The sequence below is a fragment of the Streptomyces griseoluteus genome (assembly GCF_004784465.1).
GTDB lineage: Bacteria > Actinomycetota > Actinomycetes > Streptomycetales > Streptomycetaceae > Streptomyces > Streptomyces griseoluteus.
The window spans coordinates 504,874-560,149 of record NZ_SRRU01000003.1 but is presented as its reverse complement, the minus strand read 5'-3'; the positions used below and the strand labels follow the sequence as shown (position 1 = coordinate 560,149).

54 protein-coding genes, 3 pseudogenes and 1 riboswitch (1 of these 58 cut by a window edge) are annotated in these 55,276 nt (G+C 73.5%); of the genes and pseudogenes, 24 read left to right on the top strand and 33 right to left on the bottom strand.

Going from position 1 to position 55,276, the window contains the following annotated elements:
- Nucleotides 1-607 precede the first annotated feature (607 nt).
- Nucleotides 608-1,423 carry a snapalysin gene (gene snpA / locus E5082_RS11530; RefSeq protein ID WP_135791144.1) on the top strand — a complete coding sequence of 272 codons (816 nt, stop codon included), beginning with the start codon at nt 608-610 and terminating at the stop codon, nt 1,421-1,423.
- Between the two features lie 72 nt (nt 1,424-1,495).
- Here snpA and E5082_RS11525 read toward each other — a convergent pair.
- Both E5082_RS11525 and E5082_RS11520 read right to left on the bottom strand, forming a co-directional pair.
- Nucleotides 1,496-1,678 (bottom strand): annotated as a pseudogene (locus E5082_RS11525) (MFS transporter); the annotation flags it as partial.
- Between the two features lie 19 nt (nt 1,679-1,697).
- Nucleotides 1,698-2,690 carry a DUF8017 domain-containing protein gene (locus E5082_RS11520; RefSeq protein WP_135791143.1) on the bottom strand — a complete coding sequence of 331 codons (993 nt, stop codon included), beginning with the start codon at nt 2,688-2,690 and terminating at the stop codon, nt 1,698-1,700.
- A 118-nt stretch (nt 2,691-2,808) separates the two neighbouring features.
- Here E5082_RS11520 and E5082_RS11515 point away from each other — a divergent pair, with 118 nt between their 5' ends.
- The gene (locus tag E5082_RS11515) at nt 2,809-3,261 is read left to right on the top strand and encodes a DUF4442 domain-containing protein (protein ID WP_030808882.1); all 453 of its coding nucleotides are present in this window, start codon (nt 2,809-2,811) and stop codon (nt 3,259-3,261) included.
- A gap of 6 nt (nt 3,262-3,267) precedes the next feature.
- Here E5082_RS11515 and E5082_RS11510 read toward each other — a convergent pair whose 3' ends face one another.
- Nucleotides 3,268-3,939 (bottom strand): MBL fold metallo-hydrolase, encoded by a 672-nt coding sequence (locus E5082_RS11510; protein WP_135791142.1) that lies wholly within the window; start codon nt 3,937-3,939, stop codon nt 3,268-3,270.
- A 160-nt stretch (nt 3,940-4,099) separates the two neighbouring features.
- Between E5082_RS11510 and E5082_RS11505 the strand changes: the two genes are divergently transcribed.
- Entirely contained in the window at nt 4,100-4,753 is a 654-nt protein-coding gene (locus E5082_RS11505) for a DedA family protein (RefSeq protein ID WP_135791141.1), read from the top strand.
- A gap of 25 nt (nt 4,754-4,778) precedes the next feature.
- Here the strand turns inward: E5082_RS11505 and E5082_RS11500 are convergent, their stop codons facing one another.
- Nucleotides 4,779-5,306: a gamma carbonic anhydrase family protein gene (locus E5082_RS11500; protein ID WP_086694673.1), complete on the bottom strand. Its 528-nt coding sequence runs from the start codon at nt 5,304-5,306 to the stop codon at nt 4,779-4,781.
- A 154-nt stretch (nt 5,307-5,460) separates the two neighbouring features.
- Here E5082_RS11500 and E5082_RS11495 point away from each other — a divergent pair, with 154 nt between their 5' ends.
- The 3 genes from E5082_RS11495 (at nt 5,461) to E5082_RS11485 (ending at nt 7,550) form a co-directional block, all read left to right on the top strand.
- Entirely contained in the window at nt 5,461-6,225 is a 765-nt protein-coding gene (locus E5082_RS11495; protein WP_135791140.1) for an acyltransferase, read from the top strand.
- A gap of 163 nt (nt 6,226-6,388) precedes the next feature.
- Entirely contained in the window at nt 6,389-6,961 is a 573-nt protein-coding gene (locus tag E5082_RS11490) for a helix-turn-helix domain-containing protein (RefSeq protein WP_135791242.1), read from the top strand.
- A 34-nt stretch (nt 6,962-6,995) separates the two neighbouring features.
- Nucleotides 6,996-7,550, top strand: coding sequence for a YbaK/EbsC family protein (locus tag E5082_RS11485; RefSeq protein WP_135791139.1), 555 nt, complete (start codon nt 6,996-6,998; stop codon nt 7,548-7,550).
- Here the strand turns inward: E5082_RS11485 and E5082_RS11480 are convergent.
- Complete coding sequence (locus tag E5082_RS11480) at nt 7,547-7,954, bottom strand: CoA-binding protein (RefSeq protein ID WP_135788376.1); 408 nt, start codon at nt 7,952-7,954, stop codon at nt 7,547-7,549. The genes E5082_RS11485 and E5082_RS11480 overlap by 4 nt on opposite strands.
- A 140-nt stretch (nt 7,955-8,094) precedes the next feature.
- On the opposite strand from E5082_RS11480, the gene E5082_RS11475 reads away from it, so the two are divergent.
- Nucleotides 8,095-8,832 carry a hypothetical protein gene (locus tag E5082_RS11475; RefSeq protein WP_135791138.1) on the top strand — a complete coding sequence of 246 codons (738 nt, stop codon included), beginning with the start codon at nt 8,095-8,097 and terminating at the stop codon, nt 8,830-8,832.
- 4 nt (nt 8,833-8,836) lie between these two features.
- On the opposite strand, the gene E5082_RS11470 is transcribed toward E5082_RS11475, so the two are convergent.
- Complete coding sequence (locus E5082_RS11470; RefSeq protein ID WP_190045246.1) at nt 8,837-10,819, bottom strand: APC family permease; 1,983 nt, start codon at nt 10,817-10,819, stop codon at nt 8,837-8,839.
- 123 nt (nt 10,820-10,942) lie between these two features.
- Here E5082_RS11470 and E5082_RS11465 point away from each other — a divergent pair, with 123 nt between their 5' ends.
- The 3 genes from E5082_RS11465 (at nt 10,943) to E5082_RS11455 (ending at nt 15,799) form a co-directional block, all read left to right on the top strand.
- On the top strand, nt 10,943-11,569 hold the full coding sequence (locus E5082_RS11465) for a YigZ family protein (RefSeq protein WP_135791137.1): 627 nt from the start codon (nt 10,943-10,945) through the stop codon (nt 11,567-11,569).
- 79 nt (nt 11,570-11,648) lie between these two features.
- The gene (locus E5082_RS11460) at nt 11,649-12,812 is read left to right on the top strand and encodes an exonuclease SbcCD subunit D (RefSeq protein ID WP_135791136.1); all 1,164 of its coding nucleotides are present in this window, start codon (nt 11,649-11,651) and stop codon (nt 12,810-12,812) included.
- The gene (locus tag E5082_RS11455; RefSeq protein ID WP_135791135.1) at nt 12,809-15,799 is read left to right on the top strand and encodes an AAA family ATPase; all 2,991 of its coding nucleotides are present in this window, start codon (nt 12,809-12,811) and stop codon (nt 15,797-15,799) included. Before E5082_RS11460 ends, E5082_RS11455 begins: the two co-directional genes overlap by 4 nt.
- Nucleotides 15,800-15,803: 4 nt before the next feature.
- Here the strand turns inward: E5082_RS11455 and E5082_RS11450 are convergent, their stop codons facing one another.
- From E5082_RS11450 to E5082_RS11425, 6 genes are all read right to left on the bottom strand, one after another.
- Nucleotides 15,804-17,042 carry a cytochrome P450 gene (locus E5082_RS11450; protein WP_135791134.1) on the bottom strand — a complete coding sequence of 413 codons (1,239 nt, stop codon included), beginning with the start codon at nt 17,040-17,042 and terminating at the stop codon, nt 15,804-15,806.
- A gap of 42 nt (nt 17,043-17,084) precedes the next feature.
- On the bottom strand, nt 17,085-18,476 hold the full coding sequence (locus E5082_RS11445) for an NAD(P)/FAD-dependent oxidoreductase (protein ID WP_135791133.1): 1,392 nt from the start codon (nt 18,474-18,476) through the stop codon (nt 17,085-17,087).
- Entirely contained in the window at nt 18,466-18,726 is a 261-nt protein-coding gene (locus tag E5082_RS11440) for a ferredoxin (protein WP_135791132.1), read from the bottom strand. The genes E5082_RS11445 and E5082_RS11440 overlap by 11 nt, the downstream gene beginning before the upstream one ends.
- A gap of 107 nt (nt 18,727-18,833) precedes the next feature.
- Nucleotides 18,834-19,265 carry a hypothetical protein gene (locus E5082_RS33565; RefSeq protein WP_308437512.1) on the bottom strand — a complete coding sequence of 144 codons (432 nt, stop codon included), beginning with the start codon at nt 19,263-19,265 and terminating at the stop codon, nt 18,834-18,836.
- A 326-nt stretch (nt 19,266-19,591) separates the two neighbouring features.
- Nucleotides 19,592-21,280 (bottom strand): DUF885 domain-containing protein, encoded by a 1,689-nt coding sequence (locus E5082_RS11430; protein ID WP_135791131.1) that lies wholly within the window; start codon nt 21,278-21,280, stop codon nt 19,592-19,594.
- 53 nt (nt 21,281-21,333) lie between these two features.
- Nucleotides 21,334-21,819, bottom strand: coding sequence for an Lrp/AsnC family transcriptional regulator (locus E5082_RS11425; RefSeq protein ID WP_030808933.1), 486 nt, complete (start codon nt 21,817-21,819; stop codon nt 21,334-21,336).
- A gap of 59 nt (nt 21,820-21,878) precedes the next feature.
- On the opposite strand from E5082_RS11425, the gene E5082_RS11420 reads away from it, so the two are divergent.
- Nucleotides 21,879-23,069 (top strand): trans-sulfuration enzyme family protein, encoded by a 1,191-nt coding sequence (locus tag E5082_RS11420; RefSeq protein ID WP_135791130.1) that lies wholly within the window; start codon nt 21,879-21,881, stop codon nt 23,067-23,069.
- Nucleotides 23,070-23,144: 75 nt separating this feature from the next.
- On the opposite strand, the gene E5082_RS11415 is transcribed toward E5082_RS11420, so the two are convergent.
- The 3 genes from E5082_RS11415 to E5082_RS11400 all read right to left on the bottom strand — a co-directional run bounded on the left by E5082_RS11415 (nt 23,145) and on the right by E5082_RS11400 (nt 26,481).
- Complete coding sequence (locus tag E5082_RS11415) at nt 23,145-24,566, bottom strand: GNAT family N-acetyltransferase (RefSeq protein ID WP_190045245.1); 1,422 nt, start codon at nt 24,564-24,566, stop codon at nt 23,145-23,147.
- A gap of 198 nt (nt 24,567-24,764) precedes the next feature.
- The gene (locus E5082_RS11410; protein ID WP_135791129.1) at nt 24,765-25,610 is read right to left on the bottom strand and encodes an alpha/beta fold hydrolase; all 846 of its coding nucleotides are present in this window, start codon (nt 25,608-25,610) and stop codon (nt 24,765-24,767) included.
- A 103-nt stretch (nt 25,611-25,713) separates the two neighbouring features.
- Nucleotides 25,714-26,481: an alpha/beta fold hydrolase gene (locus tag E5082_RS11400; protein WP_135791239.1), complete on the bottom strand. Its 768-nt coding sequence runs from the start codon at nt 26,479-26,481 to the stop codon at nt 25,714-25,716.
- Between the two features lie 154 nt (nt 26,482-26,635).
- On the opposite strand from E5082_RS11400, the gene E5082_RS11395 reads away from it, so the two are divergent.
- Entirely contained in the window at nt 26,636-27,550 is a 915-nt protein-coding gene (locus E5082_RS11395; protein WP_135791127.1) for an RNA polymerase sigma-70 factor, read from the top strand.
- 155 nt (nt 27,551-27,705) lie between these two features.
- A complete protein-coding gene (locus E5082_RS11390; protein WP_135791126.1) occupies nt 27,706-28,464 on the top strand; it encodes a GntR family transcriptional regulator in 759 nt (252 codons plus the stop codon).
- Between the two features lie 470 nt (nt 28,465-28,934).
- On the opposite strand, the gene E5082_RS11385 is transcribed toward E5082_RS11390, so the two are convergent.
- The 3 genes and pseudogenes from E5082_RS11385 to E5082_RS11375 form a co-directional block, all read right to left on the bottom strand.
- Complete coding sequence (locus E5082_RS11385) at nt 28,935-30,086, bottom strand: ROK family transcriptional regulator (protein WP_086695149.1); 1,152 nt, start codon at nt 30,084-30,086, stop codon at nt 28,935-28,937.
- A gap of 77 nt (nt 30,087-30,163) precedes the next feature.
- Nucleotides 30,164-30,817 (bottom strand): response regulator, encoded by a 654-nt coding sequence (locus tag E5082_RS11380; RefSeq protein WP_135791125.1) that lies wholly within the window; start codon nt 30,815-30,817, stop codon nt 30,164-30,166.
- A gap of 14 nt (nt 30,818-30,831) precedes the next feature.
- Nucleotides 30,832-31,716, bottom strand: a pseudogene (locus E5082_RS11375) (sensor histidine kinase); the annotation flags it as partial.
- Between the two features lie 147 nt (nt 31,717-31,863).
- Between E5082_RS11375 and E5082_RS11370 the strand changes: the two are divergent.
- The 4 genes and pseudogenes from E5082_RS11370 to E5082_RS11355 form a co-directional block, all read left to right on the top strand.
- Nucleotides 31,864-32,130: pseudogene (locus E5082_RS11370) on the top strand (two-component sensor histidine kinase); the annotation flags it as partial.
- Entirely contained in the window at nt 32,109-33,005 is an 897-nt protein-coding gene (locus E5082_RS11365; protein WP_135791124.1) for an ABC transporter ATP-binding protein, read from the top strand. The pseudogene E5082_RS11370 and the gene E5082_RS11365, both read left to right, overlap by 22 nt.
- A gap of 2 nt (nt 33,006-33,007) precedes the next feature.
- On the top strand, nt 33,008-33,709 hold the full coding sequence (locus E5082_RS11360) for an ABC transporter permease subunit (protein WP_135791123.1): 702 nt from the start codon (nt 33,008-33,010) through the stop codon (nt 33,707-33,709).
- Nucleotides 33,710-33,750: 41 nt separating this feature from the next.
- Entirely contained in the window at nt 33,751-34,140 is a 390-nt protein-coding gene (locus E5082_RS11355) for a hypothetical protein (RefSeq protein ID WP_135791122.1), read from the top strand.
- On the opposite strand, the gene mug is transcribed toward E5082_RS11355, so the two are convergent.
- Both mug and purB read right to left on the bottom strand, forming a co-directional pair.
- On the bottom strand, nt 34,137-34,673 hold the full coding sequence (gene mug, locus E5082_RS11350; RefSeq protein WP_373310025.1) for a G/U mismatch-specific DNA glycosylase: 537 nt from the start codon (nt 34,671-34,673) through the stop codon (nt 34,137-34,139). The genes E5082_RS11355 and mug overlap by 4 nt on opposite strands.
- 5 nt (nt 34,674-34,678) lie before the next feature.
- The gene (gene purB, locus E5082_RS11345; RefSeq protein ID WP_135791121.1) at nt 34,679-36,121 is read right to left on the bottom strand and encodes an adenylosuccinate lyase; all 1,443 of its coding nucleotides are present in this window, start codon (nt 36,119-36,121) and stop codon (nt 34,679-34,681) included.
- Nucleotides 36,122-36,231: 110 nt separating this feature from the next.
- Here purB and E5082_RS11340 point away from each other — a divergent pair, with 110 nt between their 5' ends.
- Nucleotides 36,232-37,137 (top strand): NAD-dependent protein deacetylase, encoded by a 906-nt coding sequence (locus tag E5082_RS11340; RefSeq protein ID WP_135791120.1) that lies wholly within the window; start codon nt 36,232-36,234, stop codon nt 37,135-37,137.
- A gap of 6 nt (nt 37,138-37,143) precedes the next feature.
- On the opposite strand, the gene E5082_RS11335 is transcribed toward E5082_RS11340, so the two are convergent.
- The 10 genes from E5082_RS11335 to bioB form a co-directional block, all read right to left on the bottom strand.
- Nucleotides 37,144-37,944, bottom strand: coding sequence for an SGNH/GDSL hydrolase family protein (locus E5082_RS11335; RefSeq protein ID WP_135791119.1), 801 nt, complete (start codon nt 37,942-37,944; stop codon nt 37,144-37,146).
- Between the two features lie 68 nt (nt 37,945-38,012).
- Nucleotides 38,013-39,026 carry a hemolysin family protein gene (locus tag E5082_RS11330; protein ID WP_135791118.1) on the bottom strand — a complete coding sequence of 338 codons (1,014 nt, stop codon included), beginning with the start codon at nt 39,024-39,026 and terminating at the stop codon, nt 38,013-38,015.
- On the bottom strand, nt 39,023-40,375 hold the full coding sequence (locus tag E5082_RS11325) for a hemolysin family protein (RefSeq protein ID WP_135791117.1): 1,353 nt from the start codon (nt 40,373-40,375) through the stop codon (nt 39,023-39,025). Before E5082_RS11325 ends, E5082_RS11330 begins: the two co-directional genes overlap by 4 nt.
- 160 nt (nt 40,376-40,535) lie before the next feature.
- Nucleotides 40,536-40,961 (bottom strand): GNAT family N-acetyltransferase, encoded by a 426-nt coding sequence (locus E5082_RS11320; protein ID WP_135791116.1) that lies wholly within the window; start codon nt 40,959-40,961, stop codon nt 40,536-40,538.
- Between the two features lie 73 nt (nt 40,962-41,034).
- On the bottom strand, nt 41,035-42,726 hold the full coding sequence (locus E5082_RS33410; RefSeq protein ID WP_135791115.1) for a DEAD/DEAH box helicase: 1,692 nt from the start codon (nt 42,724-42,726) through the stop codon (nt 41,035-41,037).
- A gap of 179 nt (nt 42,727-42,905) precedes the next feature.
- Nucleotides 42,906-45,473, bottom strand: coding sequence for an ABC transporter permease (locus E5082_RS11310; RefSeq protein WP_135791114.1), 2,568 nt, complete (start codon nt 45,471-45,473; stop codon nt 42,906-42,908).
- A gap of 6 nt (nt 45,474-45,479) precedes the next feature.
- Entirely contained in the window at nt 45,480-46,292 is an 813-nt protein-coding gene (locus tag E5082_RS11305; protein WP_135791113.1) for an ABC transporter ATP-binding protein, read from the bottom strand.
- Nucleotides 46,293-46,426: 134 nt separating this feature from the next.
- A complete protein-coding gene (bioD, locus tag E5082_RS11300) occupies nt 46,427-47,146 on the bottom strand; it encodes a dethiobiotin synthase (protein ID WP_135791112.1) in 720 nt (239 codons plus the stop codon).
- Between the two features lies 1 nt (nt 47,147).
- The gene (locus E5082_RS11295; RefSeq protein WP_135791111.1) at nt 47,148-48,425 is read right to left on the bottom strand and encodes an adenosylmethionine--8-amino-7-oxononanoate transaminase; all 1,278 of its coding nucleotides are present in this window, start codon (nt 48,423-48,425) and stop codon (nt 47,148-47,150) included.
- On the bottom strand, nt 48,418-49,605 hold the full coding sequence (bioB, locus tag E5082_RS11290; RefSeq protein WP_135791110.1) for a biotin synthase BioB: 1,188 nt from the start codon (nt 49,603-49,605) through the stop codon (nt 48,418-48,420). Before bioB ends, E5082_RS11295 begins: the two co-directional genes overlap by 8 nt.
- Before the next feature lie 164 nt (nt 49,606-49,769).
- On the opposite strand from bioB, the gene E5082_RS11285 reads away from it, so the two are divergent.
- Both E5082_RS11285 and E5082_RS11280 read left to right on the top strand, forming a co-directional pair.
- Entirely contained in the window at nt 49,770-50,900 is a 1,131-nt protein-coding gene (locus E5082_RS11285) for an 8-amino-7-oxononanoate synthase (RefSeq protein ID WP_135791109.1), read from the top strand.
- Between the two features lie 222 nt (nt 50,901-51,122).
- Nucleotides 51,123-51,593, top strand: a complete 471-nt coding sequence (locus tag E5082_RS11280; RefSeq protein WP_135791108.1) for an ATP-binding protein — start codon at nt 51,123-51,125, stop codon at nt 51,591-51,593.
- Between the two features lie 59 nt (nt 51,594-51,652).
- Here E5082_RS11280 and E5082_RS11275 read toward each other — a convergent pair whose 3' ends face one another.
- The 3 genes from E5082_RS11275 to E5082_RS11265 all read right to left on the bottom strand — a co-directional run bounded on the left by E5082_RS11275 (nt 51,653) and on the right by E5082_RS11265 (nt 53,628).
- The gene (locus E5082_RS11275) at nt 51,653-52,126 is read right to left on the bottom strand and encodes a C40 family peptidase (RefSeq protein ID WP_086695303.1); all 474 of its coding nucleotides are present in this window, start codon (nt 52,124-52,126) and stop codon (nt 51,653-51,655) included.
- Nucleotides 52,127-52,129: 3 nt separating this feature from the next.
- Nucleotides 52,130-52,275: riboswitch (cyclic di-AMP (ydaO/yuaA leader) on the bottom strand.
- A 410-nt stretch (nt 52,276-52,685) separates the two neighbouring features.
- Nucleotides 52,686-52,994 (bottom strand): hypothetical protein, encoded by a 309-nt coding sequence (locus tag E5082_RS11270; RefSeq protein WP_135791237.1) that lies wholly within the window; start codon nt 52,992-52,994, stop codon nt 52,686-52,688.
- 7 nt (nt 52,995-53,001) lie between these two features.
- Nucleotides 53,002-53,628, bottom strand: a complete 627-nt coding sequence (locus E5082_RS11265; protein WP_135791107.1) for an ATP-dependent Clp protease proteolytic subunit — start codon at nt 53,626-53,628, stop codon at nt 53,002-53,004.
- 86 nt (nt 53,629-53,714) lie between these two features.
- Here E5082_RS11265 and E5082_RS11260 point away from each other — a divergent pair, with 86 nt between their 5' ends.
- The 4 genes from E5082_RS11260 to E5082_RS11245 all read left to right on the top strand — a co-directional run.
- Nucleotides 53,715-54,005 carry a type II toxin-antitoxin system Phd/YefM family antitoxin gene (locus tag E5082_RS11260; RefSeq protein ID WP_135791106.1) on the top strand — a complete coding sequence of 97 codons (291 nt, stop codon included), beginning with the start codon at nt 53,715-53,717 and terminating at the stop codon, nt 54,003-54,005.
- A 163-nt stretch (nt 54,006-54,168) separates the two neighbouring features.
- Nucleotides 54,169-54,471, top strand: coding sequence for an urease subunit gamma (locus tag E5082_RS11255; RefSeq protein WP_135791105.1), 303 nt, complete (start codon nt 54,169-54,171; stop codon nt 54,469-54,471).
- 10 nt (nt 54,472-54,481) lie between these two features.
- Nucleotides 54,482-54,793: an urease subunit beta gene (locus E5082_RS11250; RefSeq protein WP_135791104.1), complete on the top strand. Its 312-nt coding sequence runs from the start codon at nt 54,482-54,484 to the stop codon at nt 54,791-54,793.
- Nucleotides 54,786-55,276, top strand: partial view of an urease subunit alpha gene (locus E5082_RS11245; RefSeq protein WP_135791103.1) — the 5' portion only. The gene runs 1,231 nt beyond the window's last position; the window shows 491 of its 1,722 coding nt (coding positions 1-491); its start codon is at nt 54,786-54,788; the stop codon falls past the right edge of the window. The genes E5082_RS11250 and E5082_RS11245 overlap by 8 nt, the downstream gene beginning before the upstream one ends.

The following is a 55,276-nucleotide window of genomic DNA, read 5'->3' as shown; positions in this document are numbered from 1 at the left end:
GAGCCACCGGATGCGGCGGACACGCTGTTGGAGGCGGGCGAGGAACCCACCGGCCTTTCCCCTGCGCCGCTCGCCGGGCCCCGCCTCCGTCCTGATCAGGACTGAGCGGCGGCGGCTCAACGGTGAGGGATGCCGCCCAGCGCCGAGGGTGACTCCCTGGTGTGCCACGGGACCGATGGGGGCGAAAGAAGCGGAAGGTGTCGTTCTATGACGTCGGTCACAGCGCCCCGCCAACAAACCGGCACACTTAGTAGACGGGATATGGCAGACATCTGGAAATTTGTCCGTCTTGGTCCGGATGTGGATCCCGCTGTGCCTCCGGCGAACCCTACGATCGGCCCCGCACGCCCGTTGCCCGGTGAGTTAAAGGCTTCTGACGCCGCGCCAGTTCCTCTCCTGCCTGCCAAGTGCGGACCGGAGAGCCTGTGCCCTGCCCTGGCGAGGTCCCCGGACCTACGAAGCGACGTAGTGGCGGGGACCCTTTGCGCTCCCTGTCGCGCCGTCCTAAGAATGACGACCCACAGGACGTCGCCGCAGTTCGGGTGTTCAGGCAGATTCGACCGCGCACCGGGCGCTCGGCGTCACCGAGTGAGTAGGAGCCCCCCACATGAAGTCGTCCCGAACGTCCGCGAGACTCCTCACCCTCGCTCTCGGCCTGGGGCTGGCCTCCAGCGCGCTGGGCGCGGCGGCGCCGGCCGGCGCCCAGACCGCCGACACCCCGTCCGGTGCCACCGGTACCTCCGTGGCGCGGTACACCGGGTCGGTTGAGGAGGCCGCGAACAACAAGGCGTTCTTCGAGGCCGTGCTCAAGTCCGTCGCCGAGAAGCGTGCCGTCCAGCCGAACGCGCAGGCGGTGACTGTCCACTACGACGCCTCCCAGGCACCGGGCTTCCGTTCGCAGATAGCGAGCGCGGCCTCGATCTGGAACAGCTCCGAGTCCAACGTCAAGCTCCAGGAGGCGTCGAGCGGTGGTGCCGGTGCCGACTTCTCCTACCGCGAGGGCAATGACCCGCGCGGGTCCTACGCCTCCACCAACGGCCAGGGAAGTGGCTTCGTCTTCCTCGACTACACCCAGAACCAGCAGTACGACTCGGTCCGCGTCGTCACCCACGAGACCGGGCACGTGCTGGGCCTGCCGGACAACTACGGCGGGCCGTGCAGTGAGCTGATGTCGGGCGGCACCGCCGGCCCGTCCTGCACCAACCGCTACCCGAACGTCACCGAGCGCTCGCGTGTCGACCAACTGTGGGCCAACGGACTGGCACAGGCCCCGGGCACGGCACGATCACCCGAAACCGCCGGCCCGCTCGCAGGCGGTGTCGCCGGTGGCGGCGAGGCACCGATCGGAGGCGATGCCCAGGCCCCCAGCACGCCCGCGACCACCGTGCCGGCACCCGCACCCGTCCTGATCCATATTGGCTGATCCCCCAGCAACAGCAGATCACCCAGCATCACGCACAGCCCGAACACCGCCAAGGACCCTGCCGCGACCGACACCGGCGTCCCCGCCCGCGTCCAGCACGGCGAACGCGGCCGCGATGAGCGACCCGTTGGCGCCGAGGCTGGTGACGACGGCCGCGCCGGTCAGCAGTGAGTAGTTGCGGCTCGCCCACGAGGGGCGCGAGGAGGAGTCCGGGGTCACCGGCCGACTATGGCCGGACGACCCCGCGGCTGCCAACCCGATTACGCGCCGTCCGTCAGCTCTCCGTGGGGTCCCCGTGCAGCCGCACCGAGGACAGGATCTTCATGATGGTCGCCGTGTCGACCTCCTCCTTCACGCCCTTGGCGCCGTAGAGGTCGAACGACACGATGTCCTGCGCGGAGTTGCGGAAGGCGAAGGAGATCGCCTTGCCGTCGCTCGCGCACTTGCCCTTCTGGGGGCTGCCGGACGAACGCGCCCAGGCGTAGGCGCCCTTGACGCCGGAGGACGTGGTGAAGGGCTTGGTCTTCTTGTCGTACGTGAGGCTCTTCTTGTCCGGCTGGGTGTAACCGCCGTACACGTACCACGGCACCCGCGTCACCGCGGCCTGCTCCGGGCTCTTCGCGCCGCTCTCACCGCGCGTACCGGCCACCGCCAGCGAGGTGTCTTCCGTACGGCCGTCCTTGTCGCTGTCGTCCGTGCACCACTTGGACTTGTAGACGGCGGGCGCGGACACCGAGGTGATCAGCTTGTCGTCGTCCGCGTGGTCCTCCATGAAGTAGGAGGTGTCCGTGGACTCGAGCTGCCACTCCGGCGGCACGTCGAACGCGGTGCCGAACTTCGGGTTGACGACGACCTTCCAGCCGGCGACGACCGGCTTCTCCCCCTCCCCGCCACGCGGGTTGTCGTCCGGCGTCGACGAACTCACCGTCGGCTCGGGCGTGGGCGACTGGCTGGTCCTCTTCCCGCCCTTGGCCTCGTCGCGGCCGTCGTCCTTGGAGCCGAGGACCAGATACCCCGTCACCCCGGCGGTGACGACGACCGCGAGGGCCGACACGATGGCGACGACCTTGACCCGGTTGCTCCCGCCCGGCTTGTGCGGCGGCTGCGTCGGCGGCCCCCACTGAGGCTGCTGCCCGTACGGGTTCGGCTGCGGGTACTGCTGGTAGCCGGGCTGCTGATACGGATTCGGCTGCTGGTAACCCGGCTGCTGGTACGGGTTCTCCTGCGGGTTCTGCGCGCCCCCTGGCGGCTGCTCTCCTGGCCACATGGCCAGAACCCTAATGCGCCACGGGACACGTTTCGGTCACCGTCGCTCGTCAGGGGCGTACCGAAACGGTCGGGACCGGGGCTGGCCAGGTCCGCTACCCGTCGGTAACATCGCGGTCATGACAGTTGAGAGCGCCTCCATGGGCGACATGCTGGCCGCCGCGGTGCCGATGGTGCGGACCCTGAACCTGGAGTTCATCGAGGTCACCCCCGAGCGCGCGGTGCTCCGGCTGCCGGACCAGTCCGAGTACCACAATCACCTGGGCGGCCCGCACGCCGGCGCGATGTTCACGCTGGCCGAGTCCGCGAGCGGGGCCATCGTGCTGACCGCCTTCGGGGAACAGCTCTCCCGTGCCGTGCCGCTCGCGGTGCGCGCCGAGATCGACTACAAGAAGCTCGCCCTCGGCCCGGTGACCGCCACCGCCACTCTGGGCCGGCCGGCCGCCGAGGTCGTCGCGGAACTGGACGCGGGCAGCCGCCCGGAGTTCCCGGTCGCCATCACCATCCAGCGCGAGGACGGCGCCGTCTCCGGCGAGATGACGGTGGTCTGGACCCTGCGTCCGAACGGCTGACCTCCCTCACCGTGTCGCGGCGGCCGCTGCCCGCAGCGCCGCCGCCGCGCCGTGGACGACCGGGTCGCCGTGCCCGAAGACCGCCGTCTCGGCGTCCAGCGCGGCGAGCCGGTGCAGCGACTCGACGGCCCGCGCGCGGTCGGTGTTGAAGACGCCCAGGGTCGTCCGCCCGACGCCCGCGACCGCGTCCCCGGTGAACAGCACCCCCGGCCCCGGCAGGTGGACGGCTATCGACCCGTTCGTGTGGCCGGGCACCGCGACCACCACCGCCCCGCCGCCGAACTCCAGCACATCGCCGTCCTCCACCTCCCGGTCCACCCGGCACGGCGGAGCCGGGGGCAGGGCGGGAACCCCCGCCCGGATCGGGATCTCGAACTCCTCCAGCACCGGCGGCGCCCCGGCCGCCTCGCCCCGGATCACCGGCGCCTCCAGCCGGTGCGCCACCACCTCGGCCCCGTGCCGGGCGGCGAGACCGGCCGCCGAGCCGGTGTGGTCCTCGTGCCAGTGCGTGAGCACGATCCGCCGCAGCGCGCCGTCGAGCACCTCCTCGATCTCCGCCGCGGCCCCCGCCGTCCCGGAGTCGATCAGCGTCAGCTCGTCACCGTCCCGCCACAGATAGGCCGCCCCCACCGGGAAGCGGAGCATGCGCAGCCGGGGCAGTACCTCGATCAGGTCCATGCCTCCAGCCTGCGCGCCCGGCCGCGCGGCCATGCGCCCGTTCGCCATGGGCTCAGACGGCCGTGCCCGCCGGCGGTGCGCGGCGACCGGGTAGCCTTCCTGGGGGGTGCGCGTGTACGGCGCGCCCGGCAGGGTGCGACAGCGACTGGGAGGAACCGCGGTGCACGTGCAGGAATGGCTCGACTCGGTGCCCGCCGTCGCCGTCTACGCCCTGGTGGGCCTGGTGATCGGGCTGGAGAGCCTCGGCATCCCGCTGCCCGGCGAGATCGTCCTCGTCTCGGCCGCGCTGATGTCCTCCCAGCACACCGGGATCGACCCGTTCGTGCTCGGCGCCTGCGCCACGGCCGGCGCGGTGATCGGCGACTCCATCGGCTACGCGATCGGCCGCAAGGGCGGGCGCCCGCTGCTGGCCTGGCTGGGGCGGAAGTTCCCGCGCCACTTCGGCGAGGCGCATGTCGCCACCGCCGAGCGGTCGTTCGAGAAGTGGGGCATGTGGGCGGTCTTCTTCGGCCGCTTCATCGCCCTGCTCCGCATCTTCGCCGGCCCCCTCGCGGGCGTCCTGCGCATGCCGTACTGGAAGTTCCTGATCGCCAACGTGCTCGGCGGTGTCCTCTGGGCGGGCGGCACAACGGCCGTCGTCTACTACGTCGGCATGGTCGCGGAGGACTGGCTCAAGCGGTTCTCCTGGGTGGCGCTGGCCGCCGCGATCGTCGTCGGCCTCGGCTCCTTCGTGGTCATGAAGCGCCGCTCGCAGCGCAAGGAGTCCACGGACCAGGCCCCCGAGGCCGAGCCGGTCGGCGCCGACCAGGCGTAGGGGCCCCGCCCGCGCTCCGCCCCTCCTACTCGTGCACGGCCCGGTGCGTCTTCGCCAGGTCCGCGTACAGCGTGCCGTTGAGGGTGACGCCCTGCCGCTCCTCCTCCGACAGTTCCCGGCGGACCTTCGCCGGGACGCCCGCCACCAGCGAACCGGGCGGCACGACCATGCCCTGCGGGACGAGGGCCTGGGCGGCGACCAGGGAACCGGCGCCGATCACCGCGCCGTTCAGCACGGTCGCCCCCATGCCGATCAGGCAGTCGTCCTCGACGGTGGCGCCGTGCACCACGGCGTTGTGGCCGACGGAGACGCGCTCACCGATCGTCAGCGGGAAGCCTGGATCGGCGTGCAGGGTGACGTTGTCCTGGATGTTGGCGTCCGCGCCGACGGTGATCCGCTCCACGTCACCGCGCACCACGGCCCCGTACCAGACGCTCGCGCCCGCCCGCAGCGTCACGTCGCCGATCACCGTGGCGTTGGGGGCGACGAACGCCTCCGGGTCGATCGCCGGCTCCCTGCCGCCGATGCCCACGATCAGGGCCTTGTGCGTCATCCGTGTCCACCGTCTCTCTGCCGGGCGAAAATCGGGCCGGACCGCGCCGGGCGGTCTCCCGCGCACGGTAGGGCATCGCGGGGCCGGCCGGATGGGGTGAAGATCACAGGCGCCCGGCGCCTCGCGGTGAGTGACCGCTGAGTAACGTGGGCGGGTGCCGAAGCCCAAGAACACGTTCACCTCCTGGCGGCAGGGGCTCGCCCAGCGTGCCGTCCATGCCGCGTGGGGCTGGGTGCAGCGCCGGGGCGCGGTCACCGCCGGGCATCCGGGCCGCTTCCGGTTCGGCGCCATCGGTGAGGCCACCCGGCTCGCCTTCCCGCTCGGCACGGTCTTCGGCGAGCGGTGGATCACACTCGGCTCGCACTGCATCATCGCCGAACAGGTCACCCTCACCGCCGGTCTCATGCCCGACCTCGACCTCGGCCCCGACCCGATCCTGCGCATCGGGGACGGCGTGGTCCTCGGCCGGGGCAGCCACGTCATCGCGGACACCACGGTCACCATCGGCCGCGACTGCTACTTCGGCCCGTACGTCTACGTCACCTCCACCAACCACTCCTACGACGACCCGCACGAGCCCATCGGCCGCCAGTGGCCCCGGATGGAGCCCGTGGAGATCGGCCCCGGCTGCTGGATCGGCACCGGCGCGGTGATCCTGCCGGGCGCCCGGATCGGCCGCAACGTGGTGGTCGCGGCCGGCGCGGTGGTACGCGGCACGGTCCCGGACCACGCCGTGGTCGCCGGGGCGCCCGCCCGGGTCGTACGGCGCTGGACACCCGAGGAGGGCTGGCAGCCACCGCTGCGCACCCCCGCCCCGGTGCCGCCCCCGGCCGGTGTCACCGGGGCGCAACTGGGTGCGCTGGCGGCACTGGACGAGGAGCAGGTGGAACAGCTCGCCAAGCTGGACGCGGAGGGCTGAGCGGGCGGGCGCGTGCTCCGTACCGGACCGCGCAGTACAGTGCGGTGGACGGCCGGGTGCGGCGCGCCGCCGTCCCGTGCACCCGATCCGGTCATTCCTTCCCGTGACCGACGAGGTCCCCGTGGCCTCGGTGACTTCCGATGTGATCTGCAATGGACGTGATGTGGCGGACCTCGACCTGCTGACCCAGTCCCTGGCGCGCAACGTCCGCCGCTGGCGCACCGAGCGCGGCTTCACGCTGGACACGCTGGCCGCCCGCGCCGGTGTCAGCCGGGGCATGCTCATCCAGATCGAGCAGGCCCGCACCAACCCCAGCATCGGCACCGTCGTCAAGATCGGCGACGCGCTCGGGATCAGCGTCACCACGCTGCTCGACTACGAACAGGGGCCACGCGTCCGGGTCGTCCCCGCCGACCAGGCGGTCCGGCTCTGGCACACCGAGGGCGGCAGCTACAACCGGCTGCTGGCCGGCACCGAGGCGCCCGGCCCGCTGGAGCTGTGGGACTGGAACCTGATGCCGGGCGAGCGCAGCAGCGCCGACCCCCACCCCTCCGGCACGGTCGAGCTGGTCCACGTCACCTCCGGTGAACTCACCCTGGAGGTCGACGGGGTACGGCACGCGGTCCCGGCCGGGGCGAGCGCCACCTTCGAGGCCGACACCCCGCACACCTACGGCAACGAGGGTGACGTACCGATGCGGATGGTGATGGCGGTCTCCGTGCCCCCGGTGCGCTGACGGGCGCCCCCGCGACGGCTGTTACGGTGCCGCCATGCGCGCGCCCATCGGAGACTTCGACAACGCCACCCCCGCCCCCGAGGCCCTGGCCGAACTGACCGCACCGGTCGCGGAGGCGGTACGGAACTGGCGGGGGTCCGTCCCCGCCGAACAGATCCTCTACGTCGACACCGACCCGGACCTCGCGGACACGGCCGTCTTCGTCCAGCACTACGGCGCCGACCTGCCCGAGCTGAGCGCCAACTGCGTGGTGGTCGCGGGCAAGCGCGGCGGCGAGACCACGCTCGCCGCCTGCCTGGTGCTGTCCCGGACCAAGGTCGACGTCAACGGCACGGTCCGCCGCCAACTGGGCGCCCGCAAGGCGTCGTTCGCCCCGATGGACCTGGCGACCGGCGAGACCGGCATGGAGTACGGCGGCATCACCCCGCTCGGACTCCCCGCCGCCTGGCCGGTGCTGGTCGACTCAGCCGTGCCGGACCTGCCCTACGTCCTGGTCGGCAGCGGCCGCCGACGCGGCAAACTCCTGGTGCCGGGCAAGGCGTTCGCCGAGATCCCCGGCGCGGTCGTGATCGAGGGGCTGGGCGTCTAACCCAGTCGGGGGATCTCGATCGCCGGGCAGGCGTCCATGACCATCTCCAGACCCGCCGCCCGCGTCCGCTCGTACGCCGCCTCGTCCACCACGCCGAGCTGGAACCAGACCGCGCGGGCCCCCTTGGCCACCGCCTCGTCGGCCACCGCGCCGGCCAGCTCGCTGTTGACGAACACGTCGACCACGTCCACGTCGAACGGGATGTCGGCGAGGCTCGCGTACCCCTGCTCGCCCCCGACCGGCTCGGCCTTCGGGTGCACCGGCACCACCCGCTTGCCGTACCGGCGCAGCACCTCGGCGACCCCGTAGGCGGCACGGGACCGGTTGTTGGAGAGGCCGACCACCGCCCAGGTGTCGCCCAGACCGGTCAGGATGGTGCGGATCGTCGCCTCGTCGCCGTACACGGCGGCCTCCTCCAAGCGCGGGAACTGTGCCGTGGGGACAACAGCGGGCGCCGCGCGCCGATTCCCCCGCTTGCCCGCCACGCTGTCCGGAATCGGCACAAGGTGCTGCGTCCGGGCCCCGGCGCGCCTACGCTCGCTGCGTGCTGCGCATCCTCGACGCCCGGACCGGTGAGTCCGTCCCCGCCACCCCCGCCCGCCGGGGCCTGACCCGAGTGGAGGCCCACGCGGGCGGCCTCGACCTGACGGCGCTGCGGGTGCTGCTCACCGCCGACCTCCTCGTCCGCGCCCTGGAGCTGGGCGGCACCCCCGTCTGGACCATGCTCACCGCACCTCGCGAACAGGCCGAACTCGGCACGGCGGCGACGGCGTTGAGCATCCGCCCCTTCGAGGACAGCCGGGATGTCGCGTCGGGCCTGGGGGAGGCCCAGGTGGTGCATGTGCGGGCCGCCGCCGAGGAGCCGCCCGCGGCCGGAGTGGTGGTGGCCGTCGCCCCGGCCCGGTGGGACGGGGGCGGTGAGGACGTGCAGGAACTTCTGACGGACCCCGGTGCCCTGCGCCTGGCCCTCCTCTCCGTCCCGCGCGACGAGCCCGCCGCACTGGACGCGGGCGCACTGGAGGCTGCCGCGCGGACCGCTGCCGAGTGGCGGACCGGTGTGGCCCGCTGGGCGAACCGGCCCTCGCGCCCGGTGCCGGACGAGGTGCGGGCCCGGCTGCGCGCGGCCTGGGAGGACGACCTCGACCTGCCCGGCGTCCTCGCGGTGCTCCGGGACGTGGCGAGCGCCCCGGACCTCCCCGACGGCGCCCGCTTCGAGACCTTCCTCTACGCCGACCGCCTCCTCGCCCTCGACCTCGCGGGGGAGCTGGGCAACCCCGGCTGAGTGCTCAGCCGACGTGCACCCAGGGCCTCCGTTCCGGGTCCGGTTCCGCGCGGCGCAGTACCTCGCGGGTGACCGGTGCCGCCTCGCCGTTGCCGAAGACCAGGAACTGGAGCAGGTGGGCGATCGGGTTGCCTTCGGTCCAGTTGAAGTAGACGTGCGGCACCTTGCCGGTGTGGTCGCGCAGGGCGAGCAGGACGGCCGCGATGGTGTTGGGCACCGTCGGCCCCTCCGCGCGCAGCCGTCGTACGCCGTGTTTCTCGTCGCCGTGGACGGTGATCTCGGTGGTGAAGTCGGAGGAGTCCCGCACGAACACCTCCAGGAACACCACCGAGGCGCCCTTGGGCAGCCGGGTGTGCTGGCGCTGCTCGCGCTCCTTCTCCCGGTACTCCCGACTGCTGTGCTCCTGCGGCTCGTTGGCGATGAGCTGGAGCGGGCCGTGCTCGGCGGCCTCGTCGATGATGCGCAGCGCGGCCTCGTCGAACACCACCTCGGTGGCGCGGAGTTCGAAGGCGCGGTGCACACGGGAGACGAACGACGTCAGCATGATCAGCACGATGAAGATGGATGCGATCTTGATGCCGTCCGGCCGCTCGATCACGTTGGCGACCAGGGTGTAGGCGAAGACGACGGTGATCGTGCCGAAGCCGAGGGCGGCCGCCCGGTGCCCGCGCCGGTGCACCGCCACCGTGGAGGCGAAGGCCGCCGAGAGCATCAGCACCAGCACGCCGGTCGCGTACGCCCCGCTCTGCGCGTCCACGCTCGCGTGGAACCACAGGGTGATCAGCACGGCCGCCACCAGGAACACCAGCACCAGCGGCCGCACCGCGCGCGTCCACTCCGGGGCCATGCCGTAGCGGGGCAGATAGCGCGGGACCAGGTTGAGCAGTCCGGCCATCGCGGAGGCGCCCGCGAACCACAGGATGGTGATGGTCGACAGGTCGTACACCGTGCCGAAGATCTCGCCGAGGTACTGGTGGGCGAGGTAGGCGAGGGCGCGTCCGTTGGCCGGGCCGCCGGTCCGGAAGTCCTTCTCGGGGATCAGGATCGTCGTCGCCAGGCTGGAGAGCAGCAGCAGGCAGCTCATGATCAGCGCGGCCGTGGTGAGCAGCTTGCGGGCGCCCCGGATACGGCCCGCCGGGTTCTCGTAGGTGTCCTGGGGGTCGCCCTTGATCTGCGGCATCACCGCCACGCCGGTCTCGAAGCCGGACATGCCGAGCGCGAGCTTGGGGAAGACCAGCAGGGCGACGCCGAGCATGGCGAGCGGGGAGGAGTGCTCCGCCGTCATCAGATGCGTCCAGTTCTCGATCCGCACCGGGTGGGTGAGGACCTGGTAGGCGCAGACGGCCAGGACCACCACATTGAGCGCGAGATAGGTGGCGACCAGGACGACGGCGATCCCGATGGCCTCCTGGAAGCCCTTCAGGAAGACCGCGCCGAGCAGCCCGAGCAGGACCAGGGTGATCCAGACGCCCTCGCCCTCGGTCCAGTGCGGGGCGAACGGGTTCTCCATCACATGGGCCGCCGCGTCCGCCGAGGACAGCGTCATGGTGATCATGAAGTCGGTGGCGGCGAACCCCAGCAGGACCAGCACCAGGATCTTCCCCGACCACCAGGACAGCAGCCGCTCCAGCATGGCGATCGAGCCCTCGCCGTGCGGGCTCTCGCGCGCCACCCTGCGGTACACCGGGAGCGCGCCGAACAGGGTCAGCGCGATCAGCACCAGGGTGGCCAGCGGCGAGAGGGCGCCGGCCGCGAGGGCGGCGATGCCGGGCTGGTAGCCGAGCGTGGAGAAGTAGTCGACGCCGGTCAGGCACATCACCCGCCACCAGGGGTGGCCCTCGCGCTCCTGGGGAGGGGTGCGGTGCGGCCCCGGATGGCGGGCGGTCCGCTCGCTCAGGCCCTCCAGCAGCCAGCCTCGCAAGCGGGCCCGCACGGAGTCCGGGGCGGGTCCGCCGGGCTCCGCGGGCTGCACGGGGACCCTGGTCATACGCTGTTGCCTCCTCACCCGCGGCCCACCGCGCGGGCCGTCCGATCGCTGAGCGCGTCTGCCCCGCATCCTCCCCCGCACACCGGGGCCGGGCGGGCGCGGCGCTCCGCATAAGCTGGCGGGATGCAGGACGAGTACCGCACAGTGGCCCGCGCGGGTGTGCACGAGACCGAGATCAACCGCTCCCGCTTCCTGTGCGCGCTCGCCCCGGCCGCCACCGAGCGGGAGGCGCAGGAGTTCATCGCCGGGGTCCGCAAGGAGCACGCCGATGCCACGCACAACTGCTGGGCGTACGTCATCGGCGCCGACGCCTCCACCCAGAAGGCCAGCGACGACGGCGAGCCCGGCGGCACGGCCGGTGTGCCCATGCTCCAGATGCTGCTGCGCCGCGACATGCGGTACGTCGTCGCCGTCGTCACCCGGTACTACGGCGGGGTGAAGCTCGGCGCGGGCGGCCTGATCCGGGCCTACGGCGGCTCGGTCGGCGAGGCGCTGGACGCCGTCGGCACCCGAACCCGGCGCCGCTACCGGCTGGCCACGGTGACCGTCGACCACCAGCGCGCGGGCAAGGTGCAGAACGACCTGCGCGCCACCGGCCGCGAGGTCCGCGACGTCCGCTACGGCGAGGCGGTCGCCATCGACATCGCCCTCCCGGACGCCGACGTCGACGCCTTCCGGGGCTGGCTGGCCGACGCCACGGCCGGCTCGGCAGACCTGGAGCTGGGCGGCGAGGCGTACGGGGACGCCTGATCCGGGCCAATCGGGCATAACGCTCAAATCCGAAGCGACCGGGGCGCGTTGTCCGACCCTGCCGTTAGTCTCGGGGTCCATGAGACTCCTGCACACCTCCGACTGGCATCTCGGCCGGGCCTTCCACCGGGTGAACATGCTCGGCGCCCAGGCCGAGTTCATCGGTCACCTCGTCGCCACCGTGCGGGAGCGGGCCGTGGACGCCGTCGTGGTGTCGGGAGACGTGTACGACCGCGCGGTGCCCCCGCTGGCCGCGGTCGAGCTGTTCGACGACGCCCTGCACCGGCTCGCCGGGCTGGGCGTGCCCACCGTGATGATCTCCGGCAACCACGACTCGGCCCGCCGCCTCGGCGTCGGCGCCGGACTCATCGACCGCGCGGGCATCCACCTGCGCACCGACCCGGCCGCCGCCGGCACCCCGGTCGTCCTCGCCGACGCCCACGGCGACGTCGCGTTCTACGGGCTGCCCTACCTCGAACCCGCCCTGGTGAAAGACGAGTTCGCCCTACCGAAGGCCGGACACGAGACCGTGCTCGCCGCCGCCATGGACCGGGTGCGCGCCGACCTCGCCGGCCGCGCCCCCGGCACCCGCTCCGTCGTCCTCGCCCACGCCTTCGTCACCGGCGGCGAGGCCAGCGACAGCGAACGGGACATCACCGTCGGGGGAGTGGCCGCCGTACCGGCCGGGGTCTTCGCGGGCGTCGACTACGTCGCCCTGGGCCATCTGCACGGCTGCCAGCGGATCAGCGAGCGCGTCCGCTACTCCGGCTCCCCGCTCGCCTACTCCTTCTCCGAGGCCGAGCACCGCAAGAGCATGTGGCTCGTCGACCTGGACGCCGAGGGCGCTGTCACCGCCGAACGCCTCGACTGCCCGGTGCCGCGTCCGCTGGCCCGCCTGCGGGGCACGCTGGAGGAGCTGCTCGACGACCCCGCCCTGAGCCGCCACGAGGACGCCTGGGTCGAGGCCACCCTCACCGACGCCGTCCGGCCCGCCGACCCCATGGCCCGGATCGCCGCCCGCTTCCCGCACACCCTCAGCCTGGTCTTCGCCCCCGACCGCGCCCCGGACGACCCGGCCGTGTCCTACGCCCGGCGCCTCGCGGGCCGCAGCGACCAGCAGATCGCGGAGGACTTCGTCGCCCATGTACGCGGCGCCGCCCCCGACGACCGGGAGACCGAGGTGCTGCGCGACGCCTTCGACACCGTGCGCGCCGACGACGCCGAGCGGGAGGTCGCCCGATGAGGCTGCACCGGCTCGACATCACCGCCTTCGGCCCCTTCGGCGGCGCCCAGAGCGTCGACTTCGACGCGCTCTCCGCCGCCGGGCTCTTCCTGCTGCACGGCCCGACCGGTGCCGGGAAGACCTCCGTCCTGGACGCCGTCTGCTACGCCCTCTACGGCTCCGTCCCCGGCGCCCGGCAGGGCGGCCAGGGCACCCACCTGCGCAGCGACCACGCCGAACCGGGCACCCGCACCGAGGTCCGGCTCGAACTCAGCGTCGCCGGACGCCGGTTGGAGATCACCCGGCAGCCCCCGTGGGAGCGCCCCAAGAAGCGCGGCACCGGCACCACCCTCGACAAGGCCCAGACCTGGCTGCGCGAGTACGACGCCGTGGGCGGCACCTGGAAGGACCTCAGCCGCTCGCACCAGGAGATCGGCGAGGAGATCACCCACCTCCTCGGCATGAGCCGCGAGCAGTTCTGCCAGGTCGTGCTCCTGCCCCAGGGCGACTTCGCCCGCTTCCTGCGCGCCGACGCCGAGGCACGCGGCAAGCTGCTCGGCCGCCTCTTCGACACCCGGCGCTTCGCCGACGTGGAGAAGCGGCTCGCCGAGCGCAGGCGCGCCACCGAGGCACGGGTGCGCGAGGGCGACACCGCGCTGCTCGCCGACGCCCACCGCATGCAGCAGGCGGCCGGTGACGCCATGGAGCTGCCCGGGCTCGCGCCCGGCGATCCGGGCCTCGCCGTCGCGGTCCTCGGGGCGGCGGCCGTGGCCCGCAGCACCGCCCGCGAACGCCTCACCATCGCCCACTGCGGCCTCACCGCCGCCGAGTCCGCTCACACCCGCGCCCAGGAGGAACTGGCCGAGGCCCGCGAACTCGCCCGGCTGCAGCACCGGTTCACCGAGGCTCAGGACCGCGCCGCGCGGCTCGCGGAGCGGGCGGAGGAGTACGAGGAGACGCGGGCCCGCATGGAGCGCGGGCGCAAGGCCGAGACCGTGGCGCCCGCGCTGGAGATGCGCGAGGAAGCGGAGAACGTGCACCGGCGGGCCGCCCTGGCCGAGGCGGACGCCCGGCGTGCGCTGCCGGAGGACCAGGCCGACTCCGGCGCCCCCGGCCTCGCGGCCGCCGCCCGTCGCGCGGTCGAGGAGCTGGGCTCCCTCGCCTCCGCCCGCCGCGCCGAGCACCGGCTCACCGAACTGCTCGCCGAGCGCGCCGGGCTCGACCGGGAGGAGCGCGCGGACGAGGACACCGCGCGTGAGGCGGATGCCTGGCTCGACGGCTGGGAGGCCGCCCGCGCCACCCTCCAGGCCCGTATCGACGCGGCCCAGGAGGCCGCCTCCCGTGCCGAATCCCTCGCCGCCCGGCGCGACCCCGCCCGGCGGCGGCTCGAGGCGGCCCGCCGCCGCGACCGGCTGATCTCGGACGCCGCGGCCGCCGAACGCCAGGCGCTGGACTCCGGGCAGCGCGCGCAGAAGCTGCGCGGAGACTGGCTCGACCTCAAGGAACAGCGCCTGACCGGCATCGCCGCCGAGCTGGCCGCCCACCTCACCGACGGCGCCCCCTGTGCCGTCTGCGGGGCCACCGAGCACCCCGCCCCGGCCCGCAAGGACGCCGGACACGTGGACCGCGAGGTCGAACAGCACGCCTTCGAAGCGCACCAGGAGGCCGAGCGGGAGCACGTCGAGCACGAGCGCCGCAGCACCGAGCTGCAAGCCGCGCTCGACGCCGTCACCGCCGAGGTCGGGGACACCCCCGCCGACCGCATCGCCGCGGAAGTCACCGAGCTGGAGCAGGAGTTCGAGCAGGCCCGCCGGGACGCCTCGGCCCTGCACGCCGCGCACGAGGAGCTGCGGCGGGCCGAGGCGGAGCGCGAGCAGCGGCTCCAGGCCCGCCAGCAGTCCGCCGTACGGGCCGCCGCGCGGCTCACCCGGCGCGACACCCTCGACCGCGAACAGACCACCCTCCAGGCCGAGTTGACGCGGGCGCGCGGAGCCGCCGAGAGCGTCGCCGCCCGTGCCGCCGAACTGGAGCGGCTCGCGGCCGTGCTCACCGAGGCCGCCGACGCCGCCCGTACGGCTCAGGAGGCGGCCGTCCGCCTGAAGGACGCCGACGCCCGCCTCGCCGACGCCGCCTATCGCGCCGGGTTCGACACCCCGGGCGCGGCGGCCGGGGCCCTGCTGGACCCCGCCACCCACCGCGCCCTCCAACACCGGGTGGACGAACGGCAGTCGGAGGAGTCCGCCGTACGCGCCGTCCTCGCCGAGCCCGAGACGGTGGCTGCCTCCAAGCGAGCCCCCGCCGACCTCGTCGCGGCGGGAGAGCGCGCGGCCGGGGCCGAGCGGCGGCTGCGGGAAGCCGCCTCCGCCCGCGACGAGGCCGCCCGCCGCACCACCGAGCTGGACCGGCTCTCCGCCCGTGCCGAGGACGGCGCCCGGCGCCTCGCCCCGCTGCGCGAGGAGTACGACCGGGTGGCCCGGCTCGCCGCCCTCGCGGCCGGCACCAGCGCGGACAACGAACGCCGGATGCGCCTGGAGTCGTACGTCCTGGCCGCCCGCCTCGAACAGGTCGCCGCCGCCGCGACCGCGCGCCTGAGGCTGATGTCCGCCGGGCGCTACACCCTCGTCCACTCCGACGACCGCAGCGGGCGCGGGCGCAGCGGGCTCGGCCTGCACGTCGTGGACGCGTGGACCGGCCGGGAGCGGGACACCGCGACCCTGTCCGGCGGCGAGACCTTCTTCGCCTCCCTCGCGCTCGCCCTCGGCCTCGCCGACGTGGTCACCGACGAGGCGGGCGGGGTCCGGCTCGACACCCTCTTCATCGACGAGGGCTTCGGCAGCCTGGACGACCAGACGCTCGACGAGGTCCTCGACGTGCTGGACTCGCTGCGCGAACGCGACCGCAGCGTCGGCATCGTCAGCCACGTCGGCGACCTGCGCCGGCGCATCCACGCCCAGTTGGAGGTCGTCAAGGACCGCACCGGGTCGTCGCTGCGCCGGCGCGGGGTCTGAGGGGTCAGGGCAGTACGCCGTCGACGGCGACGGGCAGATGGCGCGGCCCGCGCAGCACCGCGTTCGGCCGGTACGGGGGCGGGTCCGCCACCAGCCGCGGGTTCTCCAGCCGCCGCGCCAGCTCGGCCAGCGCGATCTGCGCCTCCAGCCGGGCCAGCGGCGCGCCGAAGCACGCGTGGATGCCGCTGCCGAAGCCGAGGTGCTGGAGGTCGTCCCGGTCGGGGTCGAACCGCTCGGGGTCCTTGAAGCGCTCCGGGTCCCGGTTGCCCGCGGCCAGCATCAGCCAGATCCGGGAGCCCTTGGGGATCGGCACCCCGCGCACCTCTATGTCGGTGATGCAGGTGCGCTGCGGCAGGAGCTGCACCGGAGGCTCGTAGCGCAGCAGCTCCTCCACGATGTTGACCGCCAGCTCCGGCTCCTCGCGCAGCCGCTGGAGGTACTCGGGGTGGCGCAGCAGGGTGAGCATGCCGTTGGTGATCAGGTTGACGGTGGTCTCGTGACCGGCGATCAGCAGCAGTACGGCCGTGCTGAGCACCTCCATCATGGTCATGGCGCCGTCCGGCCCCTTCCCGGCGGCCAGGTCGGACAGCATGTCGTCGCGCGGGTCCTTGATGCGCTCCTCCACCAGCCCGGCCAGGTACATGCCGAGCTGGGTACGCGCCTCCTGCGCCTTCCGCACGAAGTCGGGGTCCGCGCCCTGCCGGGTCTCCGGGTCGAGGCTCGCCACCACCGGGTCGACCCAGGACCGGAACCGGGGCTCGTCCTCGCGGGGCACCCCGAGCAGCCGGCAGATCACCGTCACCGGGAACGGATAGGCGAACTGGTCCACCAGGTCGATCTCGGTCCCGCTCGCGAGTCCGTCGATCAGCCCGGCGACGATCCCGTGCAGCTCGCCCCGCATGCCGTCGATCCGGCGCGGCTTGTGCGGCGGCCCGAACGCGCTGTTGGCGATGCGCCGCAGCCGGTCGTGCTCCGGCGGGTCCAGCCGGATGAACGACGGTGGCAGCCCGGTGTTCTCCGCCTGGTTCAGCTCGTCGGCGCCCGCCGCGGTCAGATTCGTCGCGTCGGAGCTGATCCGGGGGTCGTGCAGCAGGCTCTCGATGTCCCAGTACGAGGAGATGACGTACGGGTCGTCGTCCTCCTCGTGCAGGACCGGCGTACGGCGCAGCTCGGCGTAGAGCGGGTAGGGGTCGGCGCGGTTGGCGAAGTCGGTGATCCGGGCCACCAGCGAGGGTTCGGTCATGGCAGTTCCTTGGAGCGTCGGGGGCGCGGGGCCGGACGGCGGTCAGTGGTGGCCGGGGGTGAAGACCAGCCGGCGGTCCGCCGGTGAGTAGCCGCTGAGGGTCACGGTCGGGCCGTGGGTGGGCAGCGACGGGTCGGGGAAGTCGGCCGGGACCGCCTTGCGCCCCTCGGGGCGCCGGTCCACCGTGGGGTACTCCACCGGGAAGGGCGCCCCCTGTTCGATCTGCCGCTGGCAGTACTCCAGCCAGCGGGCGTTGTCGAAGGTCACGCCGGCCACGATCCGGCCCTTGTACCCGTACACGCCGACGAACCGGCGCTCGGCCGTGGATCCCTGGATGATCATCAGCTCGTCGCCCATGGGCGGCACGCCCACCGACTTGATGTTCACCCCGAACTGCGAGGACCAGAAGGCGGGCATCCACATGTGGGGGCGCCGGTCGGAGGCGGAACAGATCATGTTGTGCGCGGCCGTCTCCGCCTGCGCCACCGCGTTGCCCCAGTGCTCCAGCGACAGGAACTGGTAGCCGAACAGCGCGTGCGGGGAGCGGGCCACGTCACCGGCGACGAACACGTCGTCCGTGACGATCCCCCGGAAGTCGAACGCCCGGCACCCCGCGTCGCTCGCGATGCCGCGCGGCCCCGCCCCGAGCCCCGAGCCGCTCAGCCACTCGGTGTTGCGCAGCGACCCCAGCGAGACCACCACGACGTCCGCCTCGACCACGCTCTCGTCGGACAGGTGCACCGACCGCACCCGGCCCATCGGGTCGCCCTCCAGCGCGGTGACGGTGACATGGGTGCGCAGGTCGACGCCGTTCTCCAGATGGAGATCGGCCGCGACCGCCCCGATCACCCCGCCGAGCGCCCCCACCAGCGGGGCCCCCGCACGCTCCGCGACCGTGACCTCGAGACCCATCTCCCGGCAGGCGGAGGCCACTTCGGACCCGGCGAACCCGGCGCCGATCACCACGACCCGCTTCGCCCCGGCCCGCAGCCGCTCAGTCAGGGCGATCGAGTCGTCGCGGGTGCGCAGCACGAAGACGCCGTCCAGCTCGGCCTCCTCCGCCACCGGCCAGGGGCGGGCGCGCACCCCGGTGGCGATCAGCAGCCGGTCGTACTCCACCTCCTCGCCGTCGGCGAGCAGCACCCGCTTGCCCGTCAGGTCCAGCCCGGCCGCCGGGACCCCGAGCCGCCACTCGGCGTCCAGGTGCCGGCGCCGGGGCAGCTCGGTGTGCCGCGGGGACGCCTTGCCCAGCAGTACCGCCTTGGACAGCGGCGGCCGGTCGTACGGCTCGTACGGTTCGTCGCCGATCAGGGTGAGGGAACCGGTGAAGCCCTCCGCGCGCAGCGTCTCGGCCGCCCGCAGCCCGGCCAGCGAGGCGCCGACGATCACGATGCGGCCCTCGCGGCGCAGCCAGTCCACGTAGTCAGCGGCCATCGCGCGGCTCCCAGGGGGCACCGGAGAAGACCTGCACGGGCTCGACGGGCGCGCCCTCGTGCAGACCCTCCACCGTGATCGCCTGCACCGGGCAGGCGGCGGCGGCGCGGGCGACCGCGGCCCGCTCCTCCTCGGCGGCGTGCGGGTTGTAGAGCAGCGCCTCCTCGCCGTGCATGGTGAACACGTCGGGGGCGAGGAACGCACACTGGGCGTATCCCTGGCACTTGTTGAGATCGACGACGATCCGCATCCGCGCTGCGCCCTTTCCGGTGGTCGGCTCCGCTCGTCCCCCGACCGCAAGCATCGGCGCGCCGGTGCCGGGGCCGCGCGTCGGGACGCGCCGATCGGGTGAGCCGGTCAGGCCGGGGTCACGCGCCGCCGGCGCCCGCCGGCCAGCAGGATGTGCACGCTCAGCAGCAGCGGCCAGGCGGGGAAGACCAGTTCCGCCCAGGGCACGTTGGAGGAGACGAAGAGCAGCAGCAGCGCGGTCACCGCGCCCACCGCCGTCAGCCAGCGCGGCAGCACGCCCATCCGCGTGCCGATCACCGACATGGACGACACGAAGACGGCCGCCATCCGCATCGCGTAGTCCGTCAGCAGCGTGTACGCGAAATGCCGCCCGAAGTCCCAGGTGGTGAGCGAGGGCGCGCTGCCGGCGTGGTGGGCCACGGCCAGTACCGCCGTGGCGGGGGCGGCCGCGCCGAAGAGGGTGGCGGTGAGGACCAGGCCGCTGCCCAGCAGCACCGTCGCCAGGAACCGGTCCTCCACGTCGCCCACGTGGGCGCGCACCGCGCCCAGGAACCACAGGAAGAAGAGGCCGGCGAACGGGACCAGCGCCAGCGCCGCTCATACCGCGTCCCGCCGGGTGGAGTCCGTGAACCCCTCGGCACCGGCCGCGTGGGCCCCCTCGGGGATGCCGGGCCGCAGCAGCACGATCGTCGCCGCCAGCAGCAGCGCGAACACCCCCCGGCCGGCCCGGCCGCCCGGGGCGTCTCCAACGCCCGGTCCGGGCCGTTGCGCTGCATGGGCGGCCCACCTCCCTCGTGCGACGGCCCCCGCACCAGCAAGCAGCCGGTACGGGAGCCACGCCACCCGGGCACGGCCGTACGGCCGAGTCAGAGCCGGGACAACTCGTCCACCAGGTCGTCCAGGCCGAGCGAACCCTGGGACAGCGCCGCCATGTGCCACGCCTTCGGGTCGAAGGAGTCACCGTGCCGCTCCCGCGCCCGCTCCCGGCCGAGCAGCCAGGCCCGCTCGCCCAGCTTGTAGCCGATCGCCTGGCCTGGCATCGTCAGATAGCGGGTCAGCTCGCTCACCACGAAGTCCGCCGGACGGCTGCTGTGCGCCCGGAAGAACTCCTCCGCGAGCTCCGGCGTCCACCGCTCACCGGGGTGGAACGGCGAGTCCGCCGGGATCTCCAGCTCCAGGTGCATACCGATGTCGATGATCACCCGGACCGCGCGCATCATCTGCGCGTCCAGGTAGCCGAGCCGCTCCTCCGCGTCCGTGAGATAGCCCAGCTCGTCCATCAGCCGCTCCGCGTACAGCGCCCAGCCCTCGGCGTTGGCGCTGACCATGCCCACCGTGGCCTGGTAGCGGGACAGGTCCGTCGCGACGTGCGCCCACTGCGCGATCTGCAGGTGATGGCCGGGCACGCCCTCGTGGTACCAGGTGGACACCAGGTCGTACACCGGGAACCGGGTCTCGCCCATCGTCGGCAGCCAGGTCCGGCCCGGCCGGGAGAAGTCCTCCGAGGGCCCCGTGTAGTACGGGGCCGCAGCGCCGCCCGGCGGGGCGATACGGGACTCCACCCGCCGTACCCGTTCGGCGAGTTCGAAGTGGGTGCCGTCCAGATCGGCGATCGCCCGGTCCATCAGGCCCTGCAGCCACTCCCGGACCTCGTCCACGCCGTCGATGTGCCGGCCGTGCTCGTCCAGGTGCGCCAGCGCCACCCACGGCGTCCCGGCGCCCGGCAGCACCTTCTGCGCCTCCTTCTCCATCTCGCCGAGCAGGCGGTGGAATTCCGACCAGCCGTAGGCGTACGCCTCGTCCAGGTCCAGGTCGGTGCCGTTGAAGTAGCGGGCGCAACGGGCGTACCGCTCACGGCCCACCGTGTTCGGGGCGTCCGCGACGGCCGGGGCGTACACGTCCCGCATCCAGTCGCGCAGGGAAACCACCGAGGCCGTCGCCGCGCGGGCCGCCTCGTCCAGCTCCGCGCGCAGCGCCTCGGGACCGGCCGCGGCGAAGTCCTCGAACCAGCCGCGCCCCTCGCCGGTGTCCGCCCACTCGGTGAGCTGCTCGACGAAGGTGGCCGTCGGCCGGGGCGCCGCGTACAGACCGCGCTCCAGACCGAGGGCGAGGGAGGCGCGGTAGCCCTCGTAGGCCGCCGGGACGGCGCGGAGCCGCTCGACGAGGGCCGCCCAGTCCTCCTCGGTCTCCTGCGGGGTCACGGAGAAGATGTCCCGCACCGAGTGACCCGGTGTGTGCATGTTGCCGACCGCGCGCAGGTGTTCGTGCGCGTCGTGCATGGCCAGGTGGGCGGTCAGCCGCTCCCGCAGCAGCCGCCCGCAGCGGCGCTCGGCGTCACTGTCCGCGCCTGGCAGGCGCTCGGCCTCGTCCAGCCGGGCGAGCGTCGTACGCGCAAGACCGGCCAGGGCCTCCTGGCCGGCGGGGGAGTAGTCGGGCAACCGGCGGGAACTCTCCCGCACACCGAGGTACGTGCCGGTGACCGGGTCGAGGGCGATGAGGTCATCCACATAGGCGTCGGCGACCTGACGGGGCAGCAAGCTCTTGGTGTCGGACATGGCGCCCATCCTGATACCAGAGGCGCGCCCGCGTCACCCGTGCACCGGTGATTTCAGCTCTCGGCATGACCCGGCGGCAGCAGGGGCCCGCACTCCCACTGCTGGAAGATCAACCGGGTCTCGACCCGCGCCACTTCACGCCGCGAGGTGAACTCGTCCAGCACCAGCCGCTGGAGGTCGGCCATGTCGGCGACCGCCACATGCACCAGGTAGTCGTCCGGGCCGGTCAGATGGAACACCGTCCGCGCCTCCGGCAGCGCCCGCACCCGCTCCACGAACGGCCCGACCAGCTCCCGCCGGTGCGGCCTGACCTGCACCGACAGCAGCGCCTGCAGGCCCCGGCCCAGCTTCGCCGGATCCAGCCGGAGCTGATGGCCGAGGATCACGCCCGACCGGCGCAGCCGGGCCACCCGGTCCAGACAGGTCGACGGTGCCACCCCCACCCGTGCGGCGAGATCGCGGTACGTGGTCCGGGCGTCGTTCTGCAGCAGCCGGAGCAGATGCAGATCCACCGGGTCCAGTACGACAGAGGCGTCCATCGGCCGAACGTAACACGGCTTTCAGCCCCCTGAACCCGTTGAGTGTTCACCCTTCGGTCATGGAATCGAGCAGCAACGGCGCCGCCGACACCGTACGCAGGGCACTGGCCACCGAGGCCGTGCACGCCGGCCGGGAGGACCTGACCGCACAGGGCCTGCACACCCCGCCCATCGACCTCTCCACCACCTACCCCTCCCACGACAGCCGGGACGAGGCCGCCCGCATCGACGCCTTCGCGGCCGAAGGCATCCTCCCCGAGGGCCCGCCCGTCTACGCCCGGCTCGGCAACCCGACCGTGGCCCGCTTCGAGACCGGCCTCGCCCGCCTCGAAGGCACCGAGTCCGCCGTCGCGTTCGCCAGCGGTATGGCCGCGCTCAGCGCCGTGCTGCTCGCCCGCTCGGCCGCCGGCCTGCGCCATGTGGTCGCGGTCCGGCCGCTGTACGGATGCAGCGACCACCTGCTGACCGCCGGACTGCTGGGCACCGAGGTCACCTGGACCGACCCGGCCGGGATCGCGGCGGCGCTGCGCCCCGACACCGGTCTGGTGCTGGTCGAGTCCCCGGCCAACCCCACCCTCACCGAGGTCGACATCCGGGCCGTCGCCCACTCCTGCGGGACCGTACCGCTGCTCGTCGACAACACCTTCGCCACGCCCGTCCTGCAACGCCCGGCCGAGCACGGCGCGCGGCTGGTGCTGCACAGCGCCACCAAGTACCTCGGCGGGCACGGCGACGTCATGGCCGGAGTGGTGGCCTGCGACGAGGAGTTCGCCGGGCAACTGCGGCGAATACGGTTCGCCACCGGCGGGGTGCTGCACCCGCTGGCCGGCTATCTGCTGCTGCGCGGTCTGGCCACGCTGCCGGTCCGGGTCCGCGCGGCCTCCGCGACCGCCGCCGAGCTGGCCCGCAGGCTTGCCGCCGACCCGCGCGTGTCCCGCGTCCACTACCCGGAGCTGGGCGGCGCGATGGTCGCCTTCGAGGTGCACGGCGACCCGCACGAGGTGATCGCCCGTGTCCGGCTGATCACCCCGGCGGTCAGCCTGGGCAGCGTCGACACCCTCATCCAGCACCCGGCGTCCATCAGCCACCGCATCGTGGACACCATCGACCGGCACGGCGCCGGAGTGGGCGACCGGCTGCTGCGGCTCTCGGTCGGCCTGGAGGACACCGAGGACCTGTGGGCCGACCTGTCCGGCGCGCTGGGGGAGCGGGTTCTGGCGCCGGTGCCGCTCTTCGAAGGCGTCAACTGAGTTTCTGTCACAAGGAATTCCCATGACGACGGCCCGGCGGCTGGTCACCGCCGGGCCGTCCGCCGTACCGGGAGGTCAGAGCCGGAGCTGCTCGTCGTCGCGCCTCGAAGGGGTGCCGGTGCGGGCCGGGTCCAGCCGGGCGGTGATCACGAGGGTGCCCTCCTCGACCTGGTAGTCCAGGGGCAGCCCGAGTCCGCGCATCGCGGCGACCATCCCGGTGTTGGCGGAGCGGGTCACCGCGTACACACTCGCGCAGCCCGCCTCCACCGCCATCCGCACCAGCCGCTCCAGCAGCTCGGCGCCGACACCGCGCCGCTGCCAGTCGTCCTCGACCAGCAGGGCGACCTCGGTCTCCTCGCCGTCCCACAGCAGATGACCGAGGCCGACCAGGCGGCCCGAGGCGGTCTGCGCGGCCAGGGTGCGGCCGAAGCGCGGGCTGAGCAGGTGGTTCAGATAGCGGTCGGCGTCGCGCACCGGCCCGTGGTAGCGCAGGTCGAGGGTGCGGTCCGAGCAGCGCTCGTGCATCGCCCGGGCCGCGTCCAGGTCGCCGGTGTCGACCCGGCGCACGGTGATCGCGTTGCCCTCGGGCAGCGTCAGCACGTCGTGCGCGCGCGGGATGCGCGGGCCGAGGCGGCTGTCCAGCTCCACCAGCGCCCGGGCCCGCGCGAACTCGGTGGGGGTGAAGGGCAGATACGGCCGCTCCACGCTCAGCACGCCCCCGCCCGGCGCCCGCAGGCGGAGCACGGTGTCCTCCAGCACCCCTTCGGCGGGCACCGGTTCGCCGCGCGTGCCGGCGGGCAGCGAGCGGATCGTGCACCGGCCGAGCAACTGGCGCAGGGCCAGCGGGAGTTCGGCCGCGTCCAGTGCGGTGCGGGTGGCGAGGCTCAGGACGCGGGTGGGGGCGTCGACCAGATCGTGGGCGTCGGCCCGCTCGATCCAGGTGGAACTGCCGCCCGACTCCGCGATCACACGGGTCAGTTCGGCGGCCGTCAGGGGGTCCGGGGCCCGCAGCAGGAACTCGTCCACGGTGCCGTCGGCCAGCGGGTGCGTCTGGAGGCTCAGGATGTCGACCCGGTGCGTGGCCAGCGCCGTGCAGAGCGCGGCCAGCGAGCCGGGTTCGTCCCGTACGGTCGTCCGCATCCGCCACAGGGCGCCGGGGCCTCCTTGCGCGGACGGCCCGGCCGGGTGCGCGGACGCGCTCGGCCGGGCGCCGGTATCGCTGGTGTCACCGGTGGGCGGTGCGTGCACATGGCGCCGGGCCCACCAGGTGTGGAACCCGGCCGTCGCCGCCAGGGCGAGCGCCGAGATCAGTAGCAGGGCGGGACCGTCGGGGCCGTGCCCGATCAGGTTCGCCACCGCGTCGGCCACCGCGACGGCCGTGAACAGGGCCGCGAGTTCGACGAGGTCCCGCCGCCAGTGGTGCACGGGACGCCCGTGCCGGGTCCGGATCGCGCCCGGCGTCGATTTCCGGTTCGTTCGAGAGATGTCCGCAGTCATGCGGCCACTGTGCAGGAATGGTGTTGCGTGATCACGAACGCTCTGTGACCTATGGGTTAAGCATCGTTGTGCCCGACTTCGTCGCACTTTCCACCACCAGCGGACGCCCCGTCAAAGCCGCTGCTCCGGCTCGCGGTTGGCGTGCCGCGCTCCGGGGGATGACGCCGGTGCGCGACACGCCTCCGAGGGTACGGGACGTCAGGCGCCGACCGCGCGGCTGCTGCCGTCCAGGATGACGCGGGCGACGAGCGCCGGGTCGTCGTTCATCGGGACGTGTCCGCAGCCGGGCAGCCGGACCAGCCGGGCGTGCGGGATGATCCGCTTGGCCCGCACACCCTGGCGGCGCAGCAGAATCCGGTCGTGCGCACCCCAGGCCACGGTGACCGGAACGCCGGCCAGCGGGTCAGTGAACCGCACGGTGGTGCCGGTGCGCAGCGTCGCCTCGAACGCGGTGGCCCCGGCCAGTGCCAGCGTCTCCGCGACCACCGCCTCCGGGGCCCGGCGTGCGGGACGCCGGTAGATGGTGCTGGTCAGCGCGGTGCGGCCGGCCGCGCTGCGGGACAACCGCTCCACCACCGGCAGTGGCAGCCGCTGGGCAAGCCCGCGCATGGTGAGCAGCACGCCGAAGGCGTACCGCCGCTCGGCCTCGGTCCAGAACCCCGCCGGGGCCAGCGCGGTGACGGACCGTACGGCCTTCTCCCGGCCCAGCTCCAGCGCGAGCAGCCCGCCGAGGGAGTTCCCGGCCACGTGCGGGCGGTCGAGGTCCAGCGCCTCGAACAGCGCGCCCAGCACGGAGTTGATCGTCGGGAGATCGTGGGCGAGGCCGTCGGGCAGGTCCGGCGAGGCGCCGAAGCCGGGCAGGTCCACGGCGATCACCTCGCGCTCGGTCGAAAGGATGTCCACCACCGGGTCCCACGCCTGCCGGTGGTGCCCGATGCCGTGCAGCAGCACCAGCGGATCACCCCGCCCCACCCGCTGGTACGAGACGGTCACATCCTTCGTCCCGGCCGGGGCGGGAACCTGGAAGGAGACGGTGGCGGACATACGAAGCTCCTCGGTACGGCTGCTGACGGACGCCGTAGACAGCTTGTCAGCAATTGCTACCGGCGGGTAGCCCCGCGCACCGTGTCGCTGAACTCCGCTGATTTCAGGCCGCGAGCGCCGCGGCGACCAGGCTGGCGAAGGCCTCGGGGGCGTCCAGCATGACGTTGTGCCCGCAGTCCGCGACCGCGACCACGGACACCCCGGCCTCCCGCAGCCCGTCCTCGCCCGGCAGCGGCCCGTCGGCCTCGGGGCGGAGGAAGGTGCGCGGAATGTCCAGGCGCACCAGCAGCTCCCGCATGGTCGGGACCGTGCCACGGGCGAGCCCGGCGGCGCTGCGGTGCAGGGCCGTACGGTCGGTCAGCCGCATGGTGGCCCACCAGAACGCGCCGGTCCGGTCCCGGACCTCCTCCCACCCGCCGTCCGCGAACTCCGCCTCGGAGTAGGCCGCGATGCCGGCGCTGCCGAGCGCGCCCCTGGCGGGCTCCACCGGGTCGAGGTTGGCGTCGATCAGCATCAGCCGGGACACCAGCTCCGGGTGCCGGTCGGCCAGCACGATCGCGACGGCACCGCCCATGCTGTGCGCGATCACCTCGGCCCCCGTCACCCCGGCCCCGGCCAGCGCGGCGGCCAGTGCCCCGGCGTGCGACTCGAGGCTGTAGTCGAAGTCGTGCGGCCGGTCGCTCAGCCCGTGTCCCAGCAGGTCGACCAGGAGCGTGCGGTGCCCCGCGACCAGCGGATGGGTGGCCGCCTCGGCGAAGTAGGCGGCCGCCGTGGCACCCAGACCGTGCAGATAGACGCGGGGCGCGTCGCTCCCCGGCAGCTCCACCCAGCGGATGCGGTCACCTGCGGCGGTGACGACTGCGTCCCGGATGCTCACGGCATTCCCCCTGCTCGACGGCGTACGAGCGGATGATCTCAGACCTTCGCCCGCCCCGCCCGGCGCCGCCCCGCCGGGCTCCGCAACGCGCCAGGAACGACCGAATTCGTCTGGACACCGGCGGGTGCGCCGGGATGGGATGGGAACCGTGACGACCGAGACCGCGATCGATGTCTTCGAAGAGAACCGTCCACTGCTGACCGGCGTCGCCTACCGCATGCTGGGCCGCGTCGCGGACGCGGAGGACGTGGTGCAGGACGCCTGGCTGCGCTGGTCCCGCGCCGATCGCGCCGAGGTCCGCGAACCCCGCGCCTACCTGGTCCGCGTCACCACCCGGCTGGCCCTGGACCGGCTCCGGCAGGTCAAGTCGCGCGGCGAGGCGTACGTCGGCCCCTGGCTGCCCGAGCCCTACACCACCGATTTCGGGGACACCGTCCCGGACACCGCCGACCGGGCGCTGCTCGCCGACTCCGTGTCCGTCGCCGTCCTCGTCGTACTGGAGTCGCTGTCCCCGCTGGAGCGCGCGGTGTTCGTGCTGCGGGAGGCGTTCGGCTATCCGTACGCCGAGATCGCGGAGCTGCTGGACCGGGGCGAGCCCGCCGTACGGCAGCTGGCCGCGCGGGCCCGCAGACACGTGGAGGAACGCCGGCCGCGCTACGACGTCGACCCCGCCCAGCGCCGGAAACTGACCGAGCGGTTCCTCGCGGCGGCCACGGAGGGTGACCTCGACGGGCTGATGTCCCTGCTCGCGCCCGACGCCCGTCTGGTCGGCGACAGCGGCGGCAAGGCCAAGGCCCCGGTGCGGGTGCTGTTCACCGCGGACAAGGTGGGACGCTTCCTCGCCGGGGTGTCCTCGAAGAACCTGCTGCCCGACATGACCCACCGGTTCATCGAGGTGAACGGCGGTGTCGCGGTGCTCGTGCTGTCCGAGGGCAGGCCGGACACCCTGTTCCAGCTCGGCATCACCGACGGCGCGATCAGCGCCGTCTACATCATCCGCAACCCGGACAAGCTGCGCGTCCTCGCCGGGGACGGAGCCCCTCGGCGTGCGAACTCCATGTGAACGCTCGGTCACCCGGGCACCGGGCGAGTGGGCAGGGATGGGACAATTGGTCTTGACCAAGCATCAGGGCCGCCCTATGGTCACAAAGAACTGCAACAACCTTTAATAAACAAGGGCGCCAAAACCGCCGGAGCACGGCACTCGCGGAGGACAGGGTGGGGACCACGCAACTGGAAACGGTGCCGGAGCCGAAGTACTTGCACCTCAAGACCGTACTGAGCGAGGCGCTGGACTCCGAGTTCTCGGTGGGTGAGATCCTGCCGAACGAGCGCGATCTCGCCGCCCGGTTCGGCGTCGCCCGCGCCACGCTCCGGCAGGCGCTGGAGCAACTCGAGCTGGAGGGACGACTGCAGCGCCGCCGGGGGGTCGGTACGACCGTCGCGCCGCCGCGCGTCGGCGTCGCCCTCGGCACCGGGCGGCAGACGTGGCCCGGCACCGGTGACGACGTCTGGCAGCCGATGGACTGCGAGCGGGCCGTACCGCCCGCCCCGGTCGCGGCCGCCCTGGGCACCGGTACCGAAGAGGTGCACCTCGTACGCCGGTTCCGGATGTCGCAGGGCCGGCGGGTCGCCACCGAGCTGCTGTACGTCCCGGCCGCCTCGGTGCCCGACCTGAGCGCGATCGACGCGCCCTCGGGACCGGCCCGCGCCCGTGCGGTGCTGCGCGAACTCCAGCGGCTCGAACTGGACGGCCAGGACCGCGCGGTGGAGCTGGGCTCGGCCGGCGCGGAGGACGCGAAGGAACTCGACCGGCTGCCCGGCTCGCCCGTCCTCGTCGTCACCACCCGGTTCGCGGCCGAGGGTCGTACCGCCGCGCTCGGCGTGGCCACCTACCGCGCCGACACCTGCCGCCTCACCTTCGGCGACACCCCGGACGTCGAGATACACCACGACCCCGAGCGACGCGCCTCCTGAGAGCGGCAGCACCAGCACCGCGCACCCCGCCGCGCCCCGGAATCCCACCGGGGCGCGGCGGCGTGCGGGCCGCCCGCCCCGCACCCGCCTGGCGCACGGTGCCGCGTCACATGGGCCACCGCCCACCAGCCGCCCCCCGAAACCCGCTGGGGCGCGGCAACATGCCCGAATGCACCCCGCGAGGGCGACCGGTGCCGCTTCACTCGGGTCACCCGCATCCCGCGGCCCCCCGGAACCCCACTGGGACGCAGCGGCATCTGGGCCGCACGTCCCTCGTGCACCCCGCGAGGGCGACCGGTGCCGCTTCACTCGGGTCACCCGCATCCCGCGGCCCCCCGGAGCCTTCACCGTGTCGGAATCCGGGCCGCACGCCCCTCATGTGCCCCGCGACGGCGCACCGTGCCGCTGCACAGGGGCCACCGCGCATCCCGCCGACCCCGAATCCCGCTAGGGGCCGCGGTGTTGTCGCCTCACGCTCCCACGGCGCCCTCGACCGCGAACAACTGCCGCTCCACATGGTCCAGCGCCAGCCGCAGCGCACCCGTGGCCACCACCGCCTCGCCCAGCAGGGACAGCGCCACGGCCGGGGGCCGCAGGCAGTAGCGGGCCAGTTCGCGGCGGAGCGGGTCGAGGACCCCGTCCAGGCCGGCCGCCCAGCCGCCGACCACCACCAGCTCCGGATCGAGTGCCAGCACCAGCGCGGCCACGTCGTGCACCAGCCGCTGGATGAACCGTTCCACCGCGGCCAGCGCCGAGCCGTCGCCCTCCCGTGCCAGGGCGAAGACCTCGGTGACCGCCTGCTCGTCCAGCGGCGGCAGCGGCTCGTCCGTGGTGGACAGCAGGGCCTCCGGGGTCGCCTCCCGGCCCAGCAGATGCAGCGCGCCGATCTCCCCGGCCGCCCCGCCGTGCCCCCGGTGCAGCCGGCCGCCGATCAGCGAGCCCGCGCCCGGACTCAGCCCGGCCAGCACGAACACCACGTCGTCGGTGTCCTTCGCCGCGCCCTGCCAGTGCTCGGCCACGGCGGCCACGTTGGCGTCGTTCTCCACCAGCACCGGGCACCGGAAGGAGCGGCTGAGCCGCTCGCCCAGGTGGAGCCCGGTCCACTGGGGCAGCGCGGTGCCCAGGCGAACCGTTCCGTCGGCCTCGACGATGCCCGGAGTGCCGACGCCCACCGCGCGCAGCGAGCCCCGTGGGACGCCGGTGCGGCGCAGCAGCTCGGCGACCGTGCCGCGCAGCCGCTCCAGCCGCTCGTCGGCCGGCGCCTTCTCGTCGACGTCGCGTGTCTGCGTGCCCAGCACCCGCCCGTCCAGGTCGGAGACGACCGCGACCACCCGGTGCGCGCCGATCTCCAGCCCCAGCAGATGCCCCGCCTCGGCCCGGAACCGGAACCGGCGCGCGGGCCGCCCCTGACGGCGGGCGGTACCCTCCTCGGCCGCCCGCTCCACCACCAGACCCGCCTCGGCCAGGCCCTCCACGACCCCCTCGACGGTCGGCCGGGACAGCCCGGTGGCCCGGGTGATCTCCGTGAGCGTCGCGCAGTCGGTGTCGCGCAGCGCGCGCAGCACCACCGCGGAGTTGATCCTCCGCAGTAGCGAGGGATCGCCACCGGTCAACTGCCCCACGGTCCGTCCTCCCAGCTCGCGGGCGTGTGTGGGGCGGATCGTACTCGGCCCCGACCACCCCGGCGAGGGCCGGGCGGTCACCGGGGTGCGACGAAGCCCGACTCGTAGGCGGCGATCACCGCCTGGGTGCGGTCGCGCGCACCCAACTTGGCGAGTACGGCGCTCACATGCGACTTCACCGTCTCCGCCCCGACGACCAGCGCGGCGGCGATCTCCGCGTTGGTCAGCCCGCGCGCCATCAGCCGCAGCACCTCCGCCTCGCGCTCGGTCAGCCGCGCCTTCGCCAGCGGTTCGGCGTCCGCCCGGCCCGCGCCGTACCGGGCCGCCAACTGCCGTACCGACGCGGGGAACAACAGGGACTCGCCCGCAGCGACCAGCCGTACCGCGTGCACGATCTCCTCCGGGCGGGACCGTTTCAGCAGGAACCCGTCCGCACCGGCGCGCAGCGCCTCGTAGACGTACTCGTCGTCCTCGAAGGTCGTGACCACCAGGATCTTCGGCGGCTCGGCCACCGTGCGCAGCACCGCGCGGGTCGCCTCGATGCCGTCCAGAAGCGGCATCCGGATGTCCATCGCCACCACGTCCGGCCGCAGGCTCCGTACCAGGGGAATCACGGCGGCCCCGTCGGCCGCCTCGCCGACCACCTCGATGTCGGGCTGCGCCGCCAGCACGGCCCGCAGACCGGCACGGACCAGGGGTTCGTCGTCGACGAGGAGTACGGTGACCGGCATCCGGCCAGCGTAGATCAGCTCAGGGGAAGCTCGGCCCGTACGAGCCAGTCGCCCGCTTCCGGGCCGGTGCGGGCGCTGCCGCCGAGGAGGGCGGCGCGTTCCCGTATGCCGCGCAGGCCGCTTCCGCTCATGGGCGCGGAGCGGGCCGTCGGGAGCGGATTGCTTATCTCCACGGCCAGTTGGCGTCCCCCGGCCGTCACCCGTACCCGTACCGGCACCGCGCCCGCGTGCCGCAGGACGTTGGTCAGCGCCTCCTGGAGGATGCGGTAGCCCTCGCGGGACACCGCGCCGGGCAGGGACTCCACCGGGCCCGTCGCCCGGAAGTCGACCTCCGCACCGGAGGCACGCGCCGACTCCAGCAGACGGTCCGCGTCCGCCAGCGTCGGACGGGCGCCCGCCGGCCGTTCCGTCTCGCGCAGCACCCCGAGGACCCGCTCCAGGTCCTCCAGCGCGGCCCGGCCCGTCTCCTCGATGGCTGTCAGCGCCCGCCCGGTGAACTCCGGGTCCCCGGCCGCCCGCGCGGCCCCCGCCTGCACCACGGCCACGGTCAGCGCGTGCCCGATCGAGTCGTGCAACTCCCTGGCGATGCGGGTGCGTTCGAGGAGCTGCTCGGTCCGCTCCTCCAGCGCGGCCAGCCGCTCGGCCGCCGAGGGCCCCAGCAGGCGGCGCGCACACCGGGTCACCAGCGCGCCAAGGCCGAGCACCACGCCGTACAGCGCGAGGAGGGGGAGCGGGGCCAGCAGGGCGTAGGCCCGGTGCGGCGGGAGCCCGTCCAGGAAGGAAGGCGGCAGACCCCACGCGCACTCCGCCAGCTCGATGGTCAGGACCGGCAGCCGCACCGTGGCGAACATGGCGACCGCGCCGAGCAGCATCCGCAGTTCCAGCCAGAGCAGTGGCCGCCGTACTCCTTGGTGAGGTCGCGGAGTTCGATGCTGGTCATGGCACGAGCCTCGCCGGAGGGGCGGCCGCGTACCTCCCCCGCGAGCGGGGACCCGCTCCCCCGCGCGGGGGAGGCCGCTCCCGGGGGCGGCTGTCAGGATGGCCGCATGGTCCGCTTCCTGCGCCCGCTGCTGCGCGGGACGACGTACACGCGGCTGCTGCATCTGTGGGTGCCCATGCTGAGCGTGGCGTTCTGGATGTTCATCGACCCGCGCACCCCATGGGCGCCCGCACTGTTCCTCGTCCCGCTCGCGCTGATCCCGGCCGTGCGGCGGGGCGAGGGGGTGCAGGCGCGCCTGCTGCTGACACCCGGCGAGGCGGAGCCCGGCATCTCCGAGGAGCCCGCGCGGAGTTGGCGGGACCGGGGGCGCACAGACGCGCCGTCGACGGCCTGACCCTCACCGTCCGCCCCGGCCGGGTGACCGGCTTCCTCGGCCCCAACGGCGCCGGCAAGTCCACCACCATGCGCCTCGTCCTCGGCCTGGACCGCCCCACCTCCGGCACCGCCACCCTCGACGGCCACCCCTACGCCGGACTCCGCGACCCACTGCGCCGGGTGGGCGCCCTGCTCGACGCCCGCGCCGCCCACGGCTCCCGCACCGCCCACGACCACCTGCTGGCCCTCGCCGTGAGCAACCGCCTCCCCGCCACCCGAGTCGGCGAGGTGCTGGAGCGGACCGGCCTCGCCCCGGTGGCCCGGCGCCGGGTGCGCACCTTCTCCCTCGGCATGCGCCAGCGCCTCGGCATCGCCGCTGCGCTGCTCGGCGACCCCGAGGTGATCCTGCTCGACGAACCCGCCAACGGCCTCGACCCCGAGGGCATCGTCTGGGTCCGCACGCTGCTGCGCGGGCTCGCGGCCCAGGGCCGTACGGTCCTGGTGTCCAGCCATCTGATGGGGGAGACGGCCGCCTTCGCGGACCACCTCGTCGTCCTCGGCCGGGGCCGGCTCCTCGCCGACACCCCGGTACGGGACTTCATCGACGCCCGCGTGCGCCCCCGGGTCCGGGTCCGCAGCACCGACGCCGACGCGCTCGGGACGCTCCTCGCCCGGCACGGGCACGAGGGGGAGCGGGCGGCGGACGGCACCTGGACCGTACGGCACGCGCACGTCGAGGAACTCGGGCGGCTGCTGGCGGGGGAGGGGCTGCCCGTGCTCGAACTCGCCGCCGAGGAAGCGAGTCTGGAGGAGGCGTACCTCGACCTGACGGCCGGCGAGGCCGAGTTCACCGCACAGCCGCAGGAGGTCTGACCATGCCGTTCGTTCCCGTACTGCACGCCGAGTGGATCAAGATCCGGACACTGCGGTCGCTGCTCGGCGCGCTGGCGGCGGTGCTCGTCGTCACCGGGGCCTTCTCGGCCGTCACCGCGGCCCGGGCCGACCGGTCCGACCCGCTGTACTCGGTGTTCTTCGGCGTCAGCCTCGGCCAGGTCGCCGCCGTGGTCTTCGGCGCGCTCGCGGTGTCCGGCGAGTACCGGGGCGGTGCGCTGCGGCTGACGCTCGCCGCGGCGCCGGACCGGACGCGGTGGTTCGCCGCGAAGGTGGTCGCCGTCGCGCTGCCGGTGCTCGCTGTGGGGCTGCTGACCGGGCTGGCCACGCTCGCGGTGGGCAGCGCGACGGCGGGGCTCACCTGGGCACAGGGTCTGCGCGGGGTGGTCGGCTGCGCGCTGTACCTGACGCTGATGGCGCTGCTGGCGGCCGGACTCGCGGGCGTACTGCGCAGCGGGGTGGGCACGCTCGGGCTGCTGATCCCGTTCCTGCTGATCGTGTCCTTCGTGGTCGGAGACCTCGCCTCCGGAGCCGCCGGCTACCTGCCCGACCGGGCGGGCCAACTCGCCCTGCACAGCGCCCCCGAGGGCCCGCTCGGCCCCTGGACCGGGCTCGCGGTCACCGCACTGTGGGCGGGGGCGGCACTGGGTGCGGGCGCCTGGTGCGTGCGGCGGCGGGACGCCTGACGCGCCGCCAATTGTCAGTGGGGGCGGCTTTACTGGAGCGCATGGACGTCGTCGCACGGCATCTCGCCGCCATCGACCGGCTCCGCACGCGGGACCTCCCGGCGGGCGGGGCCGGTCACCACACCGTGGAACTGGAGACCGGCCACGGGCCGAGACCGGCCGCGGACGATGTCCACGCCCTGCGCGAGGCGATAGCCCAGCGCCTCGGCGCCCGCTGGGGCGAGACACCCCCCTGGGGCCAGCTCACCCTCCGCCTGCGCCTCGCCCGCGGCGAGGAGATACCCGAGCCCTGGGCCACCCTCTGCCTGCGCACCGACGAACTCGACGTCTGGCAGGCGGAGGAGGTGTGGCTCGCCGTCGGCGTGGCCGACCGGGACGAGGCCGAGGAAATACGCCTTTTCGCCACGGTGACCCGTACGGCCCCGCCCTAGTCCGCCGCAATCTCCCGCAGCCGGCCGAACTCCTCCGCCATGCCCGCCGCCGTCCAGTGGGCGTTCAGGCCGCTCGGGTTGGGCAGCACCCAGACGCGGGTGGCGCCGAACGTGCGCTCCTGCGGGCCCACTTGGGCCTTGCGGTCGCCGAAGGCCGCCCGGTACGCGGTCACGCCGACCACGGCCAGCCAGCGGGGCGCGTACCGCTCCACCTTGGCGGCCAGCACCCGGCCGCCCTCGATGTACTCCTCGGGCGACAGCTCGTCCGCGCGGGCCGACGCCCTGGCCACCACGTTGGTGATGCCGAGGCCGTACGAGAGCAGCTCGCGCTCCTCGGCGGGCCTGAGCTGGCGCGGCGTGAAGCCGGAGCGGTGCAGCACCGGCCAGAAGCGGTTGCCGGGACGGGCGAAGTGGTGACCGGTGGCCGCCGACATCAAGCCCGGATTGATGCCGCAGAACAGGACATGGAGGCCGTCCGCGATCACGTCGGGCACGAGACGGTCGCGGGCGGCCTCCAGTTCCGCCTGGGTCAGGGGGCTCAGAGGATCGCTCCGGGCGTGTAACCGGCCGCCTCCGGACGCTGCTTGGCGATCTCCTCGATCCGGCCCACGACCACGCCGACCTGGTCGGCGGCCGCACCGGTGAAGGACAGCTTGTCGGCCATCAGCGCGGCCAGCTGCTCGCGGTCCAGCGGCAGCCGGTCGTCGGCGGCGAGCTTGTCCAGCAGGTCGTTGCGCTCGGCGCCCTGCTCGCGCATGGCGAGGGCGGTCGCCACCGCGTTCTCCTTGATCGCCTCGTGCGCGACCTCGCGGCCCACGCCCGCGCGCACCGCGCCCATCAGCACCTTGGTGGTGGCGAGGAACGGCAGGTAGCGGTCCAGCTCCCGGGCGACGACGGCCGGGAACGCGCCGAACTCGTCCAGCACGGTCAGGAACGTCTCCAGCAGGCCGTCCAGCGCGAAGAACGCGTCCGGCAGCGCGACCCGGCGCACCACCGAGCAGGACACGTCGCCCTCGTTCCACTGGTCGCCCGCCAGCTCGCCGGTCATCGAGGCGTAGCCGCGCAGGATCACCATCAGGCCGTTGACGCGCTCGCAGGAGCGGGTGTTCATCTTGTGCGGCATCGCGGACGAGCCGACCTGGCCCGGCTTGAAGCCCTCGGTGACCAGCTCGTGCCCGGCCATCAGCCGGATCGTCTTGGCCAGCGAGGACGGCGCCGCCGCCAGCTGCACCAGCGCGGTGACGACCTCGTAGTCCAGCGAGCGCGGGTAGACCTGGCCGACCGAGGTGAACGCCTGGCCGAAGCCCAGGTGGTGGGCGATGCGCTGCTCCAGCTCGGCCAGCTTGGCCGCGTCCCCGCCCAGCAGGTCCAGCATGTCCTGCGCGGTGCCGACCGGGCCCTTGATGCCGCGCAGCGGGTAGCGGCCCAGCAGCTCGTCGAGACGGCCGTAGGCCACCAGCAACTCGTCGGCGGCGGTGGCGAAGCGCTTGCCCAGGGTGGTGGCCTGCGCGGCCACGTTGTGCGAGCGCCCGGCCATGACCAGCTCGGCGTACTCGCCGGACAGCCTGCCGAGGCGGGCCAGCACGGCCACCGTGCGGTCGCGGACCAGCTCCAGGGAGAGCCGGATCTGGAGCTGCTCGACGTTCTCGGTGAGGTCGCGCGAGGTCATGCCCTTGTGGACGTGCTCGTGCCCGGCGAGGTCGTTGAACTCCTCGATCCGCGCCTTCACGTCGTGCCGGGTGACCTTCTCGCGCTCGGCGATGGAGGCCAGGTCCACGGTGTCCAGGACGCGCTCGTAGTCGGCGATCGCCTGGTCCGGCACCTCGATGCCCAGGTCCTTCTGGGCGCGCAGCACGGCGAGCCAGAGCTGCCGCTCCAGCCTCACCTTCTGCTCGGGCGACCAGAGCGTGGCGAGCTCGGCGGAGGCGTACCGTCCGGCGAGGACGTTGGGGATGCGGGGCTTGGCGGGCGCTGAAGTCACGTGTACGGATTGTACTGGCGATTCGTGCAGGCCAGCGCCGTGGGGTGGCTCGGAGGAAGCTACAAGGCGCGCGGGGCGGGCGCCGAAGGCGGATTCCCTACTCTTGCACTATGCGCATGCGTCCTACGTTGAGCTGGACCCCGAGCGGAGATCTGCCGCCGGGCATCACCGACCCGGAGCCGGTCGCCGAGGCGCTGAGCGCGGGCGGGGTGCTCGTACTCAGCGGGGCGGGCATCTCCACCGAATCCGGCATCCCCGACTACCGGGGCGAGGGCGGCAGCCTGAGCCGGCACACCCCGATGACCTACCAGGACTTCACCGCCGGAGCCCCGGCCCGGCGCCGTTACTGGGCCCGCAGCCACCTCGGCTGGCGCACCTTCGGCCGGGCCCGTCCCAACGCCGGGCACCGGTCGGTGGCCGCCTTCGGGCGGCACGGCATGCTCTCCGGCGTGATCACCCAGAACGTCGACGGCCTGCACCAGGCGGCCGGGAGCGAGGCTGTCGTGGAACTCCACGGCAGCCTCGACCGTGTCGTCTGCCTCTCCTGCGGCGACGTGAGCGCCCGCCGGGTACTCGCGGAGCGCCTGGAGGAGGCGAATCCGGGGTTCGACCCGGTGGCCGCCGGCATCAACCCGGACGGCGACGCCGACCTCACCGACGATCAGGTCGGGGACTTCCGCGTGGTGCCCTGCGCGGTCTGCGGCGGTATCCTCAAGCCGGACGTGGTCTTCTTCGGCGAGGCCGTACCGCCCGCCCGGGTCGCGCACTGCCGGGCCCTGGTCCGCGAGGCGGCCACGCTGCTGGTCCTGGGCTCCTCGCTGACGGTGATGTCCGGCCTCCGCTTCGTCCGCCAGGCGGCCGAGGCCGGCAAGCCGGTGCTCATCGTCAACCTGGCCCCCACCCGAGGCGACGTCCACGCCCGCGCGCGGGTCGCCCTGCCCCTGGGTCCCGCCCTCACCGCCGTCGCCGGCCGGCTCGGGGTGTCCCTGGAGGGTGCCGACTCCCGCGTCGGGTGACCGGTGCTACGCCGGGTCCTCCTGCGTCAGCTCGTACGGGAGCAGGTCCGGGCGCTTGGCCGGGAGGCCGTCGCCGGAGGAGCGGCCGGTGAGGCGGCGGGCTATCCAGGGGAGCAGGTACTGGCGGGTGAAGCGGACGTCCGCGACCCGGCGGGCCCCCCAGCCGGGCGGCGGGGTGGCCGCCAGGGGGGTGCGCCACTGGGCGTCCTCGGCGTCGTGGCCGAGCGCCTGCCAGACCGCCTCGGCCACCCGGCGGTGCCCTTCGTGGGTGAGGTGCAGCCGGTCCACGTCCCACAGGCGGGGGTCGCCCAGCGAGCGCGCCCCGTACAGGTCGACCACCACCGCGTCGTGCTTGGCGGCCAGCTCGTCCACGCAGGCGAACAGCTCCTCCATGCGCGGCCGGAACCGGTCCAGCACCGGACCCTGGCGCCCGGGGCTGCGCATCAGCACCAGCCGCTCGCAGTTCGGCGCCAGCCGTTCCACCGCCTCGGTCAGCAGGTCCCGCACCCGGACCATGTCGCACTTGGGGCGCAGGGTGTCGTTGAGCCCGCCGACCAGCGTGATCACGTCGGGACGCATCGCGGCGGCGAGCGGCACCTGCTCGTCCACGATCTGCTGGATCAGCTTGCCGCGCACCGCCAGGTTGGCGTACCGGAAGCCGGGCGTGCGGGCGGCCATCCGGGCCGCCAGGAGGTCCGCCCAGCCCCGGTAGGAGCCGTCGGGCAGCAGGTCCGACATGCCCTCGGTGAAGGAGTCACCGACGGCGACGAGGCTGGTGTACGCGGGAGGTGTGGGATTCGTCTGCATGGCGACAGCGATGGTATCCCGGCGCCATACCCACCGGTCGGTCCCCCCGTCCCCACCCCCGGCACCGCTCAGGCGGGCTGCCCGAACAGCTCCCGCAGCACGTCCTCCATGGTCACCAGCCCGGCCAGCCTGCCGTCCGCGCCGATCGCCGCCGCCACGTGCGTGCGGCTGCCGCGCATCGCGGTGAGCACGTCGTCCAGCGGGGAGGACTCCCGCACCCGCGCGATCGGCCGCATGTCGCGCAGCCGGAACGGCACGTCGCGCGGCGAGGCGTCCAGCGCGTCCTTCACATGCAGGTAGCCCACGATCCGGCGTCCCACGTCGACCACCGGGAAACGGGAGAACCCCGACTCCGCCGACAGCCGCTCCAACTCCTCCGGGGTGACCCCGACGCTCGTGTAGACCACCCGCTCCAGCGGCACCACCACGTCCCGGACCGGGCGGCTGCCCAGTTCGAGAGCGTCGTGCAGCCGCTCCTGCGCCCGGTCGTCGATCAGGCCCGCCTCCGTGGCGTCCTTGACGATCTCGGCCAGCTCGGTGTCGGTGAAGGTCGCGGACACCTCGTCCTTGACCTCCACCCGCAGCAGCTTCAGCAGGCCGTTGGCGAAGGCGTTGATGGCGAAGATCACCGGCCGCAGCGCACGGGCCAGCGCCACCAGCGGCGGTCCGAGCAGCAGCGCGGTGCGCACCGGCTCGGCCAGCGCGATGTTCTTGGGCACCATCTCGCCCAGCAGCATGTGCAGATAGGTGGCCAGGGTCAGCGCGATCACGAACGACACCGCGTGCCCCGCCCCCGGGGGCACCCCGACCGCGTGGAACACCGGCTCCAGCAGATGCGCGATGGCCGGCTCCGCGACCACACCGAGGACCAGCGTGCACAGGGTGATGCCGAGCTGCGCGGCCGCCAGCAGCGCCGACACGTGCTCCAGCCCCCACAGCACCCGCCGGGCCCGCTTGTCGCCCTCCATGGCCAGCGGCTCCACCTGCGAGCGGCGCACCGAGATCAGCGCGAACTCGGCGCCCACGAAGAAGGCGTTGACGACCAGGGTCGCCAGACCGATCAGAATCTGTACGGCGGTCATCGCGCCCTCCCCGTCGGCTCGTCGGCGTGGCTGCCGTCCGGTTCCTTCACCGGCGCGTGCAGCAGCACCCGCGCGGCCCGGTGCCCGGAGGCGTCCACCACGTCAAGGCGCCAGCCGTCGACGTCCAGGCTGTCGCCGGCCTCCGGGATACGGCCCAGCTCGGTGGCGATCAGCCCGGCCAGCGTCTCGTACGGGCCGTCGGGCACCCTCAGGCCCACCCGCGCCAGTTGGTCGGTGCGGGCCGCGCCGTCCGCCGAGTACAGGGTGCGGCCCTGGTCGTCGGTGCCGGCCGGGGCCAGGTCGGGAGTCTCGTGCGGGTCGTGCTCGTCGCGGACCTCGCCGACCACCTCCTCGACGATGTCCTCCAGCGTGGCCACGCCCGCCGTGCCGCCGTACTCGTCTATGACGACGGCCATGGTGCGCCGGCCGGACAGCCGGTCCAGCAGGCGGTCCACGGTCAGGGACTCCGGGACCAGCAGGGGTTCGCGCATGATCTGGGTGACCGAGCGGACCGGCCGGTCCTCGGCGGGCAGCGCCAGTACGTCCTTGATGTGGGCGACACCGACGACCGAGTCCAGGTTGCCCCGGTACACCGGGAAGCGGGAGAGGCCGGTGGCCCGCGTCGCGTTCGCCACGTCCTCGCACGTGGCCAGGGTGTCGAGGGCGACGACCTGGACCCGGGGGGTCATCACGTTCTCCGCCGACAGGTCCGCCAGGTTCAGTGTGCGCACGAACAGTTCGGCGGTGTCCGGCTCCAGCGCGCCCGCCTTGGCGGAGTGCCGGGCGAGCGCCACCAGTTCCTGCGGGCCGCGCGCGGAGGCCAGTTCCTCGGCGGGCTCCAGGCCGAGGCGGCGTACAACCCGGTTGGCGGTGTTGTTGAGGTGGGTGATGAAGGGGCGGAAGGCCAGGCTGAACCAGCGCAGCGGGGTGCCCACCCGCTTGGCCACGGCCAGCGGCGAGGAGATCGCCCAGTTCTTCGGCACCAGTTCGCCGACGACCATCAGGAACACCGTCGACAGGGCGGTGCCCAGCACCAGCGCGGCCGTGCGGGCCGACGCCCCGGAGAGGCCCATCGCCCGGAACGGCCCGGAGAGCAGCGCCCCGATGGACGGCTCGGCCAGCATGCCGACGACCAGGTTGGTCACGGTGATGCCGAGCTGCGCGCCGGAGAGCTGGAAGGTGAGCTGGCGTACGGCCTTCAGCGCACCCTGGGCGCCGGTCTCACCCTTCGCCGCGGCCCGCTCCAGTTCGCCGCGCTCGACCGTGGTCAGCGAGAACTCGGCCGCTACGAAGGCGCCGCAGGCGAGCGAGAGCAGGATCGCCACCAGCAGGAGGAGCACTTCGGTCATCGGGTCACCTCCGTCCCAGGATCGGTCAGGACGGGAAGGACCGCGCGATGTCGGTGATGCGGACCGGCAGGGTCGCCCATGAGTGGACGCTCACAACCTTTCATCGAGTGCCGAGGTGCTGCCCCAATGGTAAAGGATCAGCAAAGCGGCGCTCGTGGGTTCAGCCGTTCAGCGGCTTGACCCAGCGACGCCACTTCTCCTCCGGCCCGTACCCCGCCGCGCTCCAGGCATGGTGCGCCGTCTCGTTGCGCACCAGCACCATCGCGTCCACGCGGCGCCCGCCCAGCGCGGCGAACCGGTCCTCGGCCGCCGCCAGCAGCGCCCGCGAGATGCCCCGGCGGCGATGGCCGGGGTGCACCGCGAGCCGGTAGACCGAGCACCGCCAGCCGTCGAAGCCCGCGATGACCGTGCCGGCCAGCACTCCGTCCAGCTCCGCCAGGAGCAGGGCCTCAGGGTCCCGCTCGATCAGCCGGGCCACCCCGGCGTGGTCGTCGCTGATGCTCGTCCCCTCGGCGGCCTCGCCCCAGAACGCCAGCACGGCGTCGATGTCGGCGGGCAGGGCGTGCCGGATGCTCGGATCACTCATGCCCCGAGCCAAGCAGACCACCCGATCACCGGACCAGGAGGTTTCCGGTACGTGAGACCGGGCGTCCGGACGTTCAGCGGGACTGGTCCCGCTCCCGGCGCACCTGGGCCCGGCGGCCCTTGACGTTGGCGCCGCGCATGGCGCGTACGACGTCGTCCGCCGCCTCCTCGGGGACCTCCACCAGGGAGAAGCGGTCCGCGATCTCGATGGCGCCGATGTCCCGGCCGCTCAGGCGGGTCTCGCCGGCGATGGCGCCGACGAGGTCCTGCGGCCGTACGCCCGCGCTGCGTCCGGCGCCGACGAACAGGCGGGTCATGCCCGGCGAGGTGCGGCCGCGCGGCCGTCCGCGCTGGCCCCGGTCGCGGTCGCCGCCCCGGCCCCGGTCGCCGCGGTCGCGGTCCCTGGGCGCCAGCTCCGGGATCTCCTCCTCGTCGAAGGCCGCGCCGCCCGACTCGTGGGCCAGCTTCACCGCCGCCAGCGCCACGTCCATCACGTCGAACTCGTCCCCGAGGGTCTCCACCACCACCCGGAACCGCTCCAGGTCCCCGTCCTCCAGCAGGCTCTCCTGCAGCGCGGCCCGCGTCAGCTCCAGCCGCCTGGCCCGCAGGTCCGCCACCGTGGGCACCTTCTCCAGCGGCACCTTCCGGCCGGTCGCCCGCTCGATCGCCTTCAGCATCCGGGACTCGCGGGGCTCCGCGAGCGTGATCGCCACGCCCTCACGGCCCGCGCGCCCGACCCGGCCGATGCGGTGCACGTACGACTCCGGTGCCGAGGGCACGTCGTAATTGATCACATGCGTGAGGTGCTCGACGTCGATGCCGCGCGCCGCGACGTCGGTGGCGACCAGCAGGTCCGCCGTGCCGCCGCGCAGCCTGCCCATCACCCGGTCCCGCTGCTCCTGGCTCAGCCCGCCGTGCAGCGCCTCCGCGCGGTAGCCGCGGCCGTTGAGGGTCTCGGAGAGCTGGTCGACCTGGTCGCGGGTGCGGCAGAACACGATCGCCGCCTCCGGGGACTCCACGTCCAGCAGCCGCCCCAGAGCGGCCGCCTTCTGCGCCCGCCCCACGATGTACGCCGACTCCCGGACGCGCGGCGCCTCGCCCGGCGCCGGGGCCTCCCGCTCGATCCGCACCCGCACCGGGTCGCTGAGGTGCTTGCGCGCCATGGAGTCGATCCGCGAGGGCATCGTCGCCGAGAACAGCACCGTCTGCCGCTCCTCCGGCACGTTCTCCAGGATCGAGTCGATGTCCTCCGCGAACCCCATGTCCAGCATCTCGTCGGCCTCGTCCAGCACGACCGTGCGCAGGCCGCCGAGGGGCAGCGTGCCGCGCGCGATGTGGTCCAGCGCGCGGCCCGGCGTCGCCACCACCACGTCCACACCGCGCTGGAGTTCCCGGAGCTGGCGGCCGATGGGCTGGCCGCCGTAGACCGGCAGGACGCGGACGCCGAGGTCGGTGCCGTAGCGGTGTACGGCCTCCGAGACCTGGATGGCCAGCTCGCGGGTCGGCACCAGCACCAGCGCGCTGGGCCCCTTGCCCTTGCCCTCGGCGGCGATGCGCTGGATCACCGGCAGCGCGAACGCGGCGGTCTTGCCGGTGCCGGTGGCCGCCTGTCCCAGCAGGTCGTTGCCCTCCAGCAGGGGCGGGATGGCCTCCTGCTGGATCGGGGTGGGCTCCTCGTAGCCGAGCGCGGCCAGCGCCCGCTGGATCTCGGGGGCCAGTGCGAGATCGGCGAAGCCGACCTGCCCGTCGCTGGTGTTGGTGGTCATGGCGCATCCCTTTTCGGCTGGGGGACGCGGTACCTGGGTGGCCGGCCGGGCCTGGAAGACGCGCGGACCCGCGAGGGAGCCCGAAGTCCGCGCCGGGACGCGCCCCCTTGCAGTTCACGCGGTACGGACCATCTATACCGTGCCGTGCCGGGCGGAAACCCGCCACCGGACCGGGGCCCTCACTCGTGGGCGATGGCGGTCAGTACGTTCATCCGCGACGCCCGCAGCGCCGGGAACAGGGCAGCCACCACGCCCACCACCGCCGAAGCGATCATCACGGCGACGATGGTGCCCCAGGGCACCTGCAGCTCCTTCAGCCCGCGCAGCGCCAGCACCTGCTGACCGCACACGCCCCACACCAGCCCCAGCGCCAGCCCGAGGACCGCGCCGAACACCGCGATCACCACCGACTCCAGCCGGATCATGCGGCGCAACTGCCGCCGGCTCAGCCCGATCGCCCGCAGCAGCCCGATCTCGCGGGTGCGCTCCACCACCGACAGCGCCAGGGTGTTGACCACGCCGAGCACCGCGATGACGATCGCCAGCCCGAGCAGCGCGTACACCAGGTACAGCAGCACCGAGATCTGGTCGTGTACCAGCTTCTTGTAGTCGGCCTGGTCGCGGACCTGGAGCTGCGGATACGGCTTGAGCGCCGATGTCAGGCTCGCCCGCAGGCCGGCCGCGTCGGTGCCGGGGGCGGCGTTGACGTAGAGCACCGAGTCCTGGCCGCCGGGGACGTACTTGTCCACCGTGCCGAGGCCCAGGAAGATGCCGCCCTGCGTGCCGAAGCCCTCCGGCGACTCCAGATTGGTGAGCGCGCCGACCGTCAGCCGGGCCACCTTGCCGCCGGGGAATTCGACGGGCAGCGTGCTTCCCAGCCGCGCTCCGTGACCCTGCGCGAACTTGGCGTCCATCGCCAGCCGGCCGTCCGCCAGCGCGGCCCCGGTACCGCCACTCGCGTAGGTGAGGTGCACGACGTCGTCCAGACGCGGGCCGTAGGCGGAGGCGGCCGTCTGCACCCGTCTGCCGTCCGGCATCCGCACCGCGAGCGGCGTGATCCGCTGCGGTACGACCAGCCCGACGCCCTCCGTCCCCCGCACCGTGCGCCGCACATCGGCGCTGAACGGGCTGAAGTTGGCGCTCTGCACGATGAAGTCCGCGCCCAGCGTGCGGTCGATCTGCCGGTCGAACGAGGCCGACATCGAGGCGCTCGCCACCGACATCCCGCCGACCAGCGCCAGGCCCACCATCAGTGCCGCCGCCGTGGCACCCGTACGGCGCGGGTTGCGCAGTGCGTTGCGCTGGCTCATCCGGCCCACCGAACCGAACAGCGAGGGGAAGGCCGCGCCCAGCACCCGGATCACCGGCCGCACCAGCAGCGGCCCGGCGATCACCATGGCGATCAGCGTCAGCACGACGCCCAGCCCCAGCAGCGCGGCCGCCGGAGCCGCCTTCGTCGCCGCCACGCACCCGGCCAGCGCCGCCGCCCCGGCCACGCCCATGACCGCGCCCGCGACGGCCCGGCCGGTCAGCGGCTTGTCCACCCCGGCGATCTCCGCGTCCGACAGCGCCGCCATCGGCGACACCGTCGCCGCCCGCCGCGCCGGGAGGTACGCGGCGACGAAGGTGACGCCCACCCCGACCACGTACGCGGCCACCGGCGTGCCCCAGCCGATCACCATCTCGGTGGCCTTCAGGTTCATCCCGAACAGGCTCATCAGCCGGATCAGCCCGTACGCCATCCCGATCCCGGCCGCGAGGCCCAGCGTGGAGCCCACCACGCCGAGCAGCAGCGCCTCCAGCAGCACCGAGCGCCGCACCTGACGCCGGTCCGCGCCCAGCGCCCGCAGCAGGCCGAGTTCACGGGTGCGCTGGGCGATCAGCATGGAGAAGGTGTTGACGATCAGGAAGATGCCGACGAGCACCGCGATCCCGGCGAAGCCCAGCATCACGTACTTGATCACGTCGAGGAATCCGCCGAGGTTCGCCGCCGCCGACTTGGCCTGTTCGGCGGCGGTCCGCAGCTCGTAACCACCGCTGCCGATCGCGGCGGCGACCCGGTTCTTCAGCTCCGGGTGGGTGACGCCCGGTGCCGCCTCCACCGAGATGGAGGTGGCCTTGCCCGCCGAGCCCAGCAACTGCTTCCCGGCCGTGGCCTGGTCCAGGAAGACCAGCGCGGCGCCGGGGTTGGTGGTGCGGAAGGTGGCGATGCCCACGACCCGCACCCGGAACGTGCCCGGCTGGGCCTGCACGGTCAGCGTGTCGCCGATGCCCACATGCTTCTTGCCCGCGGTGTCCGCGTCCAGCAGGGCCTGGTCCGCGCCGCGCGGGGCATGACCCGAGGTCAGCTCCACCGGGCTGCGGTCGGTCAGGTGCCAGGAGGTGGCGATCGTCGGGGCGCCGGTGGTCGGGCCGACGGACCGGTCGCGGCTGTCGGTCACCGTGACGTTCTGCACCGACACGTCCGCGTGCGCCGAGGCGACACCGGGGGCCTTCGCCACCCGGCCGGCGAGGTCCGCGGGCACCGTCAGTGTCGCGCCGCCCGGCACCGGGGAGCGGAGGTCCTGCTTCGGGCCCACCGTGACGTCCGCCGCCGTGGAGGCGAACAGCCGGTCGAAGGTGCGGGTCACCGTGTCGGAGAAGATCAGGCTCCCCGAGACGAAGGCCACGGACAGCACGACGGCGAGCGCGGAGAGCGCCAGCCGCCCCTTGTGCGCGAGGAAACTTCTCAGGGTCGCCTTGAGCACGGGGGTTCAGTCCTCCCGCGCCACGGCGTCGTCGCCGAGCCGGCCCCGGACCACGTCGAACGCCTTCATCCGCTCCAGCACGGTGTCCGCCGTGGGCCGCTCCATACGGTCCACGATCCGGCCGTCGCCCAGGAACAGCACGAGGTCGGAGTGGGCGGCGGCGCCGGGGTCGTGGGTCACCATGACCACGCTCTGCCCGAGGTCGTCCACCGCGCTGCGCAGGAAGCCCAGCACCTCCAGGCCCGAGCGGGAGTCCAGGTTGCCGGTGGGCTCGTCCGCGAAGATCAGCTCCGGCTGCGAGGCCAGCGCCCGCGCGCAGGCGACACGCTGCTGCTGGCCACCTGACAACTGGGCCGGGCGGTGCCCGAGCCGGTCCCGCAGTCCCAGCCTGTCGATCACCTGGTCCACCCAGCCGGGCTCGGGCTTACGGCCCGCGATGTCCATCGGCAGGGTGATGTTCTCCGCCGCCGTCAGGGTGGGGATCAGATTGAACGACTGGAAGACGAACCCGATCCGGTCCCGGCGCAGCCTGGTCAGCTCGCCGTCCTTCAGCCCCGTGATCTCGGTGTCCCCGAGCCACACCTGCCCGGCCGAGACCGTGTCCAGCCCGGCCAGGCAGTGCATCAGCGTCGACTTCCCCGACCCGGAGGGCCCCATCACGGCGGTGAACCGCCCGCGCGCGATGTCCACGTCCACCGAGTCCAGTGCGACCACGGCCGTCTCCCCGGTGCCGTACGCCTTGGTCAGCCCCCGGGCCCGCGCCACCGTTCCCCGGCCCGGCACCGCACCCGGCGCGTCCTGAGCAGCAGATGTGAACAAGATGCACTCCCCATCGCCTCGACATCCCGGCTCCACGGCCAGGGCCCGAGCCTAGTGTGACCCGAACCACACCTGAAACGGTGTTCGGCAATCGGTGGAGCGGCGGATGCGGGAGGGGAGGAATCCGTACGTTCCTACCCTGTCCCCTCCCGTTCCCGGAACCCGTCCGCGTCCCACGTCCCCCACAGGCGGGGGGACAGCCAGGCCGGGGCCCGGTGGCGGAAGTCCGCCGGGGGCAGGGTGCCCGTGCCCTGGGGGAGAGCGCCGAGGAGGGGGGCTCCGGCGACCTCCGGGAGGTCGGTGACGTTGCAGCGGGTGGCGAGGTCCGGCTCGGAGGGCCAGGACCCGATCACCACGCCCGTCAACTCCAGCTCCCGGCGCTTCAGTTCGCGGGCCGTCAGTTCCGTCGCGTTCAGCGTGCCCAGGCCCGCCGGGGCCACCACGAGGACCGGGGCGTTCAAGAGGGCCGCGGCGTCGGCCAGGGTGCCGCCCGCGGGGTCGAAGCGGACCAGGAGGCCGCCCGCGCCCTCCACCAGGACCAGGTCGTGGTCGGTGGCGAGCTTGGCGGCGGCCTCGGCCACGTCCTGGGGGTGGACCGGCGGGAGACCGCAGCGGCGGGCGGCCGTGACGGGGGCCAAGGGGTCGGGGTAGCGGGCCAGTTCACGGGACGTGACCGGACCCGCGAGGCGGGCCACCTCGTCCGCGTCGCCGCGCTCGTCCGGCCGTACGCCCGTCTGCGCGGGCTTCAGGACGGCCACCGAGCGGCCGGCCGCGAGGGCGGCGGCCGCCACGGCGGCCGTCACCATCGTCTTGCCGATCTCCGTGCCCGTGCCCGTGATCACCAGTACCGGCATGTCATCCCTCCCGCGCCGCGGCGCACACCGCGCGCGCGATCCGTGCCACGTCCGCGTCGTCCGTGACGTACGGCGGCATCGTGTAGACCAGGTCGCGGAAGGGGCGCAGCCACACGCCCTCCCGCACGGCGGCCCGCGTCGCGGCCGCCATGTCCACCTCGTGGTCGAGCTGGACCACACCGATGGCGCCCAGCACGCGCACGTCCCGGACACCGGGCAGCTCCGCGGCCCCGGCCAGACCCTCCCGCAGACCGGCCTCGATCCGCTTGACCTCACCCCGCCAGTCCTGCCCGAGCAGCAGTTCGACGGAGGCGCAGGCCACGTGGGCGGCCAGCGGGTTGCCCATGAAGGTCGGCCCGTGCGCGAGCACCGGCACCTCGCCGCGGGAGATGCCGTCGGCCACCCGGGTGGTGCACAAGGTGGCCGCCAGTGTGAGATAACCGCCGGTCAGCGCCTTGCCCACACACATCACATCGGGCGAGACCCCGGCGTGCTCCGCCGCGAACAGCGCGCCCGTACGTCCGAAGCCGGTGGCGATCTCGTCGAACACCAGCAGCACGTCGTGCGCGTCGCACGCCTCGCGCAACACGCGCAGATACGCGGGGGAGTGGAACCGCATCCCGCCCGCGCCCTGCACCACCGGCTCCACGATCACCGCGGCCAGTTCGTCCGCGTGCCGCTCGATCATGGACCGCAGATGCTCCGCGTACGCCTCCTCGTAGGCGGCGGGCGGCGCGTCCGCGAACACCTGGCGGGGCAGCGCGCCGGACCACAACCCGTGCATGCCGCCCTCCGGATCGCACACCGACATGGGGTGCCAGGTGTCGCCGTGGTAGCCGCCGCGCCAAGTCAGCAGGCGCCGCTTGCCGGGTCGGCCGAGCGAACGCCAGTACTGGAGGCACATCTTGACGGCCACCTCGACGGACACCGACCCGGAGTCCGCGAGGAAGACGTGCTCGAGCCCCTCGGGCGACATGTCGACAAGGAGCTTCGCCAGCCGTACGGCGGGCTCGTGGGTGAGTCCGCCGAACATCACATGGCTCATCCGCCCCAGCTGTTCGCGTGCCGCCTCGTCCAGCACCGGGTGGCGGTACCCGTGGATCGCCGACCACCAGGAGGACATGCCGTCGACCAGCTCCGCGCCGTCCGCCAGCCGCAGCCGGACCCCGCTCGCCGACTCCACCACGAGCGGTTCGCTCCGGCCCGGCATCGGACCGTACGGATGCCACACATGCCGCCGGTCCAGTTCCAGCAGCTCGGCCGTACCCGGATCAGGCATTGGGCGCGAGGTCCGTCCCGGCACCCCGGCGGCGCACGGCGACCAGATCGGTACGCGGCCCGGCGGAGGCGGGCGCGTCGGCCGCGACCGGGGCCGTACCGCAGACGCCGCCCCCGGCGTGCGACCCGCACCCGGCCTGCTCCGCGCCCGGCCCGCAGCCGCCTCCGGCGGCCGCCGCCCGGTGTGCCGGCAGCGTCACCTCGTCCGCGCCCTCCACCTCGAACCCGGCGTCCGCGATCATCTCCAGGTCGGCCTTGCCCGCCTGGCCCTCGCTGGTCAGGTAGTCCCCGAGGAAGATCGAGTTGGCCAGGTGCAGCGCGAGCGGCTGGAGCGAGCGCAGGTGCACCTCCCGGCCGCCCGCGATCCGCACCTCCACGTCCGGGCAGACGAAGCGGACCATCGCCAGGATGCGCAGACACCGCTGCGGGGTGAGGTTCCACTCCTTGGCCAGCGGGGTGCCCTCGAACGGGATCAGGAAGTTCACCGGAACGGAGTCCGGGTCCAGCTCGCGCAGCGCGAACACCACGTCCACCAGGTCCTCGTCGCGCTCACCCATGCCCGCGATCAGACCCGAGCAGGCGGACAGCCCGGCCGCGTGCGCCTTGTGCACCGTGTCCACCCGGTCGGCGTAGGTGTGGGTGGAGGTGATGTCGCCGTAGGTCGCCTCGGAGGTGTTGAGGTTGTGGTTGTAGGCGTCGGCGCCCGCCGCGCGCAGCCGCTCCGCCTGGCCGTCGGAGAGCAGACCGAGGCAGGCGCACACCTCGACGTCCTCGTGCCGTTCCTTGATGGCCTTGATGGTGTCGGAGACCCGGTCCACGTCCCGGTCGGTGGGCCCGCGCCCGGACGCCACCAGGCACACCCGCTTGGCGCCCCCGGCGAGCCCCGCGGCCGCCGCCTCGGACGCCTGGTCGGGCTTGAGCCAGGTGTACTTGAGGATGCCCGCCGTGGAGCCCAGCCGCTGCGAGCAGTAGGAGCAGTCCTCCGGGCACAGGCCCGACTTGAGGTTGACCAGATAGTTGAGTTTCACCCTGCGGCCGAACCAGTGCCGCCGCACCTTGGCAGCCGCGGTCACCACATCGAGCAGGTCGTCGTCGGAGGTGGCGAGCACGGCGAGCGCTTCCTCGCGGGTCGGCGTCTCGCGCCGCAGTCCCTTGTCCACCAGCGTGTTCAGCAGGTCCATGAGGCTTGATCCTGTCCTACCCGACCGCTCGGGGCCAAGGAGACTTCGCACAAGGACCGAGGTTCACCGTGTGGGTATTGCCACATCATGGGCGGCTCTCCGCGCCGCTAGTGTCTGTCTGTTGTCTACAAAAGCGCCCACCAGAGCAAGCCCACGGAGGAGCCATGGCGTTCGGCTGGATCGACGAGCAGGCCGAGGCGCGCCGCCGCGCCGGACTCCTGCGGACCCTGCGCCCCCGGCCCGCCGACTCGCCCCTGCTGGACCTGGCGAGCAACGACTACCTGGGCCTGGCCCGCCACCCCGAGGTCGTCGAGGGCGCGGCCGCGGCGGCCCGGACCTGGGGCGGCGGGGCCACCGGCTCCCGGCTGGTCACCGGCACCACGGAGCTGCACACCCGCCTGGAGACCGAGCTCGCCGAGTTCTGCGGCTTCGAGGCGGCCCTCGTGCTGTCCTCCGGCTACGCGGCCAATCTCGCCGCCGTCACCGCGCTCGGCCCGCACGGCTCGCTGATCGTCTCCGACGCGGGCAACCACGCCTCCCTGATCGACGGCTGCCGCCTCGCGCGCGCCACCACCCAGGTCGTGGGACACGCCGACCCGGAGGCCGTGACCAAGGCTCTGGCGACCCATCAGGGGGAGGCGATCGCCGTCTCCGACACGGTGTTCTCCGTCGACGGTGACGCGGCCCCCCTGCGCTCGCTGGCCGAAGCCTGCCGGGAACACGGTGCCGGACTGGTCGTGGACGACGCCCACGGCCTGGGCGTCCTGGGGGAGGGCGGCCGGGGCGCGGCCCACGCGGCCGGGCTCGCGGGTGCGGCCGACGTGGTGGCCACGGCCACGCTGTCCAAGTCGCTGGGCAGCCAGGGCGGGGTGGTGCTGGGGCCGGCGCGGGTGATCGGCCATCTGGTCAACACCGCGCGGACGTTCATCTTCGACACCGGCCTCGCCCCCGCGGCCGCCGGGGCCGCGCTTGCCGCGCTGCGCCTGCTCCGGCGCGAACCGGAGCGCCCGGCGCGCGTCCGCGCGGTCGCCGCCGAACTGCACGCCCGGCTCACCGCCGAGGGCCTCGCGGCGGTACGCCCGGACGCGGCCGTGGTCTCCGTACGGGCACCGTCCCCCGACGCCGCCGTGCGCTGGGCCGCCGACTGCCGTACCCAGGGGCTGTCGGTCGGCTGCTTCCGCCCGCCGTCCGTCCCGGACGGCGTCTCCCGGCTGCGGCTGACCGCCCGCGCGGACCTCTCGGAGGCGGACATCGAACGGGCCGTAAGGGTCATCACCGCCGTCCGGCCCTGCTGAGGGCGGTAAAAACCCCGTCAAATACGGTCTCGCGTCGCAGAGTTCACCCCGTTGAGCGACAGATGTCCGCGTATCTGGGGGGTTGGTTCACCGGACCGCTTCCGTAATGGCAGGCTGACGTGCAGGCACCAGAGCGGGACCGTGCCCGAACCCTCCGCCCCACGTCGTCGCGCGGGCCGGGGGAGGTCGGCGGGCCGCCCGTGGGAAAGGGACGACTTCGCCATGGCAGACCATCTGGAAGCATCCATCACTCTGCCGAGCGATCCGGCCTCGGTCCGCACGGCCAGGTCCTACGTGGTGGGCACCCTGGCGAGCTGGGGGCTCCCCGCGGACGACGAGGTCACCGACACCGTGCGCCTCATCGTCTCCGAGCTGGCCACCAACGCCGTCCAGCACACCCGGGGCCAGTCGCCCACCTTCACCGTGGACGTCGTACTGGCCCGCGACGAGCTGTTGCTCATCGGCGTGACGGACAGCCATCCGAGGATGCCGAAGAGACTCCCGGCCGCCGTCGCCCAGGACAACGGGCGCGGCATGGCCATCATCCGGTGTCTCACCGTCGAGTGCGGCGGCAAGCTGCGGGTCCGCCCGACCCGTGAGGGCGGCAAGACGGTCTTCGTCGAGCTGCCCTGGTGCGTCCCGGGCCGGCCGCGGCCCGCCACGGCCCGCCCGGAGCCCTCTCCGGCCCGCTGAGTCCGGGAACGGCCCCGGGGGCGTGGGTACGCCGTGGGGACCGCTCCCGGCCGCCCTCGCTAGTTGACCCGGCCGTACCAGACGCTCTTGGTCCAGATCTTCTGGAGCCGCACCACGTCCCCGGTCTTCGGCGCGTGCCAGATCTTGCCCTTACCGGCGTAGATGCCGACGTGGTAGACGCTGGACCCCGAGTGGAAGAAGACCAGGTCACCGGCCTTGCGACGGCTCGAGGAAATGTGGTGCGTCTTGTTGTACTGCTGCGCGGCCGTGCGCGGCAGCTTCTTGCCGGCCTTCTTGAACGAGTACAGCGTCAGGCCCGAGCAGTCGAACCGGCCCGGCCCGGTGGCTCCGTAGCGGTAGGGGGCGCCCTTCTTGGACGCCGCGACCTTCAGTGCCTTCGACGCGGTGGTCGCGGCGGAGGCGTCGGTGGCCAGCCCCGGCACCATGATGGAGCCGCCCACGGCGGCGAGGGTGAGGGCCGAGGCGGTGCCGGCCCGAGCCATCAGCGACGGGACACGATTGAGCGCAGTCATGCGCAACCCTTCGTCAGCCGCCTGTGAAGGATGACCTGTCGGATTCGGGCTGGCGAAGTTGCCCGGCCGTGTCACCACGGCTTCACCCCAAGGGTTGCTCGGCACGATCGTCCGCTCCTCGCGGACATCCGTCCCGGCGACCCGGCTTGCTCGGGTCCTCCACTCCTGCCGATGCACTTCTGTCGACCGGTCATCCGGGTGGCGGCAGGACTCGGCGTCCGCCCGGATGCGCCCTGCCGTTGTGGCGGGGTCTTGTCGTCAGTCAGGGATCTTGGCCCACTCCTGTCCGAAAAACCCAATGGAATCGGGGGTTTGTGGTGTTACTCACCACTCACCCGTTCGGGTGGACAGGGGTGTGTCCGAGTCGCCGTCAACTCTCGTCCACAGTCCCGGACCTGGGCTTCCATGGCCGTGCGGTGGCCCGCCGGGCGCCTGGCGCGCAACTCGGCGGGCCCGGAAACGGGCCCGGAGATACACCGGTCGGCGGTAGCACGTTCGGCCCGTTTCGGCTCGGCGGACGACACGCCGGGCCCCCGTACGGCCCCCGGCGGTGTCCGGGTCAGCCCACGGCATCGGGCGGGAGCGCGACGCGCGCGGTGCGGCGCTCACCGTCCAGCACCCGCAGCGCGTGTGCCAGCGTGCCCCCGTACAGCTCCCGTTCGCCCCGTTCGTGCATCAGCGCGAGCGCGTCGCGGAGTGCGGCCGTCGTGCGCACCAGCGCCTGCGCGGCCCTCAGCGCCCGGTACGTGTCCCCCTGCCGGGCCGGGTTGATCCGGCCCAGCAGGTCGGCCGCCTCCAGGTAACGGTCGATCAACTCGCCCTCGGCCCGGGTCAGTGCGGGCAGCGGCGGCAGCTCCTCCGGCAGCAAGGGCGGCTCACCGGCCGCCGGGCAGGTTCTCACGGGCGCCCACGATCCCGTCGACCAGGCCGTGCTCCAGGGCGCCGGTGGCGTCCAGCACCCGCTCGCGCTCCAGGCCGGCGTGGACGGTGGCGGCGTCCCGGCCGGTGTGCCGGACGAGCAGCTCCTCCATCAGCTCCCGGGTCCGCACCAGTTCCGCCGCCTCGATCTCCAGATCGCTCGGCTGACCCTGCACCGGCTCGGCCAGCTCCGGCTGGCGCAGCACCACCCGCGAGCCGGGCAGCGCGAACCGCTTGCCGGGCGTCCCGGCCGCGAGCAGCACGGCGGCCACCGAGACGGCCTGGCCCAGGCAGTACGTCTCCACGTCGCAGCCGACGTAGCGCATCGTGTCGTACACCGCCGTCATGGCGTGGAAGTCGCCGCCGGGGCAGTTCAGGTACAGGGTGATGTCCCGGTCCGGGGCGGCGTGTTCCAGCTGCATCAGCTGGGCGATCACATCCGTGGCCGCCGCGTCGTCGAGCGGCGTGCCCAGCAGCACGATCCGGTGCTCGAACAGCTTGGCGTACGGGTCGAGCGTGCGGCGGATCCCTCCGTCGCGCTCGGTGAACTCGGGCAGGACATGTCGGGCGTTCGGTCGGGTCATGGCACACCCCTCCTGAGCGGCGGGACCACTGGCGGCCCCGCTTCTGTAAAAAATGTACAGGATGTACGTGACGTTAGAATGGGCTCATGGCCTACGAGATTCCGGTGACGCAAGCCAGGGCTGAGCTCGCCGACCTGATCAACCGGGTGGTCTACGGCAGTGAGCGGGTCGTGGTGACCCGGCACGGCAAACCACTCGTCGCACTCGTCTCCGCCGCCGACCTGGAGCGTCTCGAAGCGCTCGACGCGCAGGCGGCGGAGCGGGACGAGCCGGTGATCAGCTCCGTCTCCGGCGTCCGCGAGGTCTCCGCCTCCCCGCCGCAGGAGCGGCACCGCTTCGGCATCGCGGCCGAGCACCGCCGCCCCGGCACCACCTGACGGCCAAGGCGCGCCGAAGGCCCGCCGGTTAACGTCGTCGAAACGCCGGCGAACTAGCCTTCGCTCCCACGCCACCAGGGGTTTCTCCGCACCAGCCGGCCCCGAGCCGTGGCTGCGGCAACCGGGCCCCGCACGGTCCGGAGCGAGGACTGTGAGGTGGGACGTGCAACTGACCCCGCACGAGCAAGAGCGACTGCTGATCCATGTGGCGGCCGACGTGGCCGAGCGGCGCCGGGCCCGCGGTGTGAAGCTCAACCACCCGGAGGCGGTCGCGCTCATCACGGCGCACGTCCTGGAGGGCGCCCGCGACGGCCGGACGGTCGCCGAGCTGATGTCCTCCGGCCGCAAGGTGCTCACCCGGGACGACGTGATGGAGGGCATCGCCGAGATGATCCACGACGTCCAGGTGGAGGCCACCTTCCCGGACGGCACCAAGCTGGTCACCGTCCACGACCCGATCGTCTGAGGAGGCCGCGATGATTCCCGGAGAGGTGCTGTTCGCGGACGGCCCGGTCGTCTGCAACCCCGGGCGCGAGCCCATCCGGCTCACCGTCCTCAACGCCGCCGACCGGCCCGTCCAGGTCGGCTCGCACTACCACTTCGCCGAGGCCAACCCCGGCCTGGACTTCGACCGGTCCGCCGCGCACGGCAGGCGGCTGAACATCGCCGCCGGTACGGCCGTCCGCTTCGAGCCCGGCATCCCCGTCGAGGTCGAACTCGTCCCCCTCGGCGGCGCCCGGATCGTACCCGGACTGCGCGGCGAGACCGGAGGTGCCCTCGATGCCTGAGATCTCCCGCGCCGCCTACGCCGACCTGTTCGGCCCCACCACCGGCGACCGTATCCGGCTCGCCGACACCGACCTGCTCATCGAGATCGAGGAGGACCGCTCCGGCGGCCCCGGCGCCTCCGGCGACGAGGCGGTTTTCGGCGGCGGCAAGGTCATCCGCGAGTCCATGGGCCAGTCCCGCGCCACCCGCGCCGAGGGCACCCCCGACACCGTGATCACCGGTGTGGTCGTCGTGGACCACTGGGGCGTGATCAAGGCCGACGTCGGCATCCGGGACGGCCGGATCACTGGCATCGGCAAGGCCGGCAATCCCGACACCATGGACGGCGTCCACCCCGACCTCGTGATCGGCCCCGAGACGGAGGTCATCGCGGGCAACGGGCGCATCCTCACCGCGGGCGCGATCGACGCCCATGTGCACTTCATCTGCCCGCAGATCGCCGACGAGGCGCTGTCCTCCGGGGTCACCACCCTGGTCGGCGG

Bases quoted from the DNA above. Each gene is read 5' to 3' on its own strand.
- snpA (WP_135791144.1), top strand. From the start codon at position 608: ATGAAGTCGTCCCGAACGTCCGCGAGACTCCTCACCCTCGCTCTCGGC.
- E5082_RS11520 (WP_135791143.1), bottom strand. From the start codon at position 2,690: ATGTGGCCAGGAGAGCAGCCGCCAGGGGGCGCGCAGAACCCGCAGGAG.
- E5082_RS11515 (WP_030808882.1), top strand. From the start codon at position 2,809: ATGACAGTTGAGAGCGCCTCCATGGGCGACATGCTGGCCGCCGCGGTG.
- E5082_RS11510 (WP_135791142.1), bottom strand. From the start codon at position 3,939: ATGGACCTGATCGAGGTACTGCCCCGGCTGCGCATGCTCCGCTTCCCG.
- E5082_RS11500 (WP_086694673.1), bottom strand. From the start codon at position 5,306: ATGACGCACAAGGCCCTGATCGTGGGCATCGGCGGCAGGGAGCCGGCG.
- E5082_RS11485 (WP_135791139.1), top strand. From the start codon at position 6,996: ATGCGCGCGCCCATCGGAGACTTCGACAACGCCACCCCCGCCCCCGAG.
- E5082_RS11470 (WP_190045246.1), bottom strand. From the start codon at position 10,819: ATGACCAGGGTCCCCGTGCAGCCCGCGGAGCCCGGCGGACCCGCCCCG.
- E5082_RS11465 (WP_135791137.1), top strand. From the start codon at position 10,943: ATGCAGGACGAGTACCGCACAGTGGCCCGCGCGGGTGTGCACGAGACC.
- E5082_RS11460 (WP_135791136.1), top strand. From the start codon at position 11,649: ATGAGACTCCTGCACACCTCCGACTGGCATCTCGGCCGGGCCTTCCAC.
- E5082_RS11455 (WP_135791135.1), top strand. From the start codon at position 12,809: ATGAGGCTGCACCGGCTCGACATCACCGCCTTCGGCCCCTTCGGCGGC.
- E5082_RS11450 (WP_135791134.1), bottom strand. From the start codon at position 17,042: ATGACCGAACCCTCGCTGGTGGCCCGGATCACCGACTTCGCCAACCGC.
- E5082_RS11445 (WP_135791133.1), bottom strand. From the start codon at position 18,476: ATGGCCGCTGACTACGTGGACTGGCTGCGCCGCGAGGGCCGCATCGTG.
- E5082_RS11440 (WP_135791132.1), bottom strand. From the start codon at position 18,726: ATGCGGATCGTCGTCGATCTCAACAAGTGCCAGGGATACGCCCAGTGT.
- E5082_RS11430 (WP_135791131.1), bottom strand. From the start codon at position 21,280: ATGTCCGACACCAAGAGCTTGCTGCCCCGTCAGGTCGCCGACGCCTAT.
- E5082_RS11425 (WP_030808933.1), bottom strand. From the start codon at position 21,819: ATGGACGCCTCTGTCGTACTGGACCCGGTGGATCTGCATCTGCTCCGG.
- E5082_RS11420 (WP_135791130.1), top strand. From the start codon at position 21,879: ATGGAATCGAGCAGCAACGGCGCCGCCGACACCGTACGCAGGGCACTG.
- E5082_RS11415 (WP_190045245.1), bottom strand. From the start codon at position 24,566: ATGACTGCGGACATCTCTCGAACGAACCGGAAATCGACGCCGGGCGCG.
- E5082_RS11410 (WP_135791129.1), bottom strand. From the start codon at position 25,610: ATGTCCGCCACCGTCTCCTTCCAGGTTCCCGCCCCGGCCGGGACGAAG.
- E5082_RS11380 (WP_135791125.1), bottom strand. From the start codon at position 30,817: ATGCCGGTCACCGTACTCCTCGTCGACGACGAACCCCTGGTCCGTGCC.
- E5082_RS11360 (WP_135791123.1), top strand. From the start codon at position 33,008: ATGCCGTTCGTTCCCGTACTGCACGCCGAGTGGATCAAGATCCGGACA.
- E5082_RS11355 (WP_135791122.1), top strand. From the start codon at position 33,751: ATGGACGTCGTCGCACGGCATCTCGCCGCCATCGACCGGCTCCGCACG.
- E5082_RS11340 (WP_135791120.1), top strand. From the start codon at position 36,232: ATGCGCATGCGTCCTACGTTGAGCTGGACCCCGAGCGGAGATCTGCCG.
- E5082_RS11335 (WP_135791119.1), bottom strand. From the start codon at position 37,944: ATGCAGACGAATCCCACACCTCCCGCGTACACCAGCCTCGTCGCCGTC.
- E5082_RS11330 (WP_135791118.1), bottom strand. From the start codon at position 39,026: ATGACCGCCGTACAGATTCTGATCGGTCTGGCGACCCTGGTCGTCAAC.
- E5082_RS11325 (WP_135791117.1), bottom strand. From the start codon at position 40,375: ATGACCGAAGTGCTCCTCCTGCTGGTGGCGATCCTGCTCTCGCTCGCC.
- E5082_RS11320 (WP_135791116.1), bottom strand. From the start codon at position 40,961: ATGAGTGATCCGAGCATCCGGCACGCCCTGCCCGCCGACATCGACGCC.
- E5082_RS33410 (WP_135791115.1), bottom strand. From the start codon at position 42,726: ATGACCACCAACACCAGCGACGGGCAGGTCGGCTTCGCCGATCTCGCA.
- bioD (WP_135791112.1), bottom strand. From the start codon at position 47,146: ATGCCGGTACTGGTGATCACGGGCACGGGCACGGAGATCGGCAAGACG.
- E5082_RS11295 (WP_135791111.1), bottom strand. From the start codon at position 48,425: ATGCCTGATCCGGGTACGGCCGAGCTGCTGGAACTGGACCGGCGGCAT.
- bioB (WP_135791110.1), bottom strand. From the start codon at position 49,605: ATGGACCTGCTGAACACGCTGGTGGACAAGGGACTGCGGCGCGAGACG.
- E5082_RS11285 (WP_135791109.1), top strand. From the start codon at position 49,770: ATGGCGTTCGGCTGGATCGACGAGCAGGCCGAGGCGCGCCGCCGCGCC.
- E5082_RS11280 (WP_135791108.1), top strand. From the start codon at position 51,123: ATGGCAGACCATCTGGAAGCATCCATCACTCTGCCGAGCGATCCGGCC.
- E5082_RS11275 (WP_086695303.1), bottom strand. From the start codon at position 52,126: ATGACTGCGCTCAATCGTGTCCCGTCGCTGATGGCTCGGGCCGGCACC.
- E5082_RS11265 (WP_135791107.1), bottom strand. From the start codon at position 53,628: ATGACCCGACCGAACGCCCGACATGTCCTGCCCGAGTTCACCGAGCGC.
- E5082_RS11260 (WP_135791106.1), top strand. From the start codon at position 53,715: ATGGCCTACGAGATTCCGGTGACGCAAGCCAGGGCTGAGCTCGCCGAC.
- E5082_RS11250 (WP_135791104.1), top strand. From the start codon at position 54,482: ATGATTCCCGGAGAGGTGCTGTTCGCGGACGGCCCGGTCGTCTGCAAC.